The organism is Polaromonas sp. P1_F4, from assembly GCF_056405675.1.
The window spans coordinates 57092-113070 of record NZ_JBFUBP010000003.1 but is presented as its reverse complement, the minus strand read 5'-3'; the positions used below and the strand labels follow the sequence as shown (position 1 = coordinate 113070).

Here is a 55979-nt window from a genome sequence, read left to right as displayed (position 1 = left end):
GGCCCGGCTCAAGGCCGGCACCGGCGGCCACAAGGGCGCCAAATGGCTGGCCCAGGGCACGATTTACCCCGACGTGATCGAATCCGGCGGCGCCAAGAGCAAGAAGGCCGTCACCATCAAGAGCCACCACAACGTCGGCGGCCTGCCTGAGCAATTGGGTCTCAAGCTGCTCGAGCCTTTGCGCGAGTTGTTCAAGGACGAAGTTCGCGAACTGGGCGTCGCTCTCGGGCTGCCGCACGACATGGTGTACCGCCATCCGTTTCCCGGCCCCGGCTTGGGTGTGCGCATCCTGGGCGAAGTCAAAAAAGAATACGCCGACCTGTTGCGCCGCGCCGACGCGATCTTCATCGAAGAGCTGCGCAACTTCAAGGATGTCGCAACCGGTAAGACCTGGTACGACCTCACCAGCCAGGCCTTCACCGTCTTCCTGCCGGTCAAAAGCGTGGGCGTGATGGGCGACGGCCGCACTTACGACTACGTCGTGGCCTTGCGCGCGGTGCAGACCAGCGATTTCATGACGGCCGACTGGGCCGAGCTGCCTTACGCGCTGCTCAAAAAAGTCTCGGGCCGTATCATTAATGAAGTGCGCGGCATCAACCGCGTGACCTACGACGTGAGCAGCAAGCCGCCGGCTACGATTGAGTGGGAATGAGGAGCTGAGACCCATGTCCGGGCAATCCGCATTACCCGGCTTTGATGACACGCCGGCGCCGACGGACCGGCTGTTTTTCGCGCTCTTTCCTGATGCTGAGACCGCCGAGCGTATTGCGCAGTGTGCCCGGCAATTGCGCACAGAGCACGGCCTGCATGGTGCACCGCTGAAAACCGAGCGCTTTCATATCACGCTTCATCACCTGGGTGATTACGCCGGCTTGCCCCAGGGCGTCATTGAGATGGCAGGCCGAGCCGCCGCAGCGGTCAAGGTTCCACCGTTTTCCGTCACCTTCGACCGAGCCGTCAGTTTCTCCAGTTCTCCCCGCAACCGGCCTTTTGTCCTGCGCGGTGACGCCGGCCTTGTCGACCTGATGGCGTTCCAGCGGGCGCTGGGCATTGAGATGACCAAGGCCGGGCTGGGGCGCTGGGCGAAACCGGCCTACACGCCCCACGTCACCTTGCTTTACGACGACCGCGCGGTGGCCGAACAGCCGGTCGAGCCGATCACCTGGACGGCCGGCGAGTTTATTCTTGTGCGCAGCCTGATCGGCCAGACGCTGCACGTTCCATTGGCCCGGTGGCCGTTGCGCCCCTGAGTCTTGCGCCCCGGGCACGGATCTCCCGGAAATTTCCGGCTGATCAAGCCGTCGCCAGATCCAGGTTTTGGCCTATGCTTCAGGCCATGTACATGCCGCCCCAATTCAAAGGCGACCGCGCAAAGGCAGCGGCGCTGATCCAGGAACACCCCTTTGCCAGCTTGATCAGTGTCGATGACGCCGGCCTTCCCTATGTCACGCATTTGCCCTTGCATCTGGAAGACCGCGGCGATCAACTGGTGCTGCTTGGCCACGTGGCCAAGCCCAATGCGCATTGGCGCTACCTGCAGGCACGCCCGCAGGCCGTGGCTACCTTTCTCGGGCCCCACGCCTACCTGTCGCCCAAGGTCTACCCAGACCTGGCGCGGGTGCCGACCTGGAACTACCTGGCGGTGCATTGCACCGTGCAGGCCACGCTGATCGAAGATCCCCTGGCAAAAGACCGCCTGCTTAAAAAGCTGATTGGCGACCATGAGCCACCTTACGCCGAGCAATGGCGTGGCCTGGGCGAAGAGTTTGCCCACAAAATGCTGGCCGGCATTGTGGCCTTTGAATTGCAGGTGACCGATCTGCAATGCAAGGTCAAGATCAACCAGCACAGGCCCGAGTCCCACGCAGCGATGAAGGCCATTTACGCGGCCGGCAATGAAAACGAGCGTGGCCTGGCCAACTGGATGGCCCGCCTGGGCATGGCCGGCCCAAGCAACACGTCAACGGAGGCCTGAAATGCGCGCCATGTTCAGCATCGTGAGCTTGTTGGTCGTGTTGGCCATCGTGGGGTTCCTGGTCAAGAAGCAGTTGGGCAGCCAGCTGACAAGCCCACCGGCGGCCGGCGTGCCCGCAGTCTCTGGCGGCGCCACGCCGCAAGAACAAAGCCGGCAAGTGCAGCAGCAGGTCAAACAGTCCGTGGAAAGCCTGATGCAGCAACCCCGGCCGTCGCAGGACGACAAGTAATTTAGGAAAAAACAGGCTGTAGCCCTTTCAGGACGGGCGCAAGCAGCTATTAAAATAATAGCAAATGAATGACATCACTTTCATGCAGCAGGCGCTTGCGCAGGCCCGTCAGGCAGCCGCGTCGGGTGAAGTGCCTGTGGGCGCAGTGGTGGTACGGCGTGGCGAGGTCATTGCCACCGGCCGTAACGCCCCGGTAGACGGGCACGACCCGACGGCGCATGCCGAGATCGTGGCGTTGCGTGCGGCGGCTCAGGCGCTGGGCAACTACCGGCTGGACGATTGCGAACTGTTTGTCACGCTGGAGCCCTGCGCCATGTGCAGCGGCGCCATGCTGCATGCCCGGCTCAAACGCGTGGTGTTCGGTGCGACCGACCCCAAGACCGGTGCCGCCGGCTCGGTCATCGACCTGTTTGCCGAGCCCAGGCTGAACCACCAGACCCATCTGCAGGGTGGGGTGCTGGCTGCGGAATGCAGCGCTCTGCTGCAGGAGTTCTTTCGCCGGCGCAGGGATGAGCAGCGTGAAGCATCGCGGCTGACCCACCCGCTGCGCGACGATGCATTGCGCACGCCCGACGCCGCGTTCGATGCATTGCCCGGCTACCCGTGGCAGCCACGCTATATCAGCAAGTTGCCGGCACTGGGCGGTTTGCGCATGCATTACCTGGACGAAGGCGAAGCAGGCGAGGGCGGCCTGACCTTTCTGTGCCTGCACGGCAACCCGGCCTGGAGCTATCTTTATCGCAAGATGATCCCGCCGCTGCTGCAAGCCGGGCACCGCGTTGTCGCCCCGGACATGATCGGGTTTGGCAAAAGCGACAAGCCCAAGAAGGACAGCTTTCATAGCTTCAGCGCCCACCGGCAAATATTGCTCGAGCTGGTGGAAAAGCTGGACCTGCAAAACGTCGTGCTGGTGGTGCAGGACTGGGGTGGCCTGCTGGGCCTGACGCTGCCGATGGCCGCGCGGCATCGCTACAAGGGCCTGCTGGTCATGAACACCCTGCTGGGCACCGGGGATGCCCCCTTGCCAGCAGGCTTTGTGGCCTGGCGCGAGATGTGCGCCAAAAACCCCGAGTTTGATGTGGCGCGCCTTTTTGCGCGCGGCAATCCGCAGATGAGCCCCGCAGAGTGCGCGGCCTACAAAGCGCCGTTTCCGGACAAAGGGCATCGCGGCGCGCTGCGCGCGTTCCCGCCCATGGTGCCGGATGCACCTGATGCTGACGGCGCGGCCATTTCACGCCAGGCGCGCGCCTTCTGGCACAACGACTGGACCGGCCGGACATTGATGGTGGTGGGTACGCAAGACCCGGTGCTGGGCCCGCCCGTTATGAAAGAACTGCAAGCCCTGATCCGCGGTTGCGGCGAGCCCGTGACGCTGCCGCAGGCCGGCCACTTTGTGCAAGAGCATGGTGAGCCGATTGCGCAGCAAGCAGTGCGGTTTTTCAGCCCGCCAGCCTGAAGACCGGCAAGTGCCAACCCAGGAAGATAGCACTCAGCCGCAGCGCTGCCACGGTCACCAGCCCGGTGCCGAACGCCCAGGAGGGTTTCAGGCCCAGCGCCTTGAGCGCCAGGTACAGCACAATTCCGGCAATCGCCGCGCTGGCATAAATGTCCTGGCGCAGCAGCAGGGGGATCTGGTTGCTGCAGATGTCGCGCATCACGCCGCCGGCCACGCCGGTCATGGTGCCCATCAACACCACGATGATGGGCGACAGCCGTGCCGCCTCAGCCAGCTGCGCACCTGAAAGGGCAAACAGGGCCAGGCCGAAGGCATCGGCCACCAGCAGGGCTTGCGCGGGAATCGGCAGGAGCTGTACATACAGCACTGTGCCCAGCGCCGCCGCGCAGATCACCAGCAGGTAGGTGGGGTTGGCCATCCAGAACACCGGGTGCCGGTTCATCAGCAAGTCCCGCAGGGTGCCTCCGCCGATGGCCGTCAGCGAGGCCAGGACCAGCACACCCAGCAAATCAAGCTGCAGGCGTCCCGCCGCCAGTGCGCCACTCACTGAAAACACGGCAACGCCGAAGAGGTCAAGCAGGTAAAGGAGCATGGTTGACTCGTTTATACCTTCTGCAATCCGCGGCAGGGAAGGGGCGAGGGCCTTCGCGGGATGGGATACTTGCATCCGTGAAAAAACATATCTACATCTATTCCCCTTCCAGCGCGGTGCGTGACAAAGCAGGTTTCAAGCGTGGCGTGAAGCGCCTCGAGTCCCAGGGACATGAAGTTGAAATCGATACCGATGCGCTGGCGCAGCATCAGCGTTTTGCCGGCGACGACGAAACCCGGCTTGCCGCCATTCACCGTGCGGCAGCCAGTGGGGCCGACATCGCCCTGATCTCCCGCGGCGGCTACGGCCTCACCCGTATCCTGCCGAAGATCAACTACAAAGCGGTCGCCAAGGCTGCTGCAGGAGGCACGCGCTTTGTCGGTCTGAGCGACTTCACGGCCTTCCAGATGGCCTTGCTCGCCAAAACCGGCGCGATGACCTGGGCGGGCCCCTCGCTGGACGACTTTGGAGCGAAGGAACCCGATGACATCATGGAAGCCTGCTTTGAAGACCTGGTCACAGGGCAGGGCGAAGGCACCGGCTGGCAGTTGCCCAAGTCTGCTATGAATTTAATAGCTGCTTCCGCTCGTGGTGCAAAGGCTGGAGCCGGATTCACCATTAAAGACGCGGTATTCTGGGGTGGCAACCTAGCCATCCTGTCTGCGCTGGTGGGAACGCCTTATCTGCCGGCCGTCAAAGGCGGCATCCTGTTTGTCGAGGATGTCGGCGAACACCCCTACCGGGTGGAGCGCATGCTCACGCAACTGTTGCAAGCCGGCGTTCTGGCGGAGCAGAAAGCAATCATTTTCGGCCAGTTCACCAACTACAAACTGGCGCCGAATGACAAAGGCTTCAAGCTGGATACCGTCATTGCCTGGCTTCAGGAGCAGGTGAAGGCGCGCGTGTTGACCGGCCTGCCGTTCGGCCACGTGCCAACCAAGGTCCTGCTGCCTGTGGGCTGCAAAACTACCTTGGTGGTAGAAGACCGGGATGCTTTCCTGCTCTGGGGCCATCAGCACTAACCGGCCTTAACCGCCCGGCCCCGGCTGGGCTTGGCTGCCGGCGGCTGTGTTCAGGGAAAAAAAAACCAGCACGAAGCTGGTTTAAAAATAGCCTTGGAGGCCAGGAAGAAAACGGAAAAAAACAGGCGGAAAAAGCGAAAAAACTGAAAGTTGGAAGGTCAGGTTGTCAGGGGACTGGACCGGGAACTGAGGCCGCGCGGCAGCATGCCTTTGAATTTGTCGCTGATACGGCTGACTTTTTCGCGGGCAACTGTTTCGCCATGCATGGCAGCAAGCACCGCCATGATGTCGCCGCGGGTGTACCACAGGCCTTGAACGTCTTGGGCGTAGCGCACGCGGCGCGTGATCTTGGGGTAGTGCTTTTCACCAAACTCGCCAAGCTCATCCAGGATGAATTGGCGGATTTCTTCGGTGCGGTCTTCCAGAACGGAAGCAGTGACTTCACCAGTGCCCAGCAAAGCCATGAAACTGCTTTTCAGATTCGGTTTTAACCAGCGCATGTGTCTCACAACTTTCTACCGGGCATCCGTAGGGTATTTGTTCACGTTCCCGAGGAACGGTTTGTTCTGTTAGATTAAGACTGCGGCGGTTCATTTGCAAGACGTTTTGTGTGAAATGGTTAACGCAAAACAACAAATGAATCAAGGAGTTAGTAACTAGATGTCAAGTCGATTCTGGTATTGAACAGCGTTTAAATCTTTAGGCTTACATTAAGTTTCAGCTGTAGACAAAAGTCACCCTTCCACCATTCATCCCAATTTCAGCCCCAGCCAGACCCCGATATGAACACCACAATGACCGCCTATCCCGCGCATTACATCAACGGCCAGTGGGTCAAAGCCCAGTCTTCGAAGACCCTTTCTGTCCATGATTCCAGCACCGAAGAGGTGATGGCAACCGTGCCGTCCGGTACGGTCGGGGAAGCAGAGGCCGCGGTATTGGCGGCCCGGGCTGCGTTTGACGGATGGTCTGCGTTGCCCGTCGAGACGCGCGCTGCTTACCTGGATAAAGTGGCCGCCGGCATCAAGGCTCGCACCGAAGACCTGGCGGTAGCCATTGCGCGCGAGGTGGGCATGCCCCTGAAGATGGCCCGGGCCGTGCAGGTAGGGGGGCCTGCATGGCACTGGGGAAACTTTGCCAAGGTGGCCCGCCAGTTCGAATGGGAAAAGCAGGTCGGCAACTCGCTCGTGGTACGCGAGCCGATCGGTGTCGTGGGGTGCATCACGCCCTGGAATTTCCCGCTCAGCCAGATCACACTCAAGATCGCCCCCGCCATGGCGGCAGGTTGCACCGTGGTGCTCAAGCCCAGCGAAATCGCCCCGGTCAACGCCATGATCCTGGCTGAAATCATTCATGAGGCCGGCCTGCCGCCCGGTGTGTTCAACCTGGTCAACGGTGTAGGCCCCGTGGTGGGCGAGGTGCTGGCAACGCATCCCGAAGTCGACATGCTGAGCTTTACCGGCTCTACCCGGGCAGGCAAACGTGTGAGCGAACTGGCCAGCCAGTCGGTCAAGCGGGTAGCGCTCGAGCTCGGCGGGAAGTCGGCCAGTGTCATCCTGGAAGATGCCAATTTCGAAGCTGCGGTCAAAGGCACTGTATCGGCCTGCATGCTCAACAGCGGCCAGACCTGTTCGGCCCACACCCGCATGCTGGTGCCGGCCGGGCGCTACGAGGAAGCCAAGGCGCTCGCACAGGCAGCTGTCGCGAAATTCAGTATCGGCCCCAGCCTGGTGGAAACCAGCAAACTCGGACCGCTGGTCAGTGCAGCCCAGCGTGACCGCGTGCTCGGTTTTATCCGAACCGGCATTGAAGAAGGTGCGGATGTGATTGCCGGCGGTGCTGAGGCGCCTGATTTTGCGCAGGGCTATTTTGTCCAACCCACCATCCTGGGTATCAAGGCGACAGACACACTGGCACAGGAAGAAATCTTCGGCCCGGTCCTGGTCGTTATTTCCTACAAGGATGAGGATGAGGCGGTGTCGATTGCCAATAGCACCATTTACGGTCTTGGCGGTGCGGTGTGGGGCGGCACCGACGAACGGGCCATGAAAGTGGCGCGCCGCTTGCGCACGGGACAGGTGGATATCAATGGCGGACCTTTCAACGGTCAGGCGCCGTTTGGTGGCTACAAACAATCGGGTAATGGCCGCGAGAACGGCGTTTACGGTTTTGAAGAATTTCTGGAATTCAAGGCCATCCAGCTAAAAGCCGCCGTGGCTTGAGCCGCCTGGTTCAACGCTGCCGATGGATGGAAGATTAAAACATTTAGTTACAGTTGCGGGTCTTGGCACGCAATTTCTCCTTGTCGTAATCATGCTTATGTTTTAATTGCGCAAGATAGCTACAAGCAGTTACATAGACCCTATGGCAGAAGTCACCGTCGTTTTTGCCGATCTCACCGGAAGCACCGGGGTTTTTGAATCGCTGGGCAATGCCAAGGCAACTCAGGCTATCACACGTTTGACGCAGTGGATAGGCAAGGTCAGCGTGGCCTATCGCGGTCACGTTGTGAAATACCTGGGCGACGGTGTGCTGGTGGTGTTTCCAGACAACGCAGACGCCGTTGACGCCGTAACCGAGCTGCAGAGGGTTCACCGCGACCGTATCCGGAACTGGCCCGAGCACCTCAAGATGCGGCTGCAGCTGGGCGTGGCACGGGGTGAAATTGTCGAGCAGGACGGCGATTGCTTCGGCGACGCCGTCAATGTGGCCTCCCGGTTGAGCGATCTGTCCGGCCCGGACCAGATACTCGCGACCGAAGCCGTCATCGAAAAGCTGCCAGCCGACACACTCGTACGCTCCCGAAATCTTGGCGCCATGGACATTCGTGGCCGCACCGAAGCCTGCCTGGTCCACCGCATCGAATGGCAGGCAGAAGTCATGACCGAATCATTTACCGTACCTTCCAGCCTGACGGCGCACTCGGCCCCGCAGCCCCTGGCTCTGGCGTCGATCGAGTTGTGCTGGCTGGACATCAATACCGAGTTCGCCTCGGGTGAGTTGCCGATTTTCCTGGGACGAGACCACGACGCGCAGTTTGTGGTTCAAGATCCGCGCGTTTCCCGCAGGCACGCCAGAATTGAATGGCGTGCCGGCAAGTTTTACCTTGAAGATGTCAGCAGTTATGGCACCTGGGTGCGATTTTCCGACAGCGCAGCTGTCGTGGCATTGCGCCGGCAGGAATGTGTGTTGCTGCAAGAGGGTGAGATTGCTCTGGGCGCTCCCTTTGAAGACTTCACGGTGCCTACCGTCAGTTTCAAGTTTGCTGACGGCAAAGTCCATCTTCAAACAAAATAGCGTCTTGCCGGCAGGGGCCGACGCAGTTCTGCCTGGCATGCCAACTGCTCATCGCCATGGGCACCTGGCTGTGCTATCCGTATCACCCGATGGAACATGATGGTCTGGTTCAAACGCATTTCTGCTGCGCTGCTGGTGTTGCTGCTGATCGCCGCCACTGTGGCGGGTTTCTATATTTACCGGACCTTCCCGGCACTCGACGGTGAACTCCAGGCCACGGGCTTGCGTGGCTCCGTATCGGTTGCCCGTGACACCGCGGATGTCACCCATATCAAGGCCCAGTCGCCCCACGACGCCTGGTTTGCCCTTGGTTATGTCCATGCACAGGAGCGTGGCTGGCAGCTGGAGTTCAACCGGCGGGTCATGCACGGTGAGCTGTCCGAGGTGTTTGGCCCGGCCACACTTGAAACCGACAAGTTGCTGCGCACCCTGGGTGTTGTGCAGGCTGCCGAACGCCAATGGCAGAACCTGCCAGCCGAGGGGCGCGATGCGATGCAGGCCTACAGCGATGGCATCAATGCTTTTTATCAGGGCTCTTCGCAGGCGCTGTCTCCCGAGTTCCATATCGTGGGCGTCAAGCCCGGAGGCTTTTCCGGCAAAGCCTGGTCTCCCACCGACAGCGTCGCATGGTCGCTGATGATGGCGCTGGACCTGGGCGGCAACTGGGGCACCGAGTTCGCGCGCCTGTCGGCCGCCCGGCTGCTAAAGCCCGCAGAACTCCAGCAATTGTTCCCACCTTATCCGGGCGAACAACCCGCCTCGAAAGTGGACTTTGCCAAGCTGTATGCGGGCTTGGGCATTTACCGGTCCGACCTCCCGGATGCTACTAAAAAGATAGCTGCCGGCGCCCGTCAATCAAGGTCTGTAAGGCTATTTGAGGCTGAAAATCGACCACTGAACGTCGCTGCCCTGGCTTCGAACATCAACGATTGGGCCTTGGCGCTCGGTGACGTAGAGGGCAAAGGCTCCAACAACTGGGTGGTGGCGGGCTCCCATACCAGCAGCGGCAAGCCGCTGCTCGCCAACGACCCGCACCTGGGACTGTCGGCGCCGGCGGTCTGGTATTTCGCACGGCTGCAGGCACCCGAAGGCAGGACTGCCAACGGCGAGAGTGCGCCGGGGCTGGACGTGATCGGCGCGACATTGCCCGGCTTGCCCTTTGTGGTGATGGGGCATACCGGAAAGGTGGCCTGGGGCTTCACCAACACCGCCCCGGATGTGCAGGATTTGTACCTGGAGCAGGTCAACCCCGCCAATGCACAGCAGTACCGCATACCCCATGCAGGCGGCGCCAACGCTGACATGGCCTGGGAAGACTTCAAGGTTCGCAGCGAGACGATCAAGGTGAAAGGCCAGCCTGACGTGGTGCTCAATATGCGGGAAAGCCGCCACGGCCCCGTTCTCAGCGATGTCCAGAAGTCGCATGCCGACCTGCTAGACATCCGCAAATATGTGATCGCGTTGCGCTGGAGTGCCCTGGATGCCGACAACCAGACCGTGCTGGCAGGCCTGCGCGCCAACCGGGCACAGTCTGCCCAGGAGTTGCTTGCGGCATTTTCGGCCTATCACTCGCCCATGCAAAACGTTGTGACCGCGGATGTCTTCGGCCAAACCGGTTTCAAGGCGGTCGGCAAGGTGCCGCTGCGAAAACCCGATAACGACATCCTCGGGACCGCACCGTCCCCCGGCTGGGAGGCACGATACGACTGGGCAGGCTGGGTGCCTTATGTGCAAACGCCCGAGGCTGCCAATTCGGCGATTGAGGCCAAGGGCTGGTGGTCTACGGCGAACCAGCGCATTACGCCACCTGCTTATCCCTTCTTCATGGGGCAGGACTGGACCGTGCCTTACCGCTACAACCGCATTGAACAATTGCTGGCTGCCACACCCAGGCACACCATAGGGTCCATGCAAAAAATACAGGGTGACCAGTTCTCGGCGGCCACGGTGCGGCTCCTGCCTTTCCTGCAGGAAACGCTGTCACAGTCCCCCGGCCATCCGCTGGCGGAAGCGGTACGCCGCAAGATGGCGGGATTTGACGGGACCATGAATGCCGACCACGCGGCGCCGCTGGTGTTTGCCGCCTGGGCAGACGAGCTGACACGGGGCATCATCGGTGCAAAACTGGGTGAGCCGGCGTTCAAGGCCCTTTACGGCAAGCGCCATTTCAGGAGCACGCTGGAAGACATTCTCGAGCACAACGACACCGGCTGGTGCGGCACCGCTGGTTGTGCGGCGCAATCTGCCGCGGCGCTGAACCGGGCACTGGACCGCCTGCAGGCAGCCTATGGGAACGACGTAGAGGCCTGGAGCTGGGGCAGGGCGCACTTCGCGCTGTCTGCCCACAAGCCATTTGGCAACGTGCTCTGGCTCGCTAAGTTCTTTGATGTCCGCGTTCCCACCGGTGGCGATACCTTTACCGTCAACGTGGGGCAGTACTGGGCGACCGGGGACGCGACGCCTTTCGCCAACAGGCAGGCCGCTTCTTTGCGGGCCGTGTATGACCTCGCAGACCTGGAGAACTCACGCTTCATTTACCAGACGGGGCAAAGCGGCCTGGTGTTTTCCGGGCGCTATCGCGACATGAAGGACCGCTGGGCCGCAGTGCAATACCGGCCGTTGCAGATGAACCCGTCAACCTACGTGCACCGGCTCACGCTGAGTCCCTGAACGGGCTTCGAAGTCTCACGCCGGGATGGCGTCGACATTCAGCCGGTCCCAGTGGCGATGCTGGGCGATGGCTGTCATGAAGTCTTGGGAAACCTGCCCCTCAGTCACTTTGCGTGCATCGGCTATCAGGACTCCCGGCGTCGGCACGTGGATCAGCTCCGGGTCTTTGCCCAGGCTGAAACCCAGGGTGCTTAACAGCTGGGCGCCATCGTTGATGGCGCAAATCGTTTTGCAATGCTTGTAGGCCTCCAGCACGAAATGCACAGCTTCGCCCATGGCGGCCAGGGTGCCTATGCTGTCGCTTCCCCCGGGGATCAGCACTGCGTCGAACATCACGGAGGGCATATTCGTGAAAGTATGGTCCACCGCAAGCTGCCGGCCGGACGAGGTGCTGACCGTGCCCAGGTGCGGCGCGACGAGTTTGCACAGCGCACCGGCGTCCAGGAGGTCTTGCTGGATGCGCTTGAGGGCTGCGGCTTCGACGCCGTCCGCTACCAGGATGGCCACTTTGCGTGTCTTGACGCTGCCGCCGGTGCGGCCCACCATGCGCAATGCCGGGTCTTCCTCGATCTTGCTGGTGATGCGGTAGTCCCGGAAACCCAGCCGGCCGGATGCAGCCTTGGGATCCGGCGGATTGATGCCCAGCGGGGTTGCCACACGGGTTGCCAGTTTCAGGTCCACATGGGCCAGGTTGTCCACCATGCGCTGGCGGATTTCAGGGACCTCCACTTTGGACAGCTCAAACCGGAATGCCGCAACGATATGGTCTTTTTCCACTGCGCTCTGGCTGTTCCAGAACAGTGCCGCTTGGGAGAAATGGTCATCGAATGAAGGACTGCGGCGCCTGATTTTGGGTGGCTCCACCTGTTCGGGGTATGACTGAAAGCCGTGCGCTCCGCCATCGACCCTGAACTCTGTCCCATTGCCCAGCGTATTGGGCTCATACGCTACCCGTCCCTTGCTGATCGCCTGGCGGTGCATACCGTCCCGCTGGAAGTTGTGCATCGGGCAAACGGCCCGGTTGATCGGAATCTCATGAAAATTGGCGCCGCCCAGGCGTGACAGCTGCGTGTCCGTATAGGAAAAAAGGCGCCCCTGCAGCAGCGGGTCATTGGAAAAATCGATGCCCGGCACCAGGTGGCCGGGGTGGAATGCCACCTGCTCGGTTTCAGCAAAGAAATTGTCGGGATTACGGTTCAACACCATCTTCCCGATGATCTGCACGGGCACCTGTTCTTCCGGAATCAGTTTGGTCGGGTCCAGGATGTCGAACCCCAGCTCGTCCTCCTTGCCTTCGTCCACGATTTGAACGCCCAGTTCCCATTCGGGAAAATTGCCACTTTCGATGGCCTCCCACAGGTCGCGCCGGTGAAAGTCAGCGTCTTTGCCGGCAATCTTCTGTGCTTCATCCCATGCCAGTCCGTGAACGCCGAGCTTGGGTTTCCAGTGAAACTTCACAAAGTGCGAATCGCCGCGGGCATTGATAAAACGAAATGCATGGACACCGAAGCCCTCCATCATGCGGAGGCTGCGCGGTATGGCGCGGTCTGACATGGCCCACATCAGCATGTGTGTGGTTTCGGGCATCAGCGAAGCAAAATCCCAGAAGGTGTCGTGGGCACTGGCCGCCTGGGGCATTTCATGGTGCGGCTCGGGCTTGACTGCATGGATCAGGTCCGGAAACTTGATGGCATCCTGGATAAAGAAAACGGGAATGTTGTTGCCGACAAGGTCGTAATTTCCCTCGGAGGTGTAAAACTTCACGGCAAACCCGCGCACGTCACGCACAGTATCCGCCGAGCCCCTGGAGCCGGCCACGGTAGAAAACCGCACAAATACCGGCGTTTCCACGTCCGGGTCCTGGAGAAAGGCGGCGCTGGTGTATTGCACCATCGACTTGTAGGGTTTGAAGTACCCATGTGCAGCGGAGCCTCGTGCATGGACGGCGCGTTCCGGAATGCGTTCGTGGTCGAAATGGGTGATCTTTTCGCGAAGGATGAAATCCTCCAGCAGGGTAGGGCCACGCACGCCCGCCTTCAGCGAGTTATGGTTGTCCGGAATCTGCAGGCCCTGGTTGGTGGTCAGGGCCGCGGCCGGGCCGGTGGAGAACCCCTCAAGCTGCGACTTTTTGTCTTTTGCACCCTCCGCATTTCGGCCAGGGTTGATAGCGTTGCGCTTGGATGGCGGCATGAAAAGTCTTTCTTCTTAAAAGATGGCGTCAGGGGCGGGTGAAAGAAAGGTGCGCCTGGGGCTTTTGGCAGCAGGCGGGCCGGCGGTTTGGCCGGCGCAATATGGCCGTCACGTATCGAGCAAACCTTCCAGCCCCTTCACGCAGGCCAGCAGTGCCAGTGCGGCAACGGTGCCAGCCAGGCACCAGCCCATGAGTTCCTGAAGTGCGTCGGCAAGGCCATCGGGCAACAGCATTGAACACAAAAACAGGCTTGCTGCGCAGACAAGCGCGGTGAGAAATGCATGGACGAGGTCGATATCCCGGGGGCTTGCATGAATTCGCCAGGCGGTGAGCAATCCTGCTGCCATGCCTGCCAAAAGTCCGCCCATCAGTTTCATGGTGATTCCCCGTGTGGTTTGCGCTCCACCGGTTGTGTCCCGGTGTCGTTGTCTGGTGCATAGACCATACGGGCCGGCAGATCCATATTCGGTAGCCGGATGCCGGTGCACCCTGTAAGGCCTTTCTTCTCCTTGCGTAAGACATGGCTTACCGTTTCGGCGTGTGTAAAGTGTTCATGTGGACGTCAGTTTCAGGCGCCTTGGCGGCGCGCTGGCCTTTTCTCCTACACGGGCATGCTCGTCCCTCCGGCAGAAACCGGAAGACGCTTCGCTTAAATTTGCAACCATGAAAGACATCCATGCCCAGTTACAGACGGGGATACGCCGATGACGTTGCCAAAAATGAAAACCTATGTGGTAGAGGACAACCCGACCATCCGCGAAAACCTGATCAGTACGCTGGAAGAACTCGCTCCGGTGGAAGCGGTTGGCACGTCTGATACTGAAGAGCAGGGGGCAGAGTGGCTGACGCGCAACGACGCCCAATGGGATCTGGCCATCGTCGACCTCTTTCTCAAGAAAGGAAGCGGTCTCGGGGTGTTGCAGGCTTGCCGCACCCGCAGGCCGCTTCAAAAAATAGTGGTGTTCAGTAACTACGCAACACCCGAAATGCGCAGGCGCTGTGCGGAGTTGGGTGTCGATGCGGTATTTGACAAATCGACTGAGATTGACTGCCTGCTTGCTTACTGCGTAACTCAAAGCCAAAAACTGGACCGGGTTGCGAATGACGAATCCGCGCTCCAGCGAGCCTGAAGGAGGACGGCATGAATGAATCCGCAGTGTTAACAGGCCTGTCCTCAGAGGGCCCTGTTTACCGTTCCGGTGCAGGTCAACGCAAGCTGTCAGAAGATATTTTTCCGTCCGCCGAAGAGGCAGTATTGGCGGAGCAGGTCCATGGAACAGGCGGTTTTTCGTCCGACGCCCAGGTGACCCGGCCGCCGGCAGTCCGGGCCGGCGACAAGCGGGCCCCTCTTATGGGTTCTCTTCGAACCCAGGTCGCGGAATACCCGTGCCGTTCGGCATTGATGGCCGCCGCCGCCGGAGCCTTGGCCATGATCATGCTGCGATCACAGTTGCGTCGCCGCGTCGGTTCGCACCTGCCACGCTGGATCAGATAACTCCCTGGCCCCGGAGCACCCAATGAGACTTCATGTTCCCGTTCCGGAACCCAGCCCCGGCACCCCGGGCATCCATGTTCCCACCGAGGTGCCACCGATGATTATTCCTCCTGCGCCTGGCACGCCCCCCGAGGTCAATGATCCACCGCTGGAGCCGACGCTTCCGATCCGCGAGCCGGCGACCAATGTGCCGCCGCAGGCGGTTTAAACACAGCTCCAGCTCGCGCGGGCACTCAGCGCAATAGCTTACAGGGCGGCCTGCTGCCGCTGGTACTCAGCCCTTTTCATGGTGAGATAAGTGTTCTTGTCTACCTCATGAAGCTGCCGTGCGTACTGTTCCGTGGCATCAAACCAATGCAGCATGCGCGCTTCAAGTTGCTGCGCGGCTGGTTTGTCCACAGCGGCGAGGTAGGCTTCAATCGCCAGGTAGTAACGCATGGTGTTGCGCTCTACCGCGCCGCGCATTCCGCCTACATGCGTCATGTGCTGGTCTTGCCGTATTTGGGTGAATCCCACTTTTCCACTGCCCACGGTGGCAAGGTAGCCCTGCATGGCCAGGCGGCTGGTGATGCCGTAGCCATAGGAATAACCCAAATGAATGAAGGTTTTTCCACCAGGCAGTGGAACCGCCTGCAATTCGATCCGGTAGTTGCTGGTTCCCAGCGGACCTCTATCGGCGTTGAGTTGGGCACCCAGATAGTCGGAAGAGCTGGCGACCAGCCGATAGTTGAATTGCAACGCGAATGCGTCCTCCAGCTGCTGTGCGGTTTTTTTGCCGATGTTCATTTTCAGGGTGCTGGGACTGCTGTCCGAGCTGGCGTGGCAGTATTTGGTGTTGATGTGGAGCATCAGCATTTCGCACCAGCGATTAGGACTTTTGAAAGCGGCGCTAACCGTATTGAAAGGGGAATTCAGTACGGCGTATGCACTTCCAGTTACCGTGTTGGTGCCTTCTGAAGACTCCAGAAAAAGCGGTCTATGGTAGGCGTTCTGCGCCAGCTGCCCTGCCAACGCCACATGCTTTTCGAGCAGGGCAGCGGCGTGGGGTTCCGCGGAAACGGCGGGGGCTTGCTGCGCTTGCGCGGCAGCCGGCGGCAGAAATGTGCCCAATGCCAGGCAACAAGCGACCGCAAGGGTTTGAACGTTGCTCATGACCTCAGTGTGCCAGTGGAAAACAGGCAATTGGGGCATACGCTCCATCGTCCTACATCTATCGCCGAATGAGGGAGGCCGGGGTGAACCCAAAGGTATTTCGTCAGGCTTGCACCGCTTCGGCCAGCCTGTCCGTCGCTGTCGGCAATGTTTCAAATAGCAGTGCGATCCGATTTTCCGTACGGGTCAGGCGCACGGCTTCCCGCAGAGCCAATGCTTCCAGGTCATGCCATTCAAGTTGCCGATACGACGACTTCTCAGGCACCCGCGCAGGCGTGGACGCATTCGGCTCATTCAATGAAGCCTGAACGGAAAAGAAACCATCGGTGAATTCAGTTTCCACGAGCAGTGCCCTGGGTCCGGTGGCCGTGTCGGTCAGGGTAATGATCGCGGCTGTTAACACATTGCGCAGCGCCGACTGGGAGAGCTCGACATCGACCTGGCTGGTGTTGTCGACAATGGAAATGCCCTTGAACGAGAGCTGGGTTGCCACCATGCCCAGACACTCCGCAATGCCTTTTCCGACTTTGACTGACTTGTTTTCCCGGGGAGCAAGCCAGCCCATCAAATCAACACAGGATGCAGCTGCCTCTTTGGACAACGCCACGATGTCGCGTGCATTTCGCTGCAGCGTTTCCGGATCTGTGTCTGCTTTTTGGAGTCGCCTTTCCAGCATGGCCGCAACCATGGCAATCGGCTGCAGCGTACCCGCCATATTGTGACGAATCACGGGCGCGAGTCGCCGCAGGAGTGCGTATTGCGCCGCCTCCGCCACGCATCTTTCCAATGCCGTTTCCTGGATTGATGTGCTGTGGAATTGAACATTCATGGTGATGGTGCCGTCGAAAATGCTCCAGAAAACTGCAGGGTTGGCTGCAGGGCCGCGCCGTTTTTTTTGAATACATCTTGCTGCGATATTTTCAAGGCGTAACTTCAAAATATACAGCGTCAGAAGGGAGTGGTATGTAAGCCAAAACCTACAGATGAAAGGTTGTGACAGGCATGCTGCAAATTGCCGCGCCCTTCGGTAAATAGTGAGGGCTTTGTGTTGTCATTCTGAATGTTCGCGAGTAATCTCGTCAGCCGTTTCTACAAAACGTTACCTTCAATACAGGATGAATGATATGGAGGCACTGGCCAAGCTTTCGGTGGTGGAGCGCGACACCGAACTCAAGTTCATTCTCAAATCCCTGAGCGCGTTGCGGCGGGGCGAACTCGCAGTCACACTTCCGACCGAGTGGGAAGGCGTGTACGGGAAAATAGCCGCTGAATTCAATCAGCTGTCGGCTATGACTGCGGCGACCACCAGCCGCTGCAAGGGACTTGCTGCCAAATCCCGCTCTGCAGCGCGAGTGAGTCGCCGTCTGCCGGAAGAAAAACTATCCGGCTTCTGGCTGGAAAACGCTGTCGCGATTAACACCGTGCTTGATGACGCCGATACGGCAGCGGACCAGACAAAAATTATTCTCGCAGCGTTGACCGACCTTAAGAAGGGCGATGTGCATGCGTCGTTGCCGCAGGACTGGACGGGTGTACCGGGCAAGGTTGCAGATGCATTTAACGATGTCGTTTCCGAGAACGTCCGGATGGCGCGAGAACTGGAGCGATTGAGCCGGGTGGTCGGAAAGGAAGGCCGCTTGAAAGAGCGCGCATTCGTGCCCGATGCCTCCGGCTTCTGGCGCGACTCTGCCGAATCCATCAATTCCCTGATAGCGGATCTGGTTCATCCGACCAGCGAAGTGGCGCGTGTGATTGGCGCCGTCGCCCAGGGCGATCTCTCCAAGAGCATGGCCCTCGAAGCAGAAGGCAAGGCGCTGGAAGGCGAGTTCCTGCGTACGGCCATGATCATCAACAAGATGGTGGAGCAGCTGGGGACCTTCTCAGCTGAAGTGACACGGGTGGCGCGCGAGGTGGGAACCGAAGGCAAGCTGGGCGGCCAGGCCGATGTGCAGGGCGTGGCCGGTACCTGGAAGGACTTGACCGATTCGGTCAACTCCATGGGTTCCAACCTGACGGCGCAGGTGCGCAATATTGCCGAGGTGACGACCGCCGTGGCGGCCGGTGACTTGTCCAAGAAGATCACGGTGGACGTGAAGGGCGAAATCCTCGAGCTCAAGAACACCATCAACACCATGGTGGATCAGCTTCGCTCGTTTGCGTCCGAAGTGACGCGGGTGGCACGAGAAGTAGGCACCGAAGGCAAACTGGGCGGGCAGGCCGATGTGCAAGGTGTAGCCGGTACCTGGAAGGATCTGACCGACAACGTGAACTTCATGGCCGGCAATCTGACATCACAGGTGCGCAACATCGCCGACGTGACCAAAGCTGTGGCCGCCGGTGACCTTTCCAAGAAGATCACGGTGGACGTGAAGGGTGAGATTCTCGAGCTCAAGAACACCATCAACACCATGGTGGACCAGCTCTCGTCTTTTGCTTCTGAAGTGACGCGGGTGGCGCGAGAAGTGGGCACCGAGGGCAAACTGGGCGGCCAAGCCGACGTGCAAGGTGTAGCCGGCACGTGGAAAGATTTGACCGATTCGGTCAACTCCATGGGCTCCAACCTGACCGGCCAGGTGCGCAACATTGCCGAGGTGACGACCGCCGTGGCCGCCGGTGACCTTTCGAAGAAGATCACGGTGGATGTGAAGGGCGAAATCCTCGAACTCAAGAACACCATCAACACCATGGTGGACCAGTTGTCGTCTTTTGCTTCTGAAGTAACGCGAGTCGCACGCGAGGTGGGCACCGAGGGCAAGCTGGGCGGGCAGGCCGATGTGCAAGGTGTAGCCGGCACCTGGAAGGACTTGACTGACTCGGTCAACTCCATGGGCTCCAACCTGACCGGCCAGGTGCGCAACATTGCCGAGGTGACCAAGGCTGTGGCGGCGGGCGACCTTTCGAAGAAGATCACGGTAGACGTGAAGGGCGAAATCCTCGAGCTCAAGAACACCATCAACACCATGGTGGATCAACTGCGGTCATTTGCTTCTGAGGTGACGCGGGTGGCGCGAGAAGTGGGTACCGAGGGCAAACTGGGCGGCCAAGCCGACGTGCAAGGTGTAGCCGGCACGTGGAAAGATTTGACCGATTCGGTCAACTCCATGGGCTCCAACCTGACGGCGCAGGTGCGCAACATTGCCGAGGTGACGACGGCCGTGGCCGCCGGTGACCTTTCGAAGAAGATCACGGTGGACGTGAAGGGCGAAATCCTCGAGCTCAAGAACACCATCAACACCATGGTGGATCAGCTGCGGTCATTTGCTTCTGAGGTGACGCGGGTGGCGCGCGAGGTGGGTACCGAAGGCAAGCTGGGCGGGCAGGCCGACGTGCAGGGCGTTGCCGGTACCTGGAAGGACTTGACCGATTCGGTCAACTCCATGGGTTCCAACCTGACGGCGCAGGTGCGCAACATTGCCGAGGTGACGACGGCCGTGGCCGCCGGTGACCTTTCGAAGAAGATCACGGTGGACGTGAAGGGCGAAATCCTCGAGCTCAAGAACACCATCAACACCATGGTGGATCAGCTGCGGTCATTTGCCTCTGAAGTGACACGGGTGGCGCGCGAGGTGGGTACCGAGGGCAAACTGGGCGGGCAGGCCGATGTGCAAGGTGTTGCCGGTACCTGGAAGGATTTGACTGACAACGTGAACTTCATGGCCGGTAACCTGACATCACAGGTGCGAAACATCGCCGACGTGACCAAGGCCGTGGCGGCCGGTGACCTTTCCAAGAAGATCACGGTGGACGTGAAGGGTGAAATCCTCGAACTCAAGGCCACCATCAACACCATGGTGGATCAGCTTCGCTCGTTTGCGTCCGAAGTGACGCGGGTGGCACGAGAAGTGGGCACCGAGGGCAAACTGGGCGGGCAGGCCGACGTGCAGGGCGTGGCCGGCACGTGGAAAGATTTGACGGACAACGTGAACTTCATGGCTGGCAATCTGACCAGCCAGGTGCGAGGCATTGCGCGCGTGGTGACGGCCGTGGCCAACGGCGACCTGGAGCGCAAGCTGACCGTGGAAGCCAAGGGCGAGATCGCCGCGCTGGCCGATACCATCAACGGCATGACTGACACCCTGGCCACCTTCGCCGATCAGGTAACCACGGTGGCGCGCGAGGTCGGCGTGGAAGGCAAGCTGGGCGGCCAGGCCAAGGTTCCCGGAGCCGCCGGCACCTGGAAAGGCCTGACGGAGAACGTGAACCAGCTGGCTGCCAACCTGACGACCCAGGTGCGCGCCATCGCCGAGGTGGCCACTGCCGTGACCCAAGGTGACTTGACGCGGTCGATCACGGTCGAGGCACTCGGTGAGGTGGCGGCACTGAAAGATACGATCAATGAAATGATCCGCAACCTCAAGGACACGACCCAGGTCAACACAGAGCAGGACTGGCTCAAAACCAATCTCGCCAAATTCAGCCGGATGCTGCAGGGCCAGAAAGACCTGGTGGCCGTGGGGCATCTGATTCTCTCGGAGCTGGCACCGGTGGTTGGCGCGCAGCAGGCGGAGTTTTATGTGCTGAGCTACACGCACGAGAGGCCGCGCCTGCGCCTCATGGCCAGCTACGCGTCTGACGGGCAGGGCGCTTACGGAAAGGAAATCGACCTGGGCCAGGGTCTGATAGGCCAGTGCGCTTTCGACAAACAAAAGATCCTGTTGACGTCCTCGCTACCGCAGGGCCTCAAGATATCGTCCGGCCTTACCGAAGTGGCGCCTATGGACATCCTGGTGCTGCCCATCATCTTCGAAGGCCAGGTTCGCGGCGTGGTGGAACTCGCCTCAGTCGAGCGCTTTAACCCGACTCACCAGGCTTTCCTGGACCAGCTCACGGAGAGTATCGGCATCGTGATCAACACGATTGAAGCGAATATGCGCACCGAGGACTTGCTGACCCAGTCGCAGTCCCTGGCGCAGGAGCTGCAAAGCCGGCAGGAAGAACTGCAGCAGACCAACGAGGAACTGCAGGAAAAAGCCCATCTGCTGGTCCAGCAGAACGACGAAGTAGAGCGAAAGAACCAAGAGGTCGAGCAGGCCCGTCAGGCGCTCGAGGAAAAGGCCAAACAGCTTTCGCTCACGTCCAAGTACAAGTCGGAGTTTCTGGCCAATATGTCGCATGAGCTGCGCACGCCGCTCAACAGCCTGCTGATCCTGTCCGATCAGCTGTGCAAGAACTCGGAAGGCAACCTGACCAACAAGCAGGTGGAGTTTTCCAAGACCATTCATTCCTCCGGCAACGACCTGCTGATGCTGATCAACGACATCCTGGACTTGTCGAAGATCGAGTCGGGCACGGTGGTCGTGGATGTGAACGAGCTGCGGCTGTCCGACCTGCAGATGTATGTCGAGCGCACTTTCCGCCATGTGGCCGAAGCCAAGAATGTGGATTTCCTGATCACCACCGGGTTGCAGTTGCCGATTTCCATGGTGACCGACGTCAAGCGCCTGCAGCAGATTCTCAAAAACCTGTTGTCCAACGCCTTCAAATTCACGCACCAGGGTCATGTGGCCCTGGCGATAGAAGAAGCCTTTACCGGCTGGAGTCCGGACAACGAGGAACTCAACCGCGCGCAGCAGGTGCTGGCGTTTTCCGTTACTGACACAGGTATCGGTATTTCCGCCGACAAGCAGCAGATCATCTTTGAAGCCTTCCAGCAGGCTGACGGCAGTACCAGCCGCAAGTACGGCGGTACCGGTCTGGGTTTGGCCATCAGTCGCGAACTCTCGCGCCTGCTGGGCGGCGAAATACGCCTGTCCAGCGCGCCCGGCGAAGGCAGCAGCTTTGTGCTCTACCTGCCGCTGGTCTACGCTTCGACGCGCGGAGCGCGCAAGCCGGGCAGCAGCGCCGAGCAGCGCTTCGAGCCGGCCGCGCCGATCAGCCGCCTGGGTTTCGAGAAGCTGGAAGTCGCCTTCGATGATTCCGTGCTGTCTCTGGACACGCACTCAGCGGCCGATGAGGCTGCGGATGACCGGCACACCATTCAGCCTGGCGACTTTGTGCTCCTGATTGTGGAAAATGACCTGGCCTTTGCCAGCTTTTTGCTCGATGCCGCAAGGGCCAAGGGGTTCAAGGGCCTGGTGACGCCACTGGGGGCCCGCGCCCTCACGCTTGCCGCCGAATTCAAGCCTTCGGCCATCACGCTGGACATGCATCTTCCCGACATGGAGGGCTGGCGCGTACTCGAGCGCATCAAGCAGGACTTCGGCGTCAGGCACATTCCGGTTTGCGTGATCTCCACCGACGATTCCAAGGAGCGCGCCTATCGATCCGGCGCCATGGCATTCATTGAGAAACCGATCCCGGCCAGGGAAGTTCTCGACGAAATGCTGGATCAGCTGCACCGCTATGTGTCGCGCCCTGTGCGGCATGTGCTTGTTGCGTTGAAGGACGAAGCGTTGCGTGCCGAGGTCACCAGCCTGCTAGGCGGCAGCCATGTTCAGTGCCTGGCGGTGCCGTCACTGGCGGACGTCAAACCCGAGGATTTCGCCCGCCTGGAATGCGCCGTGACCGATGAGGCATCACTGGCGAACGGGCTCGACCGTTTGCTAAATGCCTCGCCCGCGGCCCCGGTGCTCGGGCCGCTGCAGGTGGTGGTCTGGCGTGAAGGCATGATCGATGCGCAGCTTCAGCCTGCCTGGCAGTCACACGACGGCTACCTTTTCCGCGAAGCCAGGTCCGTCCCCCGGGTGATAGACCTGGCCCTGCATGCCCTGCATGTAAGCGAGGCGCGCATGACGGACAGGCAGCGTAGCACCTTGAGAAACTTCCACGACGCCAACAAGTCACTCGCGGGAAAAAGGGTGCTGATCGTCGACGATGACATGCGCAATATCTTCGCTCTGGCCACCGTGCTGGAGGGGGAGGGCATGGACATCGTCTGGGCTGACAACGGCCACGATGCCATCGCCAAAGTCGCCTCCGATCCGCAGCTCAGCGTGGTACTGATGGACATCATGATGCCTGTGATGGACGGACTGGTCACCATGCAGGAGATTCGCAAGCTGCCGGCCGGCAAGACCTTGCCCATGATCGCTGTCACGGCCAAGGCCATGAAGGGGGACCGCGAGAAATGCATAGAGGCCGGCGCCTGGGACTACCTCTCCAAGCCCGTCAATACGGAAAACCTGCTGGCCGTGCTGCGTGCCTGGTTGCCCCGGTGAGCGCCGTCCTCATGCCGCAGGAGCCGGCAAACATGCTGAATCCGGATCTGGTCAACATCCTGATCGTCGACGACCTGCCGGAAAAGCATGTTGTCATGAACAGCATCCTGGAAGAACTGGGGCAAAACATCGTCAGTGCCCGCTCGGGCCGGGAGGCTCTGCGCCTCATCCTGCAGATGGAGTTTGCGGTCATCCTGCTGGACGTCAACATGCCCGACATCGACGGGCTGGAGACCGCCAGCATGATCCGGCAGTACAAGAAGACGGCGCAAACGCCCATTGTTTTTATCACGGCCTATGTGGACGAGGAACAGGCCGCCAAGGGTTACGCGCTGGGCGCGGTGGACTACATCTCTTCGCCCGTCGTGCCGGGGGTGTTGCGTTCCAAGGTCAAGGTTTTCGTCGACCTTCACCGCATGAACCGGCAGCTTCAGCAGCAGGCCGTCGAGCGCGAGGCGCTGGCGCGGTCCGAGGCGGCACGCACCGCGGCCGAGGATGCCACGCGGCGTGCCGACTTCCTGTCGGATGCCAGTCAACGCCTGTCCATGTCCCTCAATATCGATGCCACTGCCCAAGCGCTGGCGGATATCGCCGTACCGGACCTGGGCGCCATGGCGGCCGTCGCCCTGCTGGACAGCCATGGCGAGCTGCACTGCCGCTGCCTCAAAATTGCGGGTGGCCCGGACCCCTCGGCGGGCCCTGTCGTACTCGAATGCCATCGCGAGTTGGGCGCCCCCATGGCGGCGACGGTCCGCAGCGCCATGCTCTCGCGGAAAATAGCGTTTCTGCCCTCAACGGAGTTGTGCGCGGCGTCGACAGCCTCCGCGGCAGCCCCGCAGCCTGCCTGGCCGGAGCTCCCGGCAGACCATGAGGAGATGGCGATTTGCCCGCTGGTCGCGCGTGAGCAGATGCTGGGCGCACTCATTCTGTTCGGCAAGGCCGGCGGTTTTGCGCAGGCGGACGCCGCCCTGCTCAGCGAGGTGGTGGGCCGTGCCTCTATTGCCATGGAAAACGCCAGGCTCTATACGCTGGTTCAGGAAGCGGATCGCCGCAAGAACGAATTCCTTGCCATGCTGGCGCACGAGCTCAGGAATCCGCTGGCACCGATCAGGAACGCAGTGCATATCATTCACAGTTCCCATGTAGTCAACCCGAAGGTTGCATGGGCGCGTGATGTCATTGCACGGCAGGTCGATCACATGTCACGAATGATCGATGATCTTCTGGACGTCTCGCGGATCGTCAGGGGCAAGGTGACGGTTCATATGGAGCCGGTCCTGCTCTCGACATTGTGCGAGCATGCAGTGGAGGCCAGCAGCCCGCTGCTGGCAGCCAGGAATCAGGAATTGACTGTCCGTCTTCCAGCTGAAGCCGTGGTGCTCCAGGGCGATTTGGTGCGCTTGTCTCAAGTGCTTTCCAACCTGCTGAACAATGCCTCCAAATTCACGGATCAGCATGGAAAGATCGAGCTGAACGCCTCGCTGCAGGAGGAGGGCGTCACCCTGTTCGTGTCAGACAACGGTCAGGGCATAGAGCCCGACTTCCTGCCGCACGTATTCGACCTTTTTGCCCAGGGCGACCAGGCCCTGGACCGCGCGCAAGGGGGGCTGGGTATTGGTTTGACACTGGTCAAGCATTTGGTCGAGTTGCACAACGGCAAAGTAGAGGCTTATAGCGAAGGCAAAGGCATGGGAAGCCGGATATCCCTTTATTTTCCCGCGAGGGCTTCAGCCAGCGATGCCGGTCTTCCTGTGATGGCTGCGCCGCCGGCCGCCAAACCGGCGCCTGCTGTTCCCCGAAAAGTCCTTGTAGTCGACGATTTATGCGCTTCCGCAGAAACGCTGCAAGTGCTGCTGGAACTGGAAGGTTTTAACGTGAGGATCGCGAACGATGGTGCGTCAGCGCTCCATATCGCCCGGGAATTCGTGCCGGACGTAGTCATCCTCGACATCGGTTTGCCCGGCCTGGACGGCTTTGAGGTTGCCCGCCAGCTGCGTAGCCGCCCGGAATCGAAAACAACGCTGCTGATTGCCTTGACCGGCTACGGCGAAGCCGAAAGCCGGTTGCGCTCCCAACAAGCGGGTTTTGACCATCATGTGGTGAAACCCGCAGACATCGAATCTCTCCTGGCTATGGTGAGCCTGCCGCGAGTGGAAGCGAAGGCCATGGACGAACAATAGGAAGAGGATGGGGTCCGAAAAAGCAGGCTTCACAAAAGGGCCACAAGGCATCTTCACTGCCAATATTTATTACTTAACATAATATACATCGTAGAACATCTAAGGCGCTAGTCGCCACGTCCTTCAGGCTCAAGGCCCCATAGGTCATGCTGCCCAGACCGGCCAATGCGCCAACGGACGCCACGCCAGTCTGATGCAACCACTTTCCCAGCACTTGTCTAAGTTGCTCCCCACGTAGCGTTCCTGCAGTTTTCTCCAGCGTAGCGCGTACCAATTCCTGTAGCGCATCCTCTTTTGCGAACCCGGCCAGGCGCGCCCGATCTTCAGGTGTGCATGTTCGTTCACCAGACTTCCAGAGGCTGATATTTTGCTGAGCAATGCCCATTGCGCGGGCAAGTTTGGCGTCGCTGCCGACAGCTTGAGAGGCTTTGGCAATGAGCGCGATCAGGTTCTGGTCTGTTGACATGTGTATCACCTTCGCTAAAGTTCGTTGTATCGAGTTCGCTAAATAGCGAATTTGATACATCAACTTTAACCCAGCGGTCACCGTGCCGCAAGAAAGGTCCCGCATGTCGCAAATCGCCTCCATCCTCGAAATTCTCCTGATCACCAACAAGTCCGGCAAAGCCAAAAAGACCGGCAACGACTACAGCATCAACGAAGCCCATTGCGTCCTTCGTAACGCAGACGGGACCCCCGGCGCCGTGGGCGTGCTGGTCATCCCCAAGCGCCTGGAAGAGAAAGCGAAGCAGGGCATGTTCACCGCCTCCTTTGGCCTCGTCGCCGCCGCCTATGGCGAGAACCAAGGCCGCATCGTGGCCGAGCTCACCGACCTGACCCCAGTCCCGCCCTCCTTTCAATCAAAGGCTGCGCCTGCTCCCGTGGCTGCTCCTCGTGCTGCTGCAGCTGCAGCCTAAGTGACTCCAGCCTGTAGAGCCGCATCGTTGTGAAACGCCCGGCTCTATGGGGTGTAGTTCAGCACCGCTGACCACCGTTTGAAAGGGTATTTCCATGTTCAAGAGTGTTAAAAATCTGGTCGTCTCGGCCTTCGTGGCCGTTGCCGGCCTGTTCTTTACCGCCAGCGTGGCTCTCGCGCAAAGCACCAATCCGCTGATCACAGCGGCCACCACTGAAACCGGCAAGACGAAAGATGACCTGATCGCCATGGGCGGCCTGCTTTTCATCGTCACGCTGGCCGTGTGGGGCATCTACAGGCTCATCGGCATGTTTGGCCGGAAGTAAGCCATGGCTGCAGGATGGCAAATCGGTGCCCAGTGCTTCCCGACCGCAGAAATGGCGTCATCGCACGCCTGCTCTGTGGCCTACGGCATGACCAGCGCCGGTTTGCTGTCCTGCTCTTCATTCACTGTTGCGGGCAACACCGCAACCCTTCAAATGTCCAGCGGCGTCGAGTCCGTAGTGGCCCTGCAGCCCTGCGACCGCATGACCTATGCCGACACATGGCTCCCGCTGTTCTCGTTGMTCGTGCTGGGCTCGCTGGCTATCTGGGGGGTCCGGGAACTGATCGATATGTTCAAAAAGAACGGGGACCAGAATGTATGAGCTTCGAATTAATCGACTTCGTGGTTTTCTGCATTGGCTGGTTCTGGCTCTGGCTCTTGGTGCGCTGACGCCCGCCTTTGCAGCCTTCCCGCCACCCGGTGGGCAGACCCAATATCTGTACGGTAGCAGTGCGCAAGATGTGGGCGCATGGGCGTCTACCCAGATGGCCGCGTGTCAAAGCTGGGCCGCCGTGTTTAATGCGCGCCTCGGTTGGCAAGTGACTGTATCGCCCACGTCCATCACGTCGAATGATCACTGTCTGTATTCCTACGTTTATAAGGCTACGGGAGTCACAGGATCGGACGGTGATTTAGCAGTGAGTACGCGGATTGCGCCGGTGGAGTGCCCTGCGGGAAGCACAGGAACCACGTCCTGTGTGTGCACTCCGCCCAGCGTCGAGAATGCCGCGCATGACGGCTGTACCACCGTAAACCCGGACGATGAGCGTTGTAAGGCCATCAAGACCATTGCAGAGTCCACTTTGGGCGGTTCTACAGAGAGCGTGGTTGAGGGTTACTTGTCCAGCGGCTTTGCCTGCAATACCAACGTGTCCGGAGTCACGCCAGGTCGAGGCTGCGGCATGCAGATGAACGTCTCCATGAAGGCCAAAGACCGGGTAACCGGTAAATGGTCCACTTATTTCACGTACACGCACACCGGTAGCTCCTGCACACCAGAGCCGACCGCAACGGATACGTCACCTACAGAGTCCACCTCGACAACTCCGCCGGTTACGCCCAACAACAGCCCTTGCCCGCCCGGCAAAAGCGTGGGCAGCGCCGTCATGAACGGCACCACAGTCACGACTTGCTCTGACCCGATAGAAACCAAGTCAGAGCCAAAGAAAGAAACCGTCAAGCAGAACCCCGGCACGCCGGAAGAAACCAAGACGGAGACGACCACAGAAACCACCTGCACCGGCAATTCGTGCAACACCACCACGACGGTGACCAACACAAGCGTCAACGGCTCCACAACATCGTCCAGCAGTTCCAAGACAGAGGGCAAGGACAGTTTCTGTACCAAGAACCCCAAGGACGGAAATTGCACCGGCACCGGCGATGTGGGCTGCTCCAAGGGTGGCGGCACGGCAGGTTGTACCGGTCTGGGCAAACCTACGGACGGCGAGTTGCCCACCAAAGAAATCGACGTCAACACTTTTGCGCCGGACAACATGAATGGCTTCAGCATCGGCAACGGCTGTCCCGCTGATCTGAACTTTGAAGCCTTCGGCAAGAGCTTCAAGCTCTCCTACAAATGGTTTTGTGACGTGGCGCCTTACGTCAAACCCTTCGTGCTGCTGTCTGCTGCGATGGCCGCACTGATGATCGTTTATGCAGCCCTCACCACCAAAAACTGATGGACACCTTAACCAATTGGCTGATGGCGATGGTGCAACCCATCATCGTCCGCATCATGACTTCGCTCGGGCTCTCGGTCATCACCTTCAAGGGGGTGGATACCGCTTTCCAGCAGGCCCGCGAATACGTCGTCAACAGCGTTAACAGCTTCCCCGCGGCTGTCCTGCAGATGATGGGCTTGTTTGGCTTTAACACCGCCCTTGCCCTTGTGCTGGGCGCTATTTCGTTCTCCCTCACGTTGTGGGCCTTACGCAAGGCCTTCTCGTTCTTCGGACTGGGGAGTGTGGTGTCATGATTATTCTGATCACCGGCACGCCGGGCAGCGGCAAGAGCTTGTATGCGGTGGGTGCATTGCTCAACGGCCAATTCAAGGACCGCCCGAAGTTCGTCAACGGCATTCCCGATTTGCTGCTGGAACACACGCCCATCAGCGACAAGGATGTAGAGGCTTGGTACAAGGGCGGCGAACCCAATGAAGAAACCGGCGCGCCTGCTTTCAATCTGATTGATGCGGTGTTCTGTATCGATGAGGTCCAGCGCATCGCCCGCCCGCGCTCACCCAGTGCGCCCGCGCCGGAGTGGATCAAGCGCCTTGAAGTTCACCGGCACAGCGGCTGCGATTTCATCATCATCACGCAGCACCCGCAACAGATCGATGCCCACATTCGCCGCCTCGTCGGTCGGCATATCCACGTGCGCCGCACCTGGGCCCTGAACGCGGCCATCGTCTACGAATGGGACAGCGTCAGCAACCTGTCCAACCTCAAACAGGCACAGTCCAAAGTCTGGCGCTATCCCAAGCGGGTGTTTGAGTTGTACAAGTCCAGCGAGAAGCACACCAAGGCCGGGGGCCGTGTCCCGCTGGTCGTTTGGGTGGTGCTGGCTACGGCCTTGGCCTTCCCCTTTGTCGGTTGGAACGCCATCAGTCGCACCTTGCACCGGTTCACCGATACCGGCCAGGCTGCGGCCACACCGCCCTCCATGGCCCGCCCGGCTGGTGCCAGCAATCCCCAATCGGGCAAGGTCGCTGCTGAAAAAGGCCCTCTGACCGTCGAACAGTACATAGACCAGTACAAGCCTCGGATTGAAGGAATGATGCACACAGCGCCCGTCTATGACGCCATGACGGTGCCTAAGACGGTCCCGCTGCCTGCGGCCTGCCTGAGCTCCGATCGGCCTTCTTGGGTCAAGCTGCACGGTGGTCCCTGCGGGTGCTACACCCAAACCGGTCAGCGCTATGACACCACACAGGCGATGTGTGTGCAGTACGTGCGCAATGCGGTGTTCTTCCCGTTCCTTGAGCCGCCCGGGGTGGTCCAGTCCAAGCCTAAGCCGGTAGTCGCTACTGAACCCGCGCCCGTGCGCCTTGCATCGACCTCAGAGCCGGTATTTGCCACCGAGTCGAAGCCCGTCCTGCCGCCGCCTGAGATTCGGTCCACCGTCTCGCGTGATGCTGAGGTGCTGGCGTTCATGCGCAAGCGTGAGTACATCAAGTGACCGGCGCAAACCACCTTTTGGAAGACAAACAGCAGGGGAGCCCGCAACGCGGGGGCGGCACGCCCGGGTATGGGGTGCAACCCCATGGCAAACGCTGCAGGCTTGCAGCTCCTGCACGTCGATTGGTTGATGCGGCTGCTAGGTGCGCCGCCGATAGCCGCAGGCCGGCGGCGCGAAGCGCCGCTTAATTTATCTTAAGAACACATCTCGACATAACGCGGATTAGGCGCTGAGTTCATAGAGGAACCGGCCAAAAAGAAACCCCGGCGGGACTACGAATCCCCCGGGGTCAGATTGACAGCAAAGATGAGGCACTGCCAATGGACAACATCGTATTCCGAGATGGGCTTCGCTGCAAGCTCGTTAAAGACGGCTACAAAGTCACGATTTGGGAATCCAAGACCCACACGACGGAGATTCCCACGGGCAAGCCTGATGGCTCCATGATCGACTTAACGGCCCTCCGTGGCCCTGTGGGTGGCTGGTATGGCACCGGACAGCGTGAGGTGCGTATCACGCGCCGCCTGCTTGCTATTCCCTTGGATGAGGAACGTTTCCACCTCGCCGCGTGGTGCGGCCCTGACGAGGCTAGATTGACCATTGACCTTGAGGAGATGGAACGCAAAGCGCTGGCCTGCAAGCGAAAATCCGCCGCCCGCGCAAAGCGCAATTGCCGCCACAAAATTAAGCACGGCCGCTTCCGGCACATGCTCACTGGCACCTACCGCGAGAACATGAAGGACTTTGACCGCATGCGTCGCGACTTCGCCGCGTGGCTTCGCAAGGTTCGCGCTGTCATCCCCCATTTCCGTTCCGTATGGGCCTTTGAGCCTCAGAAACGCGGCGCGTGGCACTTCCACGCCACCACCGACGCCCTACCCCGCATGCTGCGCCACAAAGGCGTGGCAAAGCCCTCCTATGAGGTTATGACGCTGCTCTGGCAAGAGGTGGTGGGCGAAGTGCCGTTCGATTTTTGCGGCCCGCTGCAGCCAGGTCAAGAATGGCCAGTAGTGATGGTCACGGGTGGCACCATCAATGTAGACGGCTACACCCGCAAGTCTAAGAAAAAGCAGCATGCCGACGCTAAAGCTTTCAGCTTGGCCAAGATGGCGGCCTATGTGTCGAAGTACCTCACCAAGCACCATGCTGAGGGCTTAGAGGGCCGCCGCATGTGGGACAGCACCCAAGACCTCACGCCGCCCAAGTCCATCACGCTGGAATTCCCCGAAGGGCCCCTAGCTGACATCATCGCTATAGCGTTCGAATGCCCGCCCGGTTATCGTGTGGCGCGGCATTGGATTAATAGCTTTGGAGATTGTTGGGTGCTCGATACTGAGCCAATACCCAACTAAGGCTTGTTTACAGCCAGTGGAAGCCTTTGGCCATCAGACCCGCAAGACCTAGGGCTACTGTAATGATCGCGCCGAATAGGATTCGAAAATCGGTGGTGCGAATGCTCGCGATGTCCTTTCGGATTTCGCGTGTCTCGTTCTTCAATTCAGCTATGTCTCGCTGGATGAATTCTGAGACGGCTTCTAGCTTTGCAACGCGTGCTTCCATTCCCCCATCATACGGCGGTTCGCCGCCTTGTTCTGAGTTAACCAGACGTGGGGCGCCGCTCATGGGGTCAAATTGATGGATCGTTGCCATTTTCTTGTGTTCTTTTGGCTCTTGCTTTGGTGAGAACAGTGAAGTAATTAAAGAAATACAGGTGGCCGCACTCTGTGCATTCCGCAACGATCGCAACAAGCGCGCTTTCGGTGCCGGCAGAAATGCTGGCCTTCAAATCGTTACCGCGTTCACCGGGTTCAATGCGGATGCGAGAGAGTGATCGGAGACCCGGAATAACTTTATTACCGTTTTCCTTCATTAAGGTGGAGTCAATGTGAAGTCCCCAGTGTTGACCATTGCACCAAGGGCATTGCCGTTTGTCCATCTGCACCAAGAAGTCATCAATTTCCTTCCAGGTGAGAGGCTCCTCGGGTGGTGTTGAGGTTGGCTGGGTGGGCATTAGTGCTTGCGGTTGTGCGGCTTAGTCGGGCAGTGGGATTGTACGGCTAGTGTTCTGCCCCCGACTAAGCTTGGGTCACTGGTACGGTGACGAAACCGTCTTTTTTTAGAATCTCAGGTAACCCCACCTCCCCTACTAAGTGCAGCGCTCCAACCGCAACGAGCGTTGGCGTCTCGCTCTCGACAAATTTTCGTATCGATGGACGCCAGTCCTCATTCCGCTCCGTAATTATCGTCTCCGACATTTTGGGAAATATTGCAAATGCTCGCGCAAGCTCTCTCTCGAAAACACCGATGCCGTTGGTATTCCATGCATCGACTAGCTCGATTACTTGCGACACCCGGCAAGCGGGATCCTCTGCAGTTTGTTTTAAAAGTTCAATTTGTTCCACGAGCGGCGAAGTAACAAGCTTGCTCATTTGCTCATCAAACGTTTCTAGCATGACAATCTGCTTCCCTTCTGACTTAGCCCGCACCCACAGTGTTTTATCGACCCCGTTGTGGCGGGCATAGCCGCTCAACGCAGCGGTTGTGAATTGCAAGGCTATTGCAGTCATTCCCGGTAAACGTTTTAGTAAACCCTGTTCATCACCTCCAAGGCGAATCCAGTGAGCTTTCGTCATCTCGTACAGCTGACGTGACACTATCGTCGAAAGCATGACACCGTCAGGAAGATTAAGCATTCGCGGGTCAGGCGGCTGATCTATTCCGACATCCGTCTCAAATACTATCTGTGTGGCGCGATTGAAGGCTATTTCAGCTGCGGCACTCAATTTCGGCGGTGCAAAATTGGTAAGATGCACCGTGCCTAGGAGGTATGTGTTTGAACCCTTGATGTGCCAAAGCATTTTTTTTTGGCTCGATGTAAAGTACCGAGACCACGATTGGTCTTAGCCATCTAGCCTCCTCTCCGTTGCACTATAGGCGCGCCGGGAAATAAAAAACCCTCCAATTAGAGGAGGGTTGCTGTAGATCTCAAGATGTAGTGACGTGTGCGTCCACGACGAGACAAACCCAGGCGTCACTGTTTAGGTTTGTAATCCTGTATAGCGCGCGCCAAAATCCTCTGCCTCCTAATAATTTTGTCCTTTTCGGTTTCTGTATTTATCCGAAACTCGGACGCGGTGTCGGCAAGGGAGGTTGCGGATAGTTGCCTGAGATATACATCTGCCTGCCCACTTTCAATGAACTCACTGATTGTGTGAGCTGAGTTTGCGGGCGTGTCTAAATTTTGAGCGTTTTGAGCTTCTAGGGTGCGAATACGAGAATTTAGTGCCCGCGTATTCGTAAGAATCTCATCTAGTATGTCTACGTCGCTACGCGGTTCGGTTTTCTTTTGATCCGGGTACTGCTTTAGTGCGGCGGCAAACCCTGTTTCAAATTGTGGCCAGTATGTATCAAAAACTTGGAGCAGAACTCGCTCTTCTAGTGCGTGCTGTCCTGCGCTACTGTTGAGGGTCCGAACAAGGCCCCAAACGCTTTCTTTGTTGGGGAATGTGTGGTTGAACTGCGCGAGTGGATCAATTAGATCTGTCGCCTTCAGATCGATTAAGAATGTGCAAACCCTGGTTGAAGAAAGCCCTTTTGCCAGCGCCCCGGCTTCGAACAATATCCATGGCCTATCTTTGTTTTCTTGCGTTAGGCAAATAACCCCCACCGCTGTCTCACGGAGCTGGTCGCTGATTTCAGTGAACCAAAGCGCTCCGCGGTCTATATCTCGTGTAGATATCCAAGGTTTGCTTGCTTGAATGACGCATTTAATCCAGTCATTTAGCAAAGATGCAATTGCCTTGCTTCGATCTCCAGACCAGCTTATAAAAATTTTCATACGCCCCTCTGTTTATTGGACATAGTTTGGCCGTAAACCATGTTCTTTTGGAAGATTTCTTCACTTACGTCTAAGCATCGAGTTGATCAGTGCTTGCTGCGCTGATTTTCTGCGATTCGGACTTTTATACCRGTGGAACAACTTTTCGGCCACGGGATCAATTGGCTCCTTCATGGTTCCTTGATGCATGTTGTCGAGTCCCCTCACCACCAAGTAAACACCTGACACAAGGAATGCGAAGTAGAAATTCGGGTCAGTCAGCGTTCGTAGGGGGTCGGTGGGGGAGAATCTGTAGCTCGCGACAATTACACCTACCGCGGCTTCCGACATTCCATATAAGAAGCGGTATTTGAGACGAAATAGGAAGAGTCCTGTTCCAATGAGCAGCGTGCATGCGGCAACAGCAATGAACCCTCCCACAGTCGATGACCATAAGTTGATGAGCCATTTCAGTAGGTCCCACACCGCCGCAAATAGCAGGTAATAGGTTGCACCTAGAGCTGCGCTTATTACCGGAAGCGCCAAGAGTAGCTGGAGGTTCCTTTTTGACTTATCTTTCCAGTAGCCTACTGCTACCGTAATTGTCGTAGGCAGCCAGAAAACCAGGGCAAGTATTCCTCCGTATCGGATGACGTCAGCAGATGTGCGGTTTCGTATTGAGTAGATAAGCGCACTGAGTAGGATCGCGCCAGCTAGCGCTGTGATTATTGGAAAGCCTTGTCCTGGAGGTCGTCGAGCCGTTTGCGGTGTTTCTTCCATGGATTTTCCCGTTTTTGCCGCATTCTGTCGGCTAAGATTATTTATTCTGCCCAGCGACTGTAGGCTTCTGTTAGACATAAAAAAACCCTCCAATTAGGGGAGGGTTTGCTTAACATCACAAAGATCGTGGTGTGATTTCAACAGCGATTATGAGACAGAGTTTCCATAACGAGCTCGTTTTACTGATCGTGGAATATCAATCGCCAACTAAATTGGTGATTCCTGCGGAGTCAATCCGGCAGAGCCACTTAACGTGTGACCAGGTGCCGGTTGTATTGGCCTCAACAATTCCTCGGGCAAAGAGTATTTCGTGGAGGCCGTCGTTATATAGATTTTCCTCTTGAATTTCGACTTGTAGCCCTTGCACGAGGGCAACGGATATACCCGTCACGTCCGCCCTGTCATCAGTTTGGGACAGCATCACGAGGTCGTGTTCTATGAGTTCGTTGAAATCAACAGAAAAGCGAGATGTCATGTCGAAGGTCCGCTTCTGGCCGATAGCTGCCGTTGGCTATTCCGACGCGCCTTGGTAGTCGTATTTATCAAGCCAAACAAGCAACAATCCGGTTCCCCCTATGCCAATGATCATCCCAAGGCTAAAAGGCAGGAATGTCCGCATCGCGTTGCGCTTATGCCCTCCATCACTCCAGAACAATTCGCTGGCAAAGGACTGAAGCAACAAATCAACTCCTGCAGCAGTTCCGATCGCAAGTCCAGTGCCCAATACTGCCCAGACAAGCCCTATGACGGGTCGCCCGGCTAGTGCAAGACCTACTAGCAGCATAAGAGCACTACCGATGATCATGGTAAGCCCGATAATCCAGTCTACGGAATCGAAAGAGAGAGTCATATGCGCAGGAGTATCGCGCATGCAGTCGTAAAAAAACCCTCCAATTAGGGGAGGGTTTGCTTAACATCACAAAGATCGTGGTGTGATTTCAACAGCGATTATGAGACAGAGTTTTCATAACGAGCTCGTTTTATACATCGTAGAACATTGTAGATGTCGCAAAGATCCCCTTGCCTGGCCGACCACATGAGGCCAGTGAAGTGAAGCGCACCGCACGCTCTCAATGGGTGATGATTTTCAGCAGTTCGCGGCGTACCTTGCAGATAGGCTCAGCGGTCGCTACGCTGCAAATTCGAGTTGCGCTGCGTCAATGGTGTTGGGTGTGGGAATCGGCCCAACCCAAACCGCAACGCAAGCAGCAGTTGATATCCACGCGAATTCCAAACTAAAGCGGCGTGCCGCCCTTGCTCATTTCGTCAGAGAATCGAGCGCGCGTTCGCGCTGGGCGCGCGTCATCTGACGTGCTTGTCTGGGAGCGGGTGCGGCCGTTACAAGCGCGACATTGGTGAGTTGCGGTACGGCACGGCGTACGTCTATCGCCGGGCAATTGTTGCTCGTGTCAAAAATCAGATGGCCACTGGGAAAGACGGCGGGCAGCTTTTCGTGGATCTGGTAGCTCATGTCTATGGGCGGTGCCTCACCGGAATAAAGGATCTGGTTGCCGGGGTTATAAACGGTGTAGCACGCCATGGCTGGCGCGACCAAGGCCGTTAAGGACAGCGCCATTGCGCATTTCAAAGAAGTCATGAGTTTCTCCTGCACGCTCCGGATCAGAGACGTGGCTCAAAGCATATGTCTTATGTGGGTTGCGTCAAGTCGGACGGCACCGCCACATCACACGACAACCTACCCATGTCAGAGCGTCGGAACGTTCCTGAAGGCCTCAAGAGCATCGATCTCGAATGAGTCTCTTTGGGCTCAAACTTTCCGCTTAAATCTGGTGCCAGGCATGTCGACTCACCAGGTTCCGGCAGGCCTTTTTCCGCGAATGGCTGCGGTGATGGCTGCGGCGGCATCGGGCCGGTTGCCTTGCTCGGCAAACTGCAGGGCCGTCAAACCCCGCTGGTTTTTGAGTTGCGGGTCGGCACCTTCTTCCAGCAGAAGCTTCACGGCGGCAGTTGTGCCGTACATGGCTGCCATCATCAGCGGGGTAGTGCCATTGGGAGACTCGGCATCAATATAGGCGCTGTTTTCCAGCAGCAGGCTGATGATGGCCACGTGACCGCCACTGGCGGCGTAATGCAGTGGCGTCCAGCCGGTCTTGTTGACGTCGGCGCCCTGCTTGACCAGCTTCTCAGCCAGAGCCTGATGGTTCTTGAGGGCAGCCAGCATGAGCGCGCTTTCCCCCTTGTCGTTGAGGGTGTTGACGTCAGTCTTGGGCCAGTCAACCAATACCTGCGCTACTCTGAGCGATGGCTCCTTCAGCGCGAGAAAGAGCCCACGCTCACCTTTTGGGTCAGGTGTGTTGGGGTCAAATCCCCGCTGCAGCAGTGCCTGAATAGTACGGGGATCGTCGCGCTTGACGGCGATGAAAAAATCATCATACGACCCTGCATTTGCCGAAGAAAATCCAGAAAAAACAATGGCAATAACTGCTTTCTTAAAGTAATTTGTGAAGTTATTTTTCATGCTTTAACCCCGCTGAAAAGCTGCTCGAAGTTTCGGCTGGTGGCCTCTGCAATGGCCTGGATGGGTTGTTGGGTGAGTTCCGCAATCTGCTTGGCCACCAGGGGAMCATACGAAGGATTATTGGTTTTGCCGCGGTACGGCATGGGCGCGAGATAGGGGCTGTCGGTCTCAATCAGCATGCGGTCCAGGGGGACAAATCGGGCCACCTCCCGCAAATCCGCCGCGTTCTTGAAGGTCAGGATGCCGGAAAAAGAGATGTAAAACCCGAGGTCAAGCGCGGCGCGGGCCACCGCCTGGGTTTCGGTAAAGCAGTGAAAAACTCCAGTGGCGCGGCCCGCTTCTCCAGCGCTACCGCCCTCTTCCTTCAACAAGGCAATCGTGTCGTCGGACGCGCTGCGGGTATGAATCACCAGGGGCTTGCCGGTCTGGCGAGCCGCCCGGATGTGCACGCGAAACCGCTCCCGCTGCCATTCCATGTCCGCCACGGTCCGGTCACCCAGCCGGTAATAGTCGAGCCCGGTCTCGCCAATGCCGACCACCCTGGGCAGGCTGGCACGTGTCAGCAGGTCGTCCAGGCTGGGTTCCCGGACATCTTCGTTGTCGGGATGCACGCCGACGGTTGCCCAGAAATTGTCGTAGGCCGTCGCCAGCCCATGAACAGTTTCGAACTCTTCCAGGGTGGTGCAGATGCACAGCGCCCGGTCAACCTGGGCGGCCTGCATGGCCTGGCGGATTTGCGGCAATTGGGCCTGAAGCTCCGGAAAGCTCAAATGGCAATGGGAGTCAGTAAACATTGCGGTACGAGGTTAGGTATAAAAACAGGCTGCAAGCCTTACTGGCCGTGCGCAAGCAGCTATAAATACCATAGCAACCACGCGCTTGCGGTGTGGCAGGCCGTGGCCAGCAAGGCCTAAATGGTCTGTGTGGGGCGGTCGGACGCCAGGTGGGCGCCGAGGATTTCTTCAATCTTGATCTTCAGAAGACGGGATTTATCGTCCGACGGAAACCGGACGCCGACGCCTTGCGTGCGGTTGCCGGCCGCCCTTGCGGGCGTGACCCAGGCCACTTTGCCAGCCACCGGATAGCGCTGCGTATCTTCGGGGAGCGTCAGCAGGACGTAGACGTCGTCGCCCAGCTTGTAGTCGCGTGCCGTGGGAATGAAAACGCCGCCTTCCGTGAACAAGGGAATGTAGGCGGCGTAAAGCGCTGCTTTTTCCTTGATGGCCAGCTGGACAACGCTGGGTCGGGCGGTGGCGGCTGCGGGTGAACTGGCGGGCGGTGGTGTGCTCATGGCGCTAGTTTATCGGTTTGACTGCTGCGGCGTCTGCAATTGCAGCATAAAAGAAACGGTTTGGGTTTATTTCGCATTCAGCGCTGTCCGGGCGCGGCTTACCAGTGACTCCAGCATCAGGCCCGGGTTGTAGGGATGTTCCACGGTGCGCGCAATGGCCGCCAGTTCTTTGGACCAGCTTGCAAGGGCGTAAAGCCCGCCACCCGTCTTGCCGGCCGCAGCGGGAAGGGCCGCCGGAAGGTCGCCCGCGTGAAAAAACCGCGGCGCCGCTCCCATGCGCACAGCCAGTACATCGTGGCAAAGCTTTTGCAGTGCATCCACAGCCTGCGCTGGGGCCCAGTCCGACAGCGCGCTCACGTCGCCGCGCGCCATGGCTTTGGGCAGGGCCTGCCAATGTTGGGCAGCTTCCGCGGGTGGGTTGTTCTGCGCCCAGCTCAGCGCGTCGGCGGGTCGCCCGCCCGCGGCCACCAGCAAGGTTTGCAATTCGGCGGCTTTTGGCGCTGCCGCGGCTTTTTTGGTGCTACCGGCGCTGTCACCTGCCAGCGTGATTTCCTGCTGGAGCCAGCCCAGTGCCTGGTCGAAGTCCGGCCAGACCATGGTGTGGCCCAGGCACCGGCTCCGGATGGTGGGCAGCAACTGGTGCGCGGCCTCGGTGGCCAGGACGAACTTGACAGCTCCTGGGGGCTCTTCGAGTGTCTTTAGCAGGGTATTGGCCGTGACGTTGTTCATGCGCTCGGCCGGGAACACCAGCACCACCTTGGTGGTGCCGCGTGACCGTGTGAACTGTGTGAAAGACACGGCTTCGCGCGCCGCATCGACCTTGATTTCCTTGCTGGGCTTGCGTTTCTTGCTGTCCAGGTCGTCTTGCGTCTTTTCGTCGAGCGGCCAGCCGAGCGCCAGCGACAGGGTTTCGGGCATCAGCATGCAAAGGTCGGCATGCGTGTGCACGTCTACCGCGTGGCAACTGCCGCAGTGCCCGCAGGCCCCCTGCGGCGTGGCTTCTTCGCAAAGCCAGGCCCGCGCCAGTGCCAGCGCCAGTTCAAACTGCCCCAGACCCGAAGGCCCGCTCAGGAGCCACGCATGGCCGCGCTGGGCCAGCAGGCTTTCAAGTTGCGCCTGGAGCCACGGCGCCAGGCGCGGGTTGCTGGACCCGGCTGTCACCGGCAAAGTATCCAGAACGCTCATGACAACCAGCCTTTGGCGATAAACACCTGCTGCACGGCCTGCCAGACTTCGTCGCGGCTTTTCGATGCGTCAATGCGGGCGAAACGCTCCGGGTGATTTTTCTGCCGGTCCGCGTAGCCTTGCGCGACACGGCGGAAAAACGCCACCGGCTGCGCCTCGAATTTGTCGGGCAGTCGCGCGCCCGTCAGCCGCCGGGCCGCTTCTTCAGGCGCCAGGTCAAACCACACCGTCAAATGCGGCTCGATCACGGTTTCCACCTCGGGCTTCATGGGAGAGTTGCCGGCGGGGTCGCCCAGCAGCCCTTCGTCGGATTGCACCCAACGCTCCAGGGTTGAGAGCAGCTTCAGGTCAAAACCGCGCCCTGCCCCCTGGTAGGCAAAAGTGGCGTCGGTGAAACGGTCGCACAGCACCACGTCACCGCGCAGCAGTGCCGGTGCAATCACGTTCACCAGGTGGTCGCGCCGTGCGGCAAAAATCAGCAGGGCTTCGGTCAGCGGGTCCATGGCGTCATTGAGGACCATGGCGCGCAGTTTTTCGGCCAGCGGCGTACCACCCGGCTCGCGCGTCAGCGTCACCGCCCTGCCCTCGGCCTTGAAGGCTTCAGCCAGCCCGGCGATATGCGTGGACTTGCCGGCACCGTCTATGCCTTCGAAGCTGATAAAGAGGCCGCTGAGAGGTCTGGTGCTCATGATCTCTTCCGGTCGAATGCGTGGCCGAAGTTGTGGTGCCAGCAGGGGCCGCGGAACCGGTTTTGCCGGCCCGCAGGCGCAGCGGCCCCCTCGGGGGGCAGCGACGCACACGAAGTGACGAGCGTGGGGGCCATATTCACTGACCGCGGATGTATTTATTGACCGCACGATTGTGCTCATCCAGGCTGCTGCTGAAATGGCTGCTGCCGTCGCCCTTCGCCACAAAGTAAATGGCCTTGGTCGGTGCCGGCTGCACGGCGGCCAGCAGGGCAGCTTTGCCCGGCATGGCGATGGGGGTGGGCGGCAACCCGGCGCGGGTGTAGGTGTTGTAGGGCGTGTCGGCCAGGAGGTCGCGTTTTCGCAGGTTGCCGTCAAATTGCGCACCCATGCCGTAGATTACGGTCGGGTCGGTCTGCAGCAGCATGCCCAGCCGCAGCCGATTGGTGAAAACGCCGCCGATCTGGGAGCGGTCCGACGGCTTGCCGGTTTCCTTTTCGACGATGCTGGCCAGGATCAGGGCTTCGTCAGGGGTTTTCAGCGGTGTGTCGGGGCTTCGCAGTGCCCAGGCAGCGTCCAGCCGCTTGTCCATGGCCCGTGCTGCGCGTTTGAGCACAGCCAGGTCGCTGGAGCCTTTGGCGTAGGTGTAGGTGTCGGGGAAGAAACGGCCCTCGGGGTGCACCCCCGGCCTGCCCAGCTTTTGCATGATGACTTCGGGCGCCAGGCCAAGCGTGTCGGGCGCAAGCTGCTCTGCTTTTTGTAGCGCTGCGCGCACCTGGTTGAAGGTCCAGCCTTCCACCAGCGTGATGCTTTTCAGGGCTTGATCGCCGCGCACCAGCATGCTGAGCAGCTTTTGCGGATTGGTGCCCGGCACCAATTCATAGCTGCCGGCCTTGATCAAGCGCGCCTGGCCGGAAAAGCGGAACCAGGCATGCAGAAAAATCGCCGGCACATCGGCGCCGCTGGCCACGATGACGTCGGCCACACCGCTGGCAGGGGTACCGGGTTCGATTTCCAGGTCCACCACCTGGCTGCCGGGCGCCAAACGCAGAGGAATCGGCTCGTTCAGCCACCATAAAGCCGCACCAAACGACAGCAGGGCGCCCACAAATATCAATATCAACAGACTTGTAAAGACACGACGCACAACCCAGCTACCTTTTCAGTACAGAACGCAAAAGTTCAAGCCTATGATAATTCAGCCCATCTCCCCATCGACTGTGAACGCCCCCATGACCCTGCCCTCCGCTGCTTCAACTGCTGCAGTTGCTTCCACGATTTCTGGCATCGCCGAACTGACGCACCTCGGCGTGATCCGCGTGGCCGGGGACGACGCCGTCACGTTTTTGCAGGGCCAGCTGACCCAGGACGTGGCCCTGATGGGGGCCGGTGAAGCGCGCCTGGCGGCTTTCTGCAATGCCAAGGGCCGGATGCAGGCCAGTTTTGTGATGTTCAAGCGCAGCAGCGATGCCGGCCAGCAGGACGTGCTGCTGCTGTGCAGCCGCGACATCCTGCCCGCCACACTCAAGCGCCTGTCGATGTTTGTGCTGCGTGCCAAGGCCAGACTGACCGATGCCAGCGCGGAATTCGCGCTCTACGGCATCACCGGATTCGCTATGAATTCGATAGCTGGTGGCGCCCGTCCTGTATGGTCAAAAGCCGATTTAGGTTATGCAAATATGGTGTTTTTGCAGCCCGGCGCGGGCCAGCCGCGTGCGATCTGGTGCGCACCTGCCGCTTCACCCGCTCCCGAAGGCCCGCGCATCGACAGCGCCTTGTGGCACTGGCTGGACGTGCAGTCCGGTATTGCGATGATCACGCAGCCCATCTTTGAGGCCTTTGTGCCGCAAATGCTGAATTACGAATCCGTCGGAGGGGTGAACTTCAAAAAGGGTTGCTACCCGGGCCAGGAAATCGTTGCGCGCAGCCAGTTCCGCGGCACGCTCAAACGGCGCGCATACCTTGTCCATACCGCCGGAACGCCGGCAACAGGCCAGGAGATATTTCACGCCTCGGACGCGGAGCAGCCTTGCGGGCTGGTCGCCGCGGCGGCCGCCAATCCTGCTGGCGGCTTTGACGCCATCGTGTCGATGCAGACATCTGCCGCCGCCGATGCCGGCGACGGCCGGTTGACGCTGGGAAGCGCCACAGGCGAAGCCCTGAGCCTGCTGCCCCTGCCCTATCCGCTGCTGGAAGACATCTGATGCGCGGCACGGGGGGCGCGGGGCTCATGACATGTGCCTGATCGCGTTTGCCATTGGCGTATCGGAGCGTTGGCCGCTCCTGATTGCCGCCAACCGCGATGAATTCCTGGACCGGCCGACACTGCCGCTCGCCCGCTGGCAAACCGATTCGGGGCAAGAGGTTCTTTCAGGCCGTGACTTGCGTGCCGGCGGCACCTGGATGGGCATGACACCTGGCGGCAGGATTGCTTTTCTGACCAATGTGCGCGGAGCCCATGCAGATGCCGGGGCCCGCTCGCGGGGGGAACTGGTGACGCGTTGGCTGGAAAGCCACGACGATGCGACCGGCTTTGTTTCAGGCCTGGAAGAAGAAGGCCCGGACTACGCAGGCTTTAACCTCGTAGTGGGTGACTTCCAGCGGAACAACTGGGTGTGGGCCACCAACCGGCCAGGCGGTCCGGGCGCGGCTGGCTGGCAAGCAAAGCACCTGTCCTCTGGCGTTTATGGTTTGTCAAATGCAGCGCTGGATACGCCCTGGCCCAAGACCATAGAACTCAAGCGCGTGTTGGCTACTGCTCTCGATTCCGGGAGTGACGAAGCGTTACGGGCATCGCTATGGACCGCGCTGGCCAACCGCCAGCGTGCACCGCGCGAACATTTGCCATCAACAGGTGTGCCGCTGATGCGGGAGGAGGCGCTGTCCAGCGCTTTTGTGGATTTTCCGGAATATGCCTATGGAACGCGTTGCAGCACTGTGCTGCTGGCGAAGGCCCAAATGGAGTCCAAAGGCTCCCGGTGCTGGAGCGTGTTACTGGAAGAGCAAACCCATCCGCCGGACCGAACAACAACACCAGGGGGTAAGCCACTTGCCGCCCCGTCGATTCACAGCTATGTGACTTCGTGGCGGCAAACAGCGTTCTAGGGCCTGGGTCGATACGTTGGCGGAATCATCTGGAGAGTGGAATTCTTCGCTCTTTCAGGGGTTGCGGCCAACGCAGCCTGGTAAGCAGCCTGTGCCCTTGCCTCGTCCTTCTTCTGAAAAGCATAGATGTACCCGAGCTTGAGCATGCCGTCTACTTCCAGGGCCGGCCAACCCTTGTTTCGCAATTCCATTCCCTGAATTGCCAGATCGAAGTCCCCGCTCCGTCCGCCGAGCGCCCACGCGGCATTGAGGAGGTCATAGTCATAAATGCCTTCCGCCAGGGATTGCTTGACCAGCCGGAGTGCCTCGGGCTCCCTGCCGGTACGGCCCAGCAAAATAACCTCCAGAGAGCGAACCGAAGGGGCCTTGGGCTGCAGTTTTTTACAGCGTTCCAGAAACTCAAACGCCTTGTCGGTATTTCCCATTTGGGCATAACCACGGGCGATATTGGACATTACCGCTACCAGATAAGGACGGGAACGAACCACCGACTCCCAGACCCAGACGGCGTTTTTCCAGTCGCCCCAACGTGCCAGTTCGTCCGCCACCAGCGGAGTAAGTTTTCTGTAGTGTGGATTGATGGCTATCCCGTCGTTCATGAGGTTTAATATTTCGCGCTTTATCTTGTTCCACTTCGGGTCACGATAGTCCTGCGACTGGCTAACGCTCAGGGCGAGCCTCACGGCCCTGACAATCTTGCCTTCCGCCGCCGCGGCTTGCTGAAAAATATGCACCGCGAGAAACAGGCACAACAGCATGACACCGGCAAATACCCGGGAATAAATGGGCTTCCAGCCCACACTCTGTGCAAAAGTCAGAGGCCCAAGCCCGAGTCCCAATCGGGCATCGGACGCCGCCAGTATGGCAAGGGCCAGCGCAAATATCGCAACTGTACTGGCCAGCCGCCAGGGAAACCCGATGTTGCTTACGATCAGCAATGCGAGAAGGCTGGATAAAGCTATTGCGCGCAAGGGGGCTTCGCTCAGCCCCTCTGCTGAGCGATTTCTCAGTGTTTTCCAGGCTGAAACCAGCAGATAAAGCAGCAGGCAGGCTAAAAACGCCCAACCCACCAGGCCGTATTCCGCCAACAACTGCAGTATCTCGTTATGAACGTAGTAGTCGGTTTCAAGCTGGGAGCCTTCAACCTGGTAGAGCGGAATGTCCACCTCCCAGGCGCCCGCGCCGACCCCGGTGAGCGGCGTGGCTTTGATCATTCGCGACGTTGCCCTCCACATGATCAGGCGCACACCCAACGAACTGTCATTGACGGAAATAGTCGCCGTGCGGTTGAAAGCGCGCTCAAAGGCTGTGGTGCCGCGTTCTTCCTGGGCGATCTGCATGTTGCCCGTGTGCATGAACCCCAGCGCAAGAACGGTTCCCCCAAGCACGCAACAAGCCAGTAGTTTTTGCCAGATGTTCCAGGCAGAAAACGCAAACTGCTTGCGGTACAAAATGGCAATCACCGGAAGAACCAGTAACAACAGGACCCACAGCGCAACCAGTGCTCCCCGGGTGCCGGTCATCATCAGCGCCACGGCTATGAAGCCGCTGGTCAATGACATCAGTGTGATTTTCGAGGAGGTTTTCGCCTGAGCGAGAAGATACGCCGAAAACGGCACGGCACACACAGCGAATTCCGCAAAAAAATTGCGATTGACAAAGGTGGATGCAGGGTTCGGGCCTTGCGGAAAGTAGGTGAAATCAAACCAGAACTGAAGCGCCGTCCAGAGCGACGCCGTAAGGGCACCCAGATGAATTCCCAAGGCCAGATAAGGCAGGCGTTCCTTCGAGAGGGTATTTAATCCCAGCCACAGCAGCAAGCTGAAAATGAACCACCTTATCGCTTCCACGCCGCCCAGATAGGCGTGTGACCAGAGCATGCTGGCCAAGGCATAAAACATCAGTGACAAGGGCAGCCACATGAGCGCATGCCAGCGCAAGGGTTCCCTGCGATGGCGTTGCTGCCAGAAGAAAACAAGACCCGCACCAACGGCTGAAAACGACACCACCATGGATTTCAGGGTGTCCTGCAGCATCTCCTCATGAGGCACGCCGATCGCTGGCGTGAGAAACATCATGAACGCAAGAAACGCAACGATCCAGTGACCTTGAGCGACTTCTGCAGGCAAGCTGGCCTGAGGCCCAAAACCCGTCTGCATCGAGGGCGCCGCCAAGGCCTCCCCGCCCTGTGACGGACGAGACGCTTCGGCACGGGATGACCCAGCGATCCTGTTGGTGACTGTGGAATTACCCTGGGGGCCAGGACGGTTCTTTTTCTTGACCATGAAATCGATCGGCTTTCTCAATCTTTGAATCCGGTTGGATGCGCGTGCAAAACCGGCGAAGCCGTGATTGTCGCCTTTGCAAAGAGAAAGGCCTGCAACCTCTCCTCTTGAGACGTTGTTTTACAGCACCTTGACCATCTCAAGATGCGGGATGCCGACCTCATCAAACGGCTCTCCGCGCGGGACAAAACCAAGGCGCCGGTAAAAACCCTCGGCACTGCGCTGCGCATGCAGCATGACCTCGCGATCCCCAAGATTCCGGGCGGCATCCATCAATGCATCCAAAAGCGCCTGGCCGAGGTGAGCTCCGCGTAGCGCCCGCAGCACCGCCATGCGCCCGATCTTCGCCGTGCCATCGGCTTGCCGCACCAGCCGCCCGGTCGCAATGCCCTCTCCCAACCCGTTATAGGCCACGGCATGCATGGCCGTGTTGTCCGCTTCGTCGCACGCCATCTCCATCGGAATGCCCTGCTCCTGCACAAACACGGCCGTGCGGACCGTAGCCGCGTCGGCTCCCAGGGTGGCCCAATCACCTGTCCTGATGTCGACCATGGCCTCGCCGGCCTCAAAACCCACGAGCAGATTGCGCAGCGCGTCCGGCACGGGCCGGGACGTCTGCGTCAAAGGATCGGCAAACACATAGATGAGTTCACAGCTAATGAGCAGTTCATCGGCTCTGAACATCGCGCCTGTGAATGTCATCGATGAATTGCCGATGCGTGCGCACTTGAGCGCTACATCGAGCCGGTCATCGAAGCGTGCCGAGCCGTGGTATTCCACCGTAGCTTTTTTTACGTACAAGTCACCGCCCATCTTGTGCATGGTTTCCTCGTACGGCAGTGCCAGCGCGCGCCAGTAGTCGGTGATGGCAGTGTCGAAGTACATCAGGTAATGCGCGTTGAACACGATTTTTTGCATGTCCACTTCGGCCCAGCGAACCCGAAGCGGGTAAAAAAATCGGAATTCCTGTCGTTTCATGGCTTGTTATCCGAAAGATTGAATGCCTGACGCAGCGCCCGAGCAGCGTCCCCATGGGCTTGCCGTGCTTCGGGAATGATGCGCCCCATCTTGATGAACTCATGCGTGACGCCGCGGTAGATTTCCAGGTCGACCGGCACGCCGGCCGCGCGCAGCTTGTCGGCATACATCACCCCTTCGTCAACCAGGGGATCGCACTCTGCCAGACCCAGCCAGGCCGGGGCTACACCGTCCACATCAGCCGCGTTGAGTGGGGCGAAGCGCCAGTCTTCGCGGTCGGCAGGGCTTCGCACGTAGTGGTTGAAAAACCAGGTAATGTCAGCCTCCTCCAGCACAAAACCACCGGCAAAAAGCCGGTGCGAAGGCGTGTCCTGATGGGCGGTGCAGCCGGGGTAAAACAGCAGTTGCAGCGCCAGGGGCAGGCCGGCATCGCGGGCCAGGATGGCGCACATGGTTGCCAGCGTGCCGCCCGCGCTGTCGCCGCCGACCGCCACACGGGTTTCGTCCAGGCCGAGGCTGGTTGACCGTGCCGTCAGCCACTCCAGTGCATCCCAGGCATCATGGGCCGCTACAGGAAATTTATACTCCGGTGCCAGCCGGTAGTCCACGGAAATCACCGCGCAACCCGCCAGGTGGCTGAGCTGCCGGCACAACACGTCATGCGTTGCCACACTGCCGATGGTGAAGCCGCCGCCGTGAAAGTAAAGCAGCACCGGCAGGCGATCAGTTGAGGGCGCGTAGAGGCGCGCAGGCAGGCTGTAGCCATCCCTGGCGGGAATGCGCAGGTCTTCGACCCGCGTCAAGGCCGGCTTGGGAATTTCCAGCACGCCCGCACCCGCCTCGTATGCCGCTTTGGCTGCTGCGGGTGTGAGCGTATGAAACGGCGGGCGCCTGGCCCGTGCCATGCGGCTGAGCACGTCCCGCATTGCGGGTGTCAGCAAGGTTTCGGGAGAACCGTGGCGCATTTATTTGAATGTTACCGACACAGGTTGCGCTCCGGCCAGCCCCCGGTAAGTCACTGTGGCGGTCAGCCCTGCCTTGGGCGGCAGCAGCGGCGAAAAGGAGCCCAGGCTGATCAGGTCGCCTGGTTTCATGGCAAGGCCCTCCTTGGCCAGGGCGCCGGCCAGCCAGACGACTGCGTTGAGCGGATGACCGAGGATGTCGCTGCCCTTGCCTCTTCCCAGTTCTGCACCGCCGCCGTCTGCAAGCACGACGGTCATGTTTTCCAGCATGCCCAGCATGGCGTGACGCTCTGCCCTTGTCACGGGCACGGCCAGGGGCGTACCGGCCACACCGAACCGGGCACCGACATTGATGGCGCTGACCGCCGGGCCATTGAGCCGGGGTGGCGCCTGAACGACCAGATCGGGCAATTCGATAAAGGGAATCACCTGGTCAACGGCTTCAAGCACGTCCAGGGGTGTCCGGGCCTGGTTGATGGCTGCACTTTTGACACGCACCAGCATGTCGGCCTCAAAAAGCGGACGCGCGCCAAACGCCGCATCGACCACGGACCCGCCGGGCAGCACCATGCCCTCATACAGCTTGCCCCACACGGGCTGGTCGTAGTTGAAGCGTTTTTGTACCGCCGGGTTGGTAAGGCCGGCCTTGTAGCCGACCACTTTGCCGTGGCGTTTTTCCAGCAGCGCATTGAGTTTGGCGCGGGTACAGGCGCCATCGGCCTCGTTGAGACCTTCCGGGTTTGCCGCAGGCTGTCTGGCGGCGATCTTTTCGGCCAGGTCACCGACTTGCGCATCGCTCAGACATTCGGCCCCAGCCTGAAAAGCCGCTATCGCCAAGGTGACCAGCATCAGGGTTTGCTTGCAATTCATGGGCATCTCCAGCTATTAAAGTAAGGGCAAGCCGATTGGGGCAGGATGGGCGGCACGGGAAAACCGCCCAGCATCGTACAACGCGAAAGACAGCAAAACCATGGCCTTTATCTATTACGTCACCCAGATCCAGTTTGAGTTCGGCGCGATCAAATTGCTCAAGCAGGAATGTGAGCGTGTCGGCATCACCCGCCCGCTTATCGTCACCGACCCCGGTGTCAAGGCCGCAGGTATTTTGCAAAAAGCGCTTGACGCGCTGCCCGGTGTGCAGGTGACGGTGTTTGACCAGACCCCTTCGAATCCCACCGAGGCAGCCGTTCGCGCAGCTGCGGCGCTGTACAGGTCCGCCGGCTGCGACGGCCTGATCGCGGTGGGCGGCGGTTCAGCCATTGATTGCGCCAAAGGCGTGGCGATTGCCGCCACCCATGAAGGCCCGCTCACAACTTACGCCACCATCGAAGGTGGCTCCCCGAAAATCACGGACCGCGCAGCCCCGCTGATTGCCGTACCCACCACCAGCGGCACCGGCAGCGAAGTCGCCCGCGGGGCCATCATCATTGTGGATGACCACCGCAAGCTTGGGTTTCATTCCTGGCATCTGGTGCCGAAAACGGCGATTTGCGACCCGGAGCTCACATTGGGCCTGCCGGCCAGACTGACAGCGGCCACCGGCATGGATGCGATTGCGCATTGCATGGAAACCTTCATGTCAGCTGCCTTCAACCCGCCGGCCGACGGCATCGCGCTGGACGGCCTGGAACGCGGCTGGGCTCATATCGAACGGGCCACGCGCGATGGCAGTGACCGGGACGCCCGCTTCAACCTGATGAGCGCATCCATGCAGGGTGCCATGGCTTTCCAGAAGGGGCTGGGCTGCGTGCATTCGCTGAGCCATAGCCTGGGCGGTGTAGACCCGCGCCTTCACCATGGCACGCTGAACGCGATGTTTTTACCTGCCGTGGTCCTCTTTAATGCGGAGGCCGAATCAGTTCAGAAGGACAACCGGCTCGACCGCATGGCCCGCGCCATGGGGCTGGCTTCGGGCAGCGACATTCCCGACGCCATCCGGGACATGAACGCCCGGCTGGGCCTGCCCACGGGCCTGGCGGCCATGGGGGTACAGCGCCAGCAGTTCGGCCGAATCATTGAAGGGGCGTTGGCTGACCATTGCCACAAGACGAATCCGCGGATTGCCAGTGCCGCGGAATACGAAGAGCTCCTCGGCACGTCGCTTTAGGCCTCGCCCCTGGCGGCCAATGTGCCGCTTTCCCCGCAATTGCGGTTGGCGGCAAATCATCGGCTTCGTGAGGATGGGGCCCTACCCGCGATTGCGCGATGGTGTGCCCCGGCGCAGTCGGGTCCGCCTGCGCCGGTTGGCCATCACGGCAGACCTGCTGCGAGCCTGGCTCATCGTACCGGTAAAAGTTATTTAATTACTTTTTATAACCATAAATGTCTTTGCTGGCAAGAGACTATTTACTTATTTTTTATAACTAAAAACCCATTAACCTCATGCAGTGATTAGCGATTTCACGCGATGTTTGCTGTCCGCAAACAACAGTGCATGGACCTGCAGGGCTGCGTCGAATCGATAAGCACGCTTATATCAACAACATTAGGAGACCTGATGAAGACCAAACTATTTGCACTTTCCGTGCTGTCCGCTGCCAGTTGCGCCGCTCAGGCCCAAAGCTCCGTCACGCTGTATGGCGTGGTTGATACCTATTTGGAAGTCGCATCCGCCGGCAACGGCAATGTGACACGCATCTCCAGCGGGGGTGCCATGGGTTCGCGTTTCGGGTTTCGCGGTACGGAAGACCTCGGCGGCGGCCTGAAGGCGAATTTCGTGCTGGAGGCCGGCTTTTTAACAGACACGGGCGCTGGCACAGGTACTGCGACCATCCCCACCAGCACTGTGCCGACTGGGGCTAATTACATGTTTCAGCGCCTGGCGATCGTGGGCTTGAGTGGTGACTTCGGCGCCGTCAACATCGGCCGCCAGTACACGCCGCATTTTGGAACCATGGCAGCTTTTGACCCTGCCGGATTCACGATGTCCGGCGCCCTGAACTATTACGCGGGCCCGGGCGTAGGCATCAACGGTGGCTCCCTCTCTGACGCCACCACCCGCCGGGACAATTCCATCCAGTACACCACGCCGACCTGGGGCGGCTTCAAGGCCAATGTGTTTTATGCCTTCGGCGAATCGACCGGCGCGGGCGGCCAACCCAAGTCCACCGGCAACGTGCTCAACATCGCAGCCGGCTATAGCAGTAGCACGCTTGCGGCGCAAGTCAGCTACCTGACGGAAAAAACCATCTACATAGTCGGCAATACCGATAAATACACTGACGTCGCTGTCTCCTACGATTTCGGGTTCATCAAGCCGTCTGCCATCTTTGTGCGCCGTCGCGGCGACGCGACCGGGGCGCCCGCGCTCGACGCTTACCAGATCGGCGCCTCGGCACCTGTCGGCGTTGGCAAGCTGATCGCCACCTACGGCCAGCTCAAAAACAAGACCACAGCGAGTTCGGATTCCAAGGCCATAGGCGTACGCTACGACTATCCGCTGTCCAAACGGACCACTCTCTACGGTGGCGTAACCAAGATCAGCAACCAGGCTAATGCAGGCTACACCATCAGCGGCGGCGGTGGCAGTTCGGCTGGCCTGGCGCTCTCGGCAGTCGGCCAAAGCCCGAAGTCGGTGTACGCGGGTATTGCACACGTGTTTTGAGGCTGCAACTGTAAATTGAACCCGAAAACACTTCGGGAACACCAAAAAAGCCGCATGGCGTGACTGACACGCCATGCGGCTTTTTTTATGGACGCCTCGCCGGGGGAACACCGCGTCCAGGCGCGTATTCCGGCTGGTTCATAAATGCTGGACCAGCTTCATATCCGGACGGTCCAGCCACCGGGCATATTCCTCCGCAAGCTGTCCGGCTTTCGATGTGGCCTGCGACCATGCGCGTATGCGTGCCTGGATATCGGGGCCATAACGCATGAAGTCCGCGCGGTCCGGAAGCTTGCCGCCGGGCAAGGTCTTGATCCACTCCGGGTTGGGGGCGAGCAGCACCATGTTGTCCAGAAAATGTGTGGCGCCATGCCGCCACTTCAGGCCCTTGTCGAGCCAGCCAGGCACCACGGCCCTCTGGAAATGCGGGTACAGCACCAATCCCGGCGATGACCCCGCCTCCCCTCCCGTGCCCCCGCGGTGATAGTTCAGGTGCAGGTGGTAGTCGGTGATGCCACCGTCCCAGTAGGCGCCGGGCGGCGCGCCGGGGATGTTGCGCACGGAGCGCAGCACAAAGGGGATGGAACAGCTGGCCTGAAGCGCCGGTTGAAAATTGGCTTCGTCCATGGGCACCTGGCGGGTCCGGTAGTCGGCAGTTGAAAACGGCAAGGAAGCGTTCTGCGTGGAAAACACCACGCGCTCCAGCCATGCGCCCATGGCCTTGCGGTGCAGGCTGTTGGTGAGGAACGCGCCAAAGTAGCCCAGCGGCGTGGCCACCTTGTGCTCACGGCCCAGCATGTGGCGGCCACGCGAGGTGACGATGTGCAGCCGATAGCGGGAATGGCCAATCACTTCCTGCACCCGGCCCCCGTAGAAAACCTTCAGGCTCTGGCCGAACTGCTCACTGACGGCGTCGGCGGTCGGGCGCTTCTGGCCTGGCTTGAGCTCGTAATGCTGGTGGATGTAATCGGTTTCGAGGCGCTGGAATGCCGCCGCCGGGTTGGCGAGGCAGGCCGTGGCCATGCGCCACGCGCCTATGGACGCACCGACCAGGTCCACCGGATGGCTGCTTTGCGCCAGCCAGTCACCAAAGATAAAGCGGTCCAGTGCGCCAAGGATCAAGCCCTTGGGCCCGCCCGCCGCCCCGGGTACGACGGCAATGTCTGCCGGCTTGAGGCCGTTTTGCTCGATATGCCGGCGTGCCTTGGGGCCGGCGTAAATGCGTAGGGCTTGCATGGGGGTGGATGATCGCTATTATTTTGATAGCTGGTTGCGCCCGCCAGTCAAGCGCCAGGGCCTGATTTAACCTTAAAAACGGGTCAATTCATGCCTTTCGGGCGACCTGGCGGCGTGCGCGTTGTTATTTCTTCAGCGCGGCCAGCTTGCTGAAGGCCGACTCCATGGCGGTGGCGGCTGCAGGTTGCGGTGCGCCTGGGCGGCTTCCATAGTTGCCGCCGCGGTTTTGCCCGCCCGGCGGCCGCGCGCTTTCAAAGCGGTTGTCACGCGGGCCGTCGCGGCGGGCCGGTGCTGCGTCGAGTTTCATGGTCAGGCCAATGCGCTTGCGCGCCACATCGACTTCGGTGACGCGCACTTTGACGATGTCGCCGGTTTTTACGACCTCACGCGCGTCGGTCACGAACTTGTTCGAGAGCTGGCTCACATGGACCAGGCCGTCCTGGTGTACACCGATGTCAATGAAGGCCCCGAAGGCGGCCACGTTGCTGACCGTGCCTTCCAGCGTCATGCCTTCCTTCAAATCCTTGATGTCTTCCACACCGTCGTTGAAGCGGGCGACCTTGAAGTCGGGGCGCGGGTCGCGGCCGGGTTTTTCAAGTTCGGCAATGATGTCCTTGACGGTGATCACGCCGAACTGCTCGTTGGCAAACAGCTCAGGCTTCAGGGTCTTGAGCATCTCGGCCCGGCCCATCAGTTCAGCCACCGGTTTGCCGGTGTGGGCCATGATTTTCTCGACCACCGGGTAGGTTTCAGGGTGCACGCCGGTCATGTCCAGCGGGTTGCTGCTGCTGCGCAGGCGCAGGAAGCCCGCGCTTTGCTCGAATGTCTTGGCGCCCAGGCCGGTCACCTTGAGCAAATCGGCACGCGAGGCAAACGCGCCATTGGCATCGCGCCAGCGCACCACCGACTTGGCCACGGTTTGCGACAGGCCCGACACGCGGGCCAGCAGCGGCACGCTGGCGGTGTTCAGGTCCACGCCCACGCTGTTCACGCAGTCTTCGACCACGGTGTCCAGGCTGCGTGCCAGATCGCTCTGGTTCACGTCATGCTGGTACTGGCCGACGCCGATCGATTTCGGGTCGATCTTGACCAGTTCGGCCAGCGGGTCCTGCAGGCGGCGCGCGATGCTGGCCGCACCGCGCAGGCTCACGTCCACGTCCGGCATTTCCTGGCTGGCAAATTCACTGGCGGAATAGATGGAGGCACCGGCCTCGCTGACCACCACTTTTTCAATGGCCTGTTCCACCTTGGCCATTCCTTTAATCAGATCGGCTGCCAGCTTGTCGGTTTCGCGGCTGGCGGTGCCGTTGCCGATGGCGATCAGGTTGACGCCGTGCTTTTCGCAGAGCCTGGCCAGCGTGTGCAGGGAGCCGTCCCAGTCCTTGCGCGGCTCATGCGGGTAGACGGTAGAGGTCTCCACCAGCTTGCCGGTGGCATCGACCACGGCCACCTTCACGCCGGTGCGAATGCCCGGGTCCAGGCCCATCACCACGCGCGGGCCAGCGGGCGCCGCCAGCAGCAGGTCGCGCAGGTTGTCGGCAAACACCTTGATGGCGACCTTCTCGGCCTCTTCGCGCAAACGGGTAAAGAGGTCGCGCTCGAGCGAGAGGCTGAGCTTGACGCGCCAGGTCCAGGCCACGGCCTTGCGGATCAAATCATCCGCCGGGCGTGCCTTGTGGCTCCAGCCCAGGTGCAATGCGATCTTGCCTTCGGCGATGCTGGGCTTGCCGGGCTCGGCTTGTTCGGGCAGTACCAGCTTGGCGTCCAGAATCTCCAGCCCGCGGCCGCGGAACACCGCCAGCGCGCGGTGCGAAGGCACGCGGCCGATCGGCTCGTCGTAGTCGAAGTAGTCGCGGAATTTGCTGTTGTCGGCGTTGTTTTCGTCTTTGCCGGTGACCAGCTTGGAGCTGAACAGCCCTTCGCTCCAGAGCCAGTTGCGCAGCGACTGCACCAGGCCCGCATCTTCGGCCCAGCGTTCGCTGAGGATGTCGCGCACACCGTCGAGCACGGCCTGCACGGTGGTGAAATCGTCGCCGCTTTCGTTCTTCTCCGCTTTCACAAAGGCCGCGGCTTCGTCGGCAGGTACCAGTGACGGGTCGGCAAACAGCTTGTCGGCCAGCGGCTCGATGCCGGCTTCACGTGCGATCTGGCCCTTGGTGCGGCGCTTGGGCTTGAAGGGCAGGTACAAGTCTTCCAGGTCTTGTTTGGTGGCGGAAAATTCGATCGATGCGCGCAGCTCGGGCGTGAGTTTGCCCTGCTCTTCGATGCTTTTGAGTACCGCTTCACGCCGCTCTTCCAGTTCACGCAGGTAACCCAGCCGGTGTTCCAGTTCACGCAGCTGGATGTCGTCGAGTCCGCCGGTGGCCTCTTTGCGGTAGCGCGCGACAAAGGGCACGGTGGCGCCGCCGTCAAGCAGCTCTACGGCGGCCTTGACCTGATGTTCCTGGACTTTGATTTCTGCCGCGATCTGGCGAATGATTTTCTGCATATTGAAAGAGATGTTCGAAAAAGCTCGAAAAAAGAAGCAAAAGAAGGTCAATAAAGGGGCAAATGCCCGCCCGGCGATCCGGCCAACCCTGGTGGAAAGCCGTTATCGGTGCGTCGAGTACAAACTGACGCCAAGGGTCGGCATTGTCCCACAGCACCAGCGCTGTTTTGCTTCTGATAATGGCCCTTGGCTTAAAGCAATTTCTTACATTTTCAGGGGAGACACATATGCGGACTCGCACGATTTTTTTGGTGGTGGCCATGCTGCTGCTGGCGGGCTTTGTGGCCCTCAATGTCGATGAATTCAGCCGTGTGAGCATGCTCAGCCTGGGCTTTACCACCGTGGAGGTGTCGCTGGGCTTCGTGATGCTGCTCTTGCTGGTGGTTGCCACGGTGGTGTTTCTGGCCTCCACGCTCTACATGCAAAGCACCAACTTGCTGGAAACCCGGCGCTACGCACGCGAGCTGAACACGCAGCGTGAGCTGGCTGACAAGGCCGAGGCCTCGCGTTTTACCGAACTGCGGAGCTACCTGGAGGTGCAGGCCCTGGCCGCACAGCACCGGGAAGCCGCCGCCGCCACTGTGCTGGCCGAACGCTTCTCGCAGCAGCAACAGGCATTGCTGGCGCGGCTGGAGCAGTCGGACAACACCATGGCGGCCCACATGGGCCAGCTCCAGGACCGCCTCGAACGGCATGGCGGCATTCCGCACCTGGAAAAAGACTCGGAGACCATGCCGCTGGTTTAAGTGCCTGAATACCGGTTGTGCCGCGTCTTTGTTAACCAAGCCCGGCAGGTGTAAGAACCGGCGAAGTCCATCGACCAATGGGGGTCTGCAAATCCACGGAGACCCTCATGCTGCACACCGCGCCCCCACGGCCTTCCCGCCGCAACACCCCGCTGATCATCGCAATCGTCCTGATGGCATCGACGTCCAGCGCGTTGTCCGCACAAAACGCTTGTGCCATCAGCTCAGGGCCGACCATCACGCCGGTTGTTGAGCTGTATACCTCTGAGGGCTGCAGCTCCTGCCCGCCCGCTGACAAATGGGCATCGTCGCTGAAAGGCAGTGGGGCCGTGGTGCAAGCCTTTCATGTCGGCTACTGGGACTACATCGGCTGGGTTGACCGTTTTGCCGCGCCCGCCTACACCAGCCGGCAACGCGAAATAGCGTCCAGGAACAATCTGCGCGGCATCTATACACCGCAGGCCGTACTCAACGGCAAAGACTGGCCTCGCTGGGGTGGC

54 protein-coding genes (2 of these 54 running past the window's edge) are annotated in these 55979 nt (G+C 59.7%); 27 read left to right on the top strand and 27 right to left on the bottom strand.

The window, feature by feature from the left end; all coding sequences use genetic code 11:
* The 5 genes from guaA to tadA all read left to right on the top strand — a co-directional run.
* Positions 1-652 carry the 3' end of a glutamine-hydrolyzing GMP synthase gene (gene guaA, locus AC1DYQ_RS08090; RefSeq protein WP_477686366.1) on the top strand. Its footprint begins 968 nt before the window's first position, so 652 of the gene's 1620 nt are visible here — the last part of the coding sequence; its start codon lies beyond the left edge, outside the window; the stop codon is at positions 650-652.
* Positions 653-665: 13 nt separating this feature from the next.
* Positions 666-1250, top strand: coding sequence for a 2'-5' RNA ligase family protein (locus AC1DYQ_RS08085; protein ID WP_477686365.1), 585 nt, complete (start codon positions 666-668; stop codon positions 1248-1250).
* A gap of 86 nt (positions 1251-1336) precedes the next feature.
* On the top strand, positions 1337-1975 hold the full coding sequence (locus AC1DYQ_RS08080; protein ID WP_477686364.1) for an FMN-binding negative transcriptional regulator: 639 nt from the start codon (positions 1337-1339) through the stop codon (positions 1973-1975).
* 1 nt (position 1976) lies between these two features.
* Positions 1977-2204 (top strand): hypothetical protein, encoded by a 228-nt coding sequence (locus AC1DYQ_RS08075; protein WP_477686363.1) that lies wholly within the window; start codon positions 1977-1979, stop codon positions 2202-2204.
* Positions 2205-2268: 64 nt separating this feature from the next.
* Entirely contained in the window at positions 2269-3660 is a 1392-nt protein-coding gene (tadA, locus tag AC1DYQ_RS08070; protein ID WP_477686362.1) for a tRNA adenosine(34) deaminase TadA, read from the top strand.
* Here the strand turns inward: tadA and AC1DYQ_RS08065 are convergent.
* Positions 3644-4252, bottom strand: coding sequence for a trimeric intracellular cation channel family protein (locus tag AC1DYQ_RS08065; RefSeq protein ID WP_477686361.1), 609 nt, complete (start codon positions 4250-4252; stop codon positions 3644-3646). The two genes, tadA and AC1DYQ_RS08065, sit on opposite strands and share 17 nt — an antisense overlap.
* A gap of 77 nt (positions 4253-4329) precedes the next feature.
* On the opposite strand from AC1DYQ_RS08065, the gene AC1DYQ_RS08060 reads away from it, so the two are divergent.
* Positions 4330-5274 (top strand): LD-carboxypeptidase, encoded by a 945-nt coding sequence (locus AC1DYQ_RS08060; RefSeq protein ID WP_477686360.1) that lies wholly within the window; start codon positions 4330-4332, stop codon positions 5272-5274.
* Between the two features lie 158 nt (positions 5275-5432).
* Here the strand turns inward: AC1DYQ_RS08060 and AC1DYQ_RS08055 are convergent, their stop codons facing one another.
* A complete protein-coding gene (locus AC1DYQ_RS08055) occupies positions 5433-5774 on the bottom strand; it encodes a hypothetical protein (protein WP_457282784.1) in 342 nt (113 codons plus the stop codon).
* 282 nt (positions 5775-6056) lie between these two features.
* Between AC1DYQ_RS08055 and AC1DYQ_RS08050 the strand changes: the two genes are divergently transcribed.
* The 3 genes from AC1DYQ_RS08050 to AC1DYQ_RS08040 all read left to right on the top strand — a co-directional run bounded on the left by AC1DYQ_RS08050 (position 6057) and on the right by AC1DYQ_RS08040 (position 11241).
* Complete coding sequence (locus AC1DYQ_RS08050; protein ID WP_477686359.1) at positions 6057-7496, top strand: aldehyde dehydrogenase family protein; 1440 nt, start codon at positions 6057-6059, stop codon at positions 7494-7496.
* A 142-nt stretch (positions 7497-7638) separates the two neighbouring features.
* The gene (locus AC1DYQ_RS08045) at positions 7639-8571 is read left to right on the top strand and encodes an FHA domain-containing protein (protein ID WP_457282786.1); all 933 of its coding nucleotides are present in this window, start codon (positions 7639-7641) and stop codon (positions 8569-8571) included.
* Positions 8572-8670: 99 nt separating this feature from the next.
* The gene (locus AC1DYQ_RS08040) at positions 8671-11241 is read left to right on the top strand and encodes a penicillin acylase family protein (RefSeq protein WP_477686616.1); all 2571 of its coding nucleotides are present in this window, start codon (positions 8671-8673) and stop codon (positions 11239-11241) included.
* Positions 11242-11256: 15 nt separating this feature from the next.
* Here the strand turns inward: AC1DYQ_RS08040 and katE are convergent, their stop codons facing one another.
* On the bottom strand, positions 11257-13431 hold the full coding sequence (katE, locus tag AC1DYQ_RS08035; RefSeq protein WP_477686358.1) for a catalase HPII: 2175 nt from the start codon (positions 13429-13431) through the stop codon (positions 11257-11259).
* Between the two features lie 108 nt (positions 13432-13539).
* Positions 13540-13809, bottom strand: coding sequence for a hypothetical protein (locus AC1DYQ_RS08030; protein WP_457282788.1), 270 nt, complete (start codon positions 13807-13809; stop codon positions 13540-13542).
* 327 nt (positions 13810-14136) lie between these two features.
* Between AC1DYQ_RS08030 and AC1DYQ_RS08025 the strand changes: the two genes are divergently transcribed.
* From AC1DYQ_RS08025 to AC1DYQ_RS08015, 3 genes are read left to right on the top strand one after another with little or no spacing between them, the layout of a single operon-like run.
* Complete coding sequence (locus AC1DYQ_RS08025; RefSeq protein ID WP_477686357.1) at positions 14137-14562, top strand: response regulator; 426 nt, start codon at positions 14137-14139, stop codon at positions 14560-14562.
* A gap of 11 nt (positions 14563-14573) precedes the next feature.
* Positions 14574-14927, top strand: a complete 354-nt coding sequence (locus tag AC1DYQ_RS08020) for a hypothetical protein (RefSeq protein ID WP_477686356.1) — start codon at positions 14574-14576, stop codon at positions 14925-14927.
* Positions 14928-14949: 22 nt separating this feature from the next.
* Positions 14950-15135, top strand: a complete 186-nt coding sequence (locus AC1DYQ_RS08015) for a hypothetical protein (RefSeq protein WP_477686355.1) — start codon at positions 14950-14952, stop codon at positions 15133-15135.
* A gap of 38 nt (positions 15136-15173) precedes the next feature.
* Here AC1DYQ_RS08015 and AC1DYQ_RS08010 read toward each other — a convergent pair whose 3' ends face one another.
* Together AC1DYQ_RS08010 and AC1DYQ_RS08005 are read right to left on the bottom strand one after the other, a co-directional pair.
* Positions 15174-15776: a hypothetical protein gene (locus AC1DYQ_RS08010; RefSeq protein WP_477686354.1), complete on the bottom strand. Its 603-nt coding sequence runs from the start codon at positions 15774-15776 to the stop codon at positions 15174-15176.
* Positions 15777-16182: 406 nt separating this feature from the next.
* Positions 16183-16908: a hypothetical protein gene (locus AC1DYQ_RS08005; protein WP_477686353.1), complete on the bottom strand. Its 726-nt coding sequence runs from the start codon at positions 16906-16908 to the stop codon at positions 16183-16185.
* 295 nt (positions 16909-17203) lie between these two features.
* Between AC1DYQ_RS08005 and AC1DYQ_RS08000 the strand changes: the two genes are divergently transcribed.
* Both AC1DYQ_RS08000 and AC1DYQ_RS07995 read left to right on the top strand, forming a co-directional pair.
* Entirely contained in the window at positions 17204-23236 is a 6033-nt protein-coding gene (locus AC1DYQ_RS08000) for a HAMP domain-containing protein (protein WP_477686352.1), read from the top strand.
* 32 nt (positions 23237-23268) lie between these two features.
* Entirely contained in the window at positions 23269-25416 is a 2148-nt protein-coding gene (locus tag AC1DYQ_RS07995; protein ID WP_477686351.1) for a response regulator, read from the top strand.
* Between the two features lie 73 nt (positions 25417-25489).
* Here AC1DYQ_RS07995 and AC1DYQ_RS07990 read toward each other — a convergent pair whose 3' ends face one another.
* Positions 25490-25882, bottom strand: a complete 393-nt coding sequence (locus AC1DYQ_RS07990; RefSeq protein WP_477686350.1) for a hypothetical protein — start codon at positions 25880-25882, stop codon at positions 25490-25492.
* Between the two features lie 103 nt (positions 25883-25985).
* Between AC1DYQ_RS07990 and AC1DYQ_RS07985 the strand changes: the two genes are divergently transcribed.
* The 7 genes from AC1DYQ_RS07985 to AC1DYQ_RS07955 all read left to right on the top strand — a co-directional run bounded on the left by AC1DYQ_RS07985 (position 25986) and on the right by AC1DYQ_RS07955 (position 31189).
* On the top strand, positions 25986-26333 hold the full coding sequence (locus tag AC1DYQ_RS07985; protein ID WP_477686349.1) for a hypothetical protein: 348 nt from the start codon (positions 25986-25988) through the stop codon (positions 26331-26333).
* Between the two features lie 94 nt (positions 26334-26427).
* Positions 26428-26658: a hypothetical protein gene (locus AC1DYQ_RS07980; protein ID WP_477686348.1), complete on the top strand. Its 231-nt coding sequence runs from the start codon at positions 26428-26430 to the stop codon at positions 26656-26658.
* 3 nt (positions 26659-26661) lie between these two features.
* Positions 26662-26979, top strand: a complete 318-nt coding sequence (locus AC1DYQ_RS07975) for a hypothetical protein (RefSeq protein ID WP_477686347.1) — start codon at positions 26662-26664, stop codon at positions 26977-26979.
* Positions 26980-27355: 376 nt separating this feature from the next.
* Positions 27356-28339, top strand: a complete 984-nt coding sequence (locus AC1DYQ_RS07970; protein WP_477686346.1) for a virulence factor TspB C-terminal domain-related protein — start codon at positions 27356-27358, stop codon at positions 28337-28339.
* Entirely contained in the window at positions 28339-28635 is a 297-nt protein-coding gene (locus AC1DYQ_RS07965) for a DUF2523 domain-containing protein (RefSeq protein ID WP_477686345.1), read from the top strand. Before AC1DYQ_RS07970 ends, AC1DYQ_RS07965 begins: the two co-directional genes overlap by 1 nt.
* Complete coding sequence (locus tag AC1DYQ_RS07960; protein WP_477686344.1) at positions 28632-29837, top strand: zonular occludens toxin domain-containing protein; 1206 nt, start codon at positions 28632-28634, stop codon at positions 29835-29837. Before AC1DYQ_RS07965 ends, AC1DYQ_RS07960 begins: the two co-directional genes overlap by 4 nt.
* A 320-nt stretch (positions 29838-30157) precedes the next feature.
* Positions 30158-31189: a rolling circle replication-associated protein gene (locus AC1DYQ_RS07955; protein WP_477686343.1), complete on the top strand. Its 1032-nt coding sequence runs from the start codon at positions 30158-30160 to the stop codon at positions 31187-31189.
* Positions 31190-31196: 7 nt separating this feature from the next.
* On the opposite strand, the gene AC1DYQ_RS07950 is transcribed toward AC1DYQ_RS07955, so the two are convergent.
* The 14 genes from AC1DYQ_RS07950 to mltG form a co-directional block, all read right to left on the bottom strand.
* The gene (locus AC1DYQ_RS07950) at positions 31197-31487 is read right to left on the bottom strand and encodes a hypothetical protein (protein ID WP_477686342.1); all 291 of its coding nucleotides are present in this window, start codon (positions 31485-31487) and stop codon (positions 31197-31199) included.
* Positions 31465-31848: a hypothetical protein gene (locus tag AC1DYQ_RS07945; protein WP_477686341.1), complete on the bottom strand. Its 384-nt coding sequence runs from the start codon at positions 31846-31848 to the stop codon at positions 31465-31467. The genes AC1DYQ_RS07950 and AC1DYQ_RS07945 overlap by 23 nt, the downstream gene beginning before the upstream one ends.
* Positions 31849-31912: 64 nt before the next feature.
* Positions 31913-32695 (bottom strand): TraB/GumN family protein, encoded by a 783-nt coding sequence (locus AC1DYQ_RS07940; protein WP_477686340.1) that lies wholly within the window; start codon positions 32693-32695, stop codon positions 31913-31915.
* Positions 32696-32868: 173 nt separating this feature from the next.
* Positions 32869-33675 carry a toll-Interleukin receptor gene (locus AC1DYQ_RS07935; RefSeq protein ID WP_477686339.1) on the bottom strand — a complete coding sequence of 269 codons (807 nt, stop codon included), beginning with the start codon at positions 33673-33675 and terminating at the stop codon, positions 32869-32871.
* Between the two features lie 60 nt (positions 33676-33735).
* Positions 33736-34434 carry a hypothetical protein gene (locus AC1DYQ_RS07930; RefSeq protein ID WP_477686338.1) on the bottom strand — a complete coding sequence of 233 codons (699 nt, stop codon included), beginning with the start codon at positions 34432-34434 and terminating at the stop codon, positions 33736-33738.
* A gap of 196 nt (positions 34435-34630) precedes the next feature.
* Entirely contained in the window at positions 34631-34909 is a 279-nt protein-coding gene (locus AC1DYQ_RS07925; protein ID WP_477686337.1) for a hypothetical protein, read from the bottom strand.
* 36 nt (positions 34910-34945) lie between these two features.
* On the bottom strand, positions 34946-35284 hold the full coding sequence (locus AC1DYQ_RS07920) for a hypothetical protein (RefSeq protein ID WP_477651460.1): 339 nt from the start codon (positions 35282-35284) through the stop codon (positions 34946-34948).
* A gap of 408 nt (positions 35285-35692) precedes the next feature.
* Entirely contained in the window at positions 35693-36031 is a 339-nt protein-coding gene (locus AC1DYQ_RS07915) for a hypothetical protein (RefSeq protein ID WP_477686336.1), read from the bottom strand.
* 210 nt (positions 36032-36241) lie between these two features.
* Positions 36242-36913, bottom strand: coding sequence for an ankyrin repeat domain-containing protein (locus AC1DYQ_RS07910; protein ID WP_477686335.1), 672 nt, complete (start codon positions 36911-36913; stop codon positions 36242-36244).
* Positions 36910-37707, bottom strand: a complete 798-nt coding sequence (locus AC1DYQ_RS07905; protein ID WP_477686334.1) for a TatD family hydrolase — start codon at positions 37705-37707, stop codon at positions 36910-36912. Before AC1DYQ_RS07905 ends, AC1DYQ_RS07910 begins: the two co-directional genes overlap by 4 nt.
* Positions 37708-37823: 116 nt before the next feature.
* Complete coding sequence (locus AC1DYQ_RS07900; RefSeq protein ID WP_477669556.1) at positions 37824-38204, bottom strand: PilZ domain-containing protein; 381 nt, start codon at positions 38202-38204, stop codon at positions 37824-37826.
* Between the two features lie 66 nt (positions 38205-38270).
* On the bottom strand, positions 38271-39389 hold the full coding sequence (locus AC1DYQ_RS07895; protein ID WP_477686333.1) for a DNA polymerase III subunit delta': 1119 nt from the start codon (positions 39387-39389) through the stop codon (positions 38271-38273).
* On the bottom strand, positions 39386-40078 hold the full coding sequence (tmk, locus tag AC1DYQ_RS07890) for a dTMP kinase (RefSeq protein ID WP_477686332.1): 693 nt from the start codon (positions 40076-40078) through the stop codon (positions 39386-39388). The genes AC1DYQ_RS07895 and tmk overlap by 4 nt, the downstream gene beginning before the upstream one ends.
* Before the next feature lie 136 nt (positions 40079-40214).
* Positions 40215-41222 (bottom strand): endolytic transglycosylase MltG, encoded by a 1008-nt coding sequence (mltG, locus tag AC1DYQ_RS07885; protein ID WP_477686331.1) that lies wholly within the window; start codon positions 41220-41222, stop codon positions 40215-40217.
* 85 nt (positions 41223-41307) lie between these two features.
* Here mltG and ygfZ point away from each other — a divergent pair, with 85 nt between their 5' ends.
* Entirely contained in the window at positions 41308-42279 is a 972-nt protein-coding gene (ygfZ, locus tag AC1DYQ_RS07880) for a CAF17-like 4Fe-4S cluster assembly/insertion protein YgfZ (RefSeq protein ID WP_477686330.1), read from the top strand.
* 31 nt (positions 42280-42310) lie between these two features.
* Positions 42311-43180 carry an NRDE family protein gene (locus AC1DYQ_RS07875; protein ID WP_477686329.1) on the top strand — a complete coding sequence of 290 codons (870 nt, stop codon included), beginning with the start codon at positions 42311-42313 and terminating at the stop codon, positions 43178-43180.
* Here AC1DYQ_RS07875 and AC1DYQ_RS07870 read toward each other — a convergent pair.
* From AC1DYQ_RS07870 to AC1DYQ_RS07855, 4 genes are all read right to left on the bottom strand, one after another.
* Positions 43177-45339, bottom strand: coding sequence for an O-antigen ligase family protein (locus tag AC1DYQ_RS07870; protein WP_477686328.1), 2163 nt, complete (start codon positions 45337-45339; stop codon positions 43177-43179). The genes AC1DYQ_RS07875 and AC1DYQ_RS07870 overlap by 4 nt on opposite strands.
* Before the next feature lie 246 nt (positions 45340-45585).
* Entirely contained in the window at positions 45586-46443 is an 858-nt protein-coding gene (locus tag AC1DYQ_RS07865) for a YbgC/FadM family acyl-CoA thioesterase (protein WP_477686327.1), read from the bottom strand.
* On the bottom strand, positions 46440-47408 hold the full coding sequence (locus tag AC1DYQ_RS07860; RefSeq protein WP_477686326.1) for an alpha/beta hydrolase: 969 nt from the start codon (positions 47406-47408) through the stop codon (positions 46440-46442). Before AC1DYQ_RS07860 ends, AC1DYQ_RS07865 begins: the two co-directional genes overlap by 4 nt.
* Positions 47409-48275 (bottom strand): 2-keto-4-pentenoate hydratase, encoded by an 867-nt coding sequence (locus AC1DYQ_RS07855; protein WP_477686325.1) that lies wholly within the window; start codon positions 48273-48275, stop codon positions 47409-47411.
* 100 nt (positions 48276-48375) lie between these two features.
* On the opposite strand from AC1DYQ_RS07855, the gene AC1DYQ_RS07850 reads away from it, so the two are divergent.
* Both AC1DYQ_RS07850 and AC1DYQ_RS07845 read left to right on the top strand, forming a co-directional pair.
* On the top strand, positions 48376-49512 hold the full coding sequence (locus tag AC1DYQ_RS07850; RefSeq protein WP_477686324.1) for an iron-containing alcohol dehydrogenase: 1137 nt from the start codon (positions 48376-48378) through the stop codon (positions 49510-49512).
* Between the two features lie 390 nt (positions 49513-49902).
* The gene (locus AC1DYQ_RS07845; RefSeq protein WP_477686323.1) at positions 49903-51009 is read left to right on the top strand and encodes a porin; all 1107 of its coding nucleotides are present in this window, start codon (positions 49903-49905) and stop codon (positions 51007-51009) included.
* A gap of 138 nt (positions 51010-51147) precedes the next feature.
* Here the strand turns inward: AC1DYQ_RS07845 and AC1DYQ_RS07840 are convergent, their stop codons facing one another.
* Both AC1DYQ_RS07840 and AC1DYQ_RS07835 read right to left on the bottom strand, forming a co-directional pair.
* Entirely contained in the window at positions 51148-52245 is a 1098-nt protein-coding gene (locus AC1DYQ_RS07840; protein WP_477686322.1) for a patatin-like phospholipase family protein, read from the bottom strand.
* 124 nt (positions 52246-52369) lie between these two features.
* Entirely contained in the window at positions 52370-54733 is a 2364-nt protein-coding gene (locus AC1DYQ_RS07835; RefSeq protein WP_477686321.1) for a Tex family protein, read from the bottom strand.
* A 227-nt stretch (positions 54734-54960) separates the two neighbouring features.
* Between AC1DYQ_RS07835 and AC1DYQ_RS07830 the strand changes: the two genes are divergently transcribed.
* Together AC1DYQ_RS07830 and AC1DYQ_RS07825 are read left to right on the top strand one after the other, a co-directional pair.
* Entirely contained in the window at positions 54961-55479 is a 519-nt protein-coding gene (locus AC1DYQ_RS07830) for a hypothetical protein (RefSeq protein ID WP_457280877.1), read from the top strand.
* A 107-nt stretch (positions 55480-55586) separates the two neighbouring features.
* Positions 55587-55979, top strand: partial view of a DUF1223 domain-containing protein gene (locus tag AC1DYQ_RS07825; protein ID WP_477686320.1) — the 5' portion only. 381 nt of this gene lie beyond the right edge of the window; the window shows 393 of its 774 coding nt (coding positions 1-393); its start codon is at positions 55587-55589; the stop codon falls past the right edge of the window.

Excerpts from the sequence above, each read along its gene's own strand:
- AC1DYQ_RS08085 (WP_477686365.1), top strand. The coding sequence starts at position 666 with ATGTCCGGGCAATCCGCATTACCCGGCTTTGATGACACGCCGGCGCCG.
- AC1DYQ_RS08080 (WP_477686364.1), top strand. The coding sequence starts at position 1,337 with ATGTACATGCCGCCCCAATTCAAAGGCGACCGCGCAAAGGCAGCGGCG.
- AC1DYQ_RS08075 (WP_477686363.1), top strand. The coding sequence starts at position 1,977 with ATGCGCGCCATGTTCAGCATCGTGAGCTTGTTGGTCGTGTTGGCCATC.
- tadA (WP_477686362.1), top strand. The coding sequence starts at position 2,269 with ATGAATGACATCACTTTCATGCAGCAGGCGCTTGCGCAGGCCCGTCAG.
- AC1DYQ_RS08065 (WP_477686361.1), bottom strand. The coding sequence starts at position 4,252 with ATGCTCCTTTACCTGCTTGACCTCTTCGGCGTTGCCGTGTTTTCAGTG.
- AC1DYQ_RS08055 (WP_457282784.1), bottom strand. The coding sequence starts at position 5,774 with ATGCGCTGGTTAAAACCGAATCTGAAAAGCAGTTTCATGGCTTTGCTG.
- AC1DYQ_RS08050 (WP_477686359.1), top strand. The coding sequence starts at position 6,057 with ATGAACACCACAATGACCGCCTATCCCGCGCATTACATCAACGGCCAG.
- AC1DYQ_RS08045 (WP_457282786.1), top strand. The coding sequence starts at position 7,639 with ATGGCAGAAGTCACCGTCGTTTTTGCCGATCTCACCGGAAGCACCGGG.
- AC1DYQ_RS08040 (WP_477686616.1), top strand. The coding sequence starts at position 8,671 with ATGGTCTGGTTCAAACGCATTTCTGCTGCGCTGCTGGTGTTGCTGCTG.
- katE (WP_477686358.1), bottom strand. The coding sequence starts at position 13,431 with ATGCCGCCATCCAAGCGCAACGCTATCAACCCTGGCCGAAATGCGGAG.
- AC1DYQ_RS08030 (WP_457282788.1), bottom strand. The coding sequence starts at position 13,809 with ATGAAACTGATGGGCGGACTTTTGGCAGGCATGGCAGCAGGATTGCTC.
- AC1DYQ_RS08025 (WP_477686357.1), top strand. The coding sequence starts at position 14,137 with ATGACGTTGCCAAAAATGAAAACCTATGTGGTAGAGGACAACCCGACC.
- AC1DYQ_RS08020 (WP_477686356.1), top strand. The coding sequence starts at position 14,574 with ATGAATGAATCCGCAGTGTTAACAGGCCTGTCCTCAGAGGGCCCTGTT.
- AC1DYQ_RS08015 (WP_477686355.1), top strand. The coding sequence starts at position 14,950 with ATGAGACTTCATGTTCCCGTTCCGGAACCCAGCCCCGGCACCCCGGGC.
- AC1DYQ_RS08010 (WP_477686354.1), bottom strand. The coding sequence starts at position 15,776 with ATGCTCCACATCAACACCAAATACTGCCACGCCAGCTCGGACAGCAGT.
- AC1DYQ_RS08005 (WP_477686353.1), bottom strand. The coding sequence starts at position 16,908 with ATGAATGTTCAATTCCACAGCACATCAATCCAGGAAACGGCATTGGAA.
- AC1DYQ_RS08000 (WP_477686352.1), top strand. The coding sequence starts at position 17,204 with ATGGAGGCACTGGCCAAGCTTTCGGTGGTGGAGCGCGACACCGAACTC.
- AC1DYQ_RS07995 (WP_477686351.1), top strand. The coding sequence starts at position 23,269 with ATGCTGAATCCGGATCTGGTCAACATCCTGATCGTCGACGACCTGCCG.
- AC1DYQ_RS07990 (WP_477686350.1), bottom strand. The coding sequence starts at position 25,882 with ATGTCAACAGACCAGAACCTGATCGCGCTCATTGCCAAAGCCTCTCAA.
- AC1DYQ_RS07985 (WP_477686349.1), top strand. The coding sequence starts at position 25,986 with ATGTCGCAAATCGCCTCCATCCTCGAAATTCTCCTGATCACCAACAAG.
- AC1DYQ_RS07980 (WP_477686348.1), top strand. The coding sequence starts at position 26,428 with ATGTTCAAGAGTGTTAAAAATCTGGTCGTCTCGGCCTTCGTGGCCGTT.
- AC1DYQ_RS07965 (WP_477686345.1), top strand. The coding sequence starts at position 28,339 with ATGGACACCTTAACCAATTGGCTGATGGCGATGGTGCAACCCATCATC.
- AC1DYQ_RS07960 (WP_477686344.1), top strand. The coding sequence starts at position 28,632 with ATGATTATTCTGATCACCGGCACGCCGGGCAGCGGCAAGAGCTTGTAT.
- AC1DYQ_RS07955 (WP_477686343.1), top strand. The coding sequence starts at position 30,158 with ATGGACAACATCGTATTCCGAGATGGGCTTCGCTGCAAGCTCGTTAAA.
- AC1DYQ_RS07950 (WP_477686342.1), bottom strand. The coding sequence starts at position 31,487 with ATGGCAACGATCCATCAATTTGACCCCATGAGCGGCGCCCCACGTCTG.
- AC1DYQ_RS07945 (WP_477686341.1), bottom strand. The coding sequence starts at position 31,848 with ATGCCCACCCAGCCAACCTCAACACCACCCGAGGAGCCTCTCACCTGG.
- AC1DYQ_RS07940 (WP_477686340.1), bottom strand. The coding sequence starts at position 32,695 with ATGCTTTGGCACATCAAGGGTTCAAACACATACCTCCTAGGCACGGTG.
- AC1DYQ_RS07935 (WP_477686339.1), bottom strand. The coding sequence starts at position 33,675 with ATGAAAATTTTTATAAGCTGGTCTGGAGATCGAAGCAAGGCAATTGCA.
- AC1DYQ_RS07925 (WP_477686337.1), bottom strand. The coding sequence starts at position 34,909 with ATGACATCTCGCTTTTCTGTTGATTTCAACGAACTCATAGAACACGAC.
- AC1DYQ_RS07920 (WP_477651460.1), bottom strand. The coding sequence starts at position 35,284 with ATGACTCTCTCTTTCGATTCCGTAGACTGGATTATCGGGCTTACCATG.
- AC1DYQ_RS07915 (WP_477686336.1), bottom strand. The coding sequence starts at position 36,031 with ATGACTTCTTTGAAATGCGCAATGGCGCTGTCCTTAACGGCCTTGGTC.
- AC1DYQ_RS07910 (WP_477686335.1), bottom strand. The coding sequence starts at position 36,913 with ATGAAAAATAACTTCACAAATTACTTTAAGAAAGCAGTTATTGCCATT.
- AC1DYQ_RS07900 (WP_477669556.1), bottom strand. The coding sequence starts at position 38,204 with ATGAGCACACCACCGCCCGCCAGTTCACCCGCAGCCGCCACCGCCCGA.
- AC1DYQ_RS07895 (WP_477686333.1), bottom strand. The coding sequence starts at position 39,389 with ATGAGCGTTCTGGATACTTTGCCGGTGACAGCCGGGTCCAGCAACCCG.
- tmk (WP_477686332.1), bottom strand. The coding sequence starts at position 40,078 with ATGAGCACCAGACCTCTCAGCGGCCTCTTTATCAGCTTCGAAGGCATA.
- ygfZ (WP_477686330.1), top strand. The coding sequence starts at position 41,308 with ATGACCCTGCCCTCCGCTGCTTCAACTGCTGCAGTTGCTTCCACGATT.
- AC1DYQ_RS07875 (WP_477686329.1), top strand. The coding sequence starts at position 42,311 with ATGTGCCTGATCGCGTTTGCCATTGGCGTATCGGAGCGTTGGCCGCTC.
- AC1DYQ_RS07870 (WP_477686328.1), bottom strand. The coding sequence starts at position 45,339 with ATGCAGACGGGTTTTGGGCCTCAGGCCAGCTTGCCTGCAGAAGTCGCT.
- AC1DYQ_RS07865 (WP_477686327.1), bottom strand. The coding sequence starts at position 46,443 with ATGAAACGACAGGAATTCCGATTTTTTTACCCGCTTCGGGTTCGCTGG.
- AC1DYQ_RS07860 (WP_477686326.1), bottom strand. The coding sequence starts at position 47,408 with ATGCGCCACGGTTCTCCCGAAACCTTGCTGACACCCGCAATGCGGGAC.
- AC1DYQ_RS07855 (WP_477686325.1), bottom strand. The coding sequence starts at position 48,275 with ATGAATTGCAAGCAAACCCTGATGCTGGTCACCTTGGCGATAGCGGCT.
- AC1DYQ_RS07850 (WP_477686324.1), top strand. The coding sequence starts at position 48,376 with ATGGCCTTTATCTATTACGTCACCCAGATCCAGTTTGAGTTCGGCGCG.
- AC1DYQ_RS07845 (WP_477686323.1), top strand. The coding sequence starts at position 49,903 with ATGAAGACCAAACTATTTGCACTTTCCGTGCTGTCCGCTGCCAGTTGC.
- AC1DYQ_RS07840 (WP_477686322.1), bottom strand. The coding sequence starts at position 52,245 with ATGCAAGCCCTACGCATTTACGCCGGCCCCAAGGCACGCCGGCATATC.
- AC1DYQ_RS07835 (WP_477686321.1), bottom strand. The coding sequence starts at position 54,733 with ATGCAGAAAATCATTCGCCAGATCGCGGCAGAAATCAAAGTCCAGGAA.
- AC1DYQ_RS07830 (WP_457280877.1), top strand. The coding sequence starts at position 54,961 with ATGCGGACTCGCACGATTTTTTTGGTGGTGGCCATGCTGCTGCTGGCG.